49 protein-coding genes and 2 rRNA genes (2 of these 51 running past the window's edge) are annotated in these 57,671 nt (G+C 70.5%); 10 read left to right on the top strand and 41 right to left on the bottom strand.

Features of this window, described 5'->3' with window-relative positions:
• Positions 1 to 451: the final stretch of an ABC transporter substrate-binding protein gene (locus NRF20_RS34670; protein WP_398629194.1), read on the top strand. The gene continues 494 nt to the left of window position 1, outside the view; 451 of the gene's 945 nt are visible here — the last part of the coding sequence; its start codon lies off the left edge, out of view; it ends in the stop codon at positions 449 to 451.
• Positions 452 to 517: 66 nt separating this feature from the next.
• On the opposite strand, the gene NRF20_RS34665 is transcribed toward NRF20_RS34670, so the two are convergent.
• Positions 518 to 1,774 (bottom strand): DUF5685 family protein, encoded by a 1,257-nt coding sequence (locus NRF20_RS34665; protein WP_398629195.1) that lies wholly within the window; start codon positions 1,772 to 1,774, stop codon positions 518 to 520.
• A gap of 284 nt (positions 1,775 to 2,058) precedes the next feature.
• Here NRF20_RS34665 and NRF20_RS34660 point away from each other — a divergent pair, with 284 nt between their 5' ends.
• Positions 2,059 to 2,499 carry a cell division protein SepF gene (locus tag NRF20_RS34660; RefSeq protein ID WP_398629196.1) on the top strand — a complete coding sequence of 147 codons (441 nt, stop codon included), beginning with the start codon at positions 2,059 to 2,061 and terminating at the stop codon, positions 2,497 to 2,499.
• Positions 2,500 to 2,521: 22 nt separating this feature from the next.
• On the opposite strand, the gene NRF20_RS34655 is transcribed toward NRF20_RS34660, so the two are convergent.
• Positions 2,522 to 3,733 carry an acyl-CoA dehydrogenase family protein gene (locus NRF20_RS34655; RefSeq protein ID WP_398629197.1) on the bottom strand — a complete coding sequence of 404 codons (1,212 nt, stop codon included), beginning with the start codon at positions 3,731 to 3,733 and terminating at the stop codon, positions 2,522 to 2,524.
• A 75-nt stretch (positions 3,734 to 3,808) separates the two neighbouring features.
• Positions 3,809 to 5,533 carry an MFS transporter gene (locus NRF20_RS34650; RefSeq protein ID WP_398629198.1) on the bottom strand — a complete coding sequence of 575 codons (1,725 nt, stop codon included), beginning with the start codon at positions 5,531 to 5,533 and terminating at the stop codon, positions 3,809 to 3,811.
• A gap of 554 nt (positions 5,534 to 6,087) precedes the next feature.
• On the opposite strand from NRF20_RS34650, the gene NRF20_RS34645 reads away from it, so the two are divergent.
• Entirely contained in the window at positions 6,088 to 7,122 is a 1,035-nt protein-coding gene (locus tag NRF20_RS34645) for a phosphatase PAP2 family protein (protein ID WP_398629199.1), read from the top strand.
• Between the two features lie 116 nt (positions 7,123 to 7,238).
• On the opposite strand, the gene NRF20_RS34640 is transcribed toward NRF20_RS34645, so the two are convergent.
• The 4 genes from NRF20_RS34640 to NRF20_RS34625 form a co-directional block, all read right to left on the bottom strand.
• A complete protein-coding gene (locus NRF20_RS34640; protein WP_266362624.1) occupies positions 7,239 to 7,454 on the bottom strand; it encodes an I78 family peptidase inhibitor in 216 nt (71 codons plus the stop codon).
• A 413-nt stretch (positions 7,455 to 7,867) separates the two neighbouring features.
• Positions 7,868 to 8,827, bottom strand: coding sequence for a helix-turn-helix transcriptional regulator (locus NRF20_RS34635; protein ID WP_398629200.1), 960 nt, complete (start codon positions 8,825 to 8,827; stop codon positions 7,868 to 7,870).
• 57 nt (positions 8,828 to 8,884) lie between these two features.
• Positions 8,885 to 9,739 (bottom strand): transferase, encoded by an 855-nt coding sequence (locus NRF20_RS34630; RefSeq protein WP_413753887.1) that lies wholly within the window; start codon positions 9,737 to 9,739, stop codon positions 8,885 to 8,887.
• Positions 9,736 to 11,019, bottom strand: coding sequence for a glycosyltransferase family 4 protein (locus NRF20_RS34625; protein WP_413753886.1), 1,284 nt, complete (start codon positions 11,017 to 11,019; stop codon positions 9,736 to 9,738). Before NRF20_RS34625 ends, NRF20_RS34630 begins: the two co-directional genes overlap by 4 nt.
• 357 nt (positions 11,020 to 11,376) lie before the next feature.
• Between NRF20_RS34625 and NRF20_RS34620 the strand changes: the two genes are divergently transcribed.
• Positions 11,377 to 12,192, top strand: a complete 816-nt coding sequence (locus tag NRF20_RS34620; RefSeq protein WP_413754638.1) for a hypothetical protein — start codon at positions 11,377 to 11,379, stop codon at positions 12,190 to 12,192.
• A gap of 137 nt (positions 12,193 to 12,329) precedes the next feature.
• Complete coding sequence (locus NRF20_RS34615) at positions 12,330 to 12,686, top strand: hypothetical protein (protein ID WP_266362614.1); 357 nt, start codon at positions 12,330 to 12,332, stop codon at positions 12,684 to 12,686.
• 69 nt (positions 12,687 to 12,755) lie between these two features.
• Here NRF20_RS34615 and der read toward each other — a convergent pair whose 3' ends face one another.
• The 7 genes from der to NRF20_RS34580 form a co-directional block, all read right to left on the bottom strand.
• Positions 12,756 to 14,225: a ribosome biogenesis GTPase Der gene (der, locus tag NRF20_RS34610; RefSeq protein WP_266362612.1), complete on the bottom strand. Its 1,470-nt coding sequence runs from the start codon at positions 14,223 to 14,225 to the stop codon at positions 12,756 to 12,758.
• A gap of 67 nt (positions 14,226 to 14,292) precedes the next feature.
• Positions 14,293 to 14,949 carry a lysophospholipid acyltransferase family protein gene (locus NRF20_RS34605; protein ID WP_398629204.1) on the bottom strand — a complete coding sequence of 219 codons (657 nt, stop codon included), beginning with the start codon at positions 14,947 to 14,949 and terminating at the stop codon, positions 14,293 to 14,295.
• Entirely contained in the window at positions 14,946 to 15,662 is a 717-nt protein-coding gene (cmk, locus tag NRF20_RS34600; RefSeq protein ID WP_398629205.1) for a (d)CMP kinase, read from the bottom strand. The genes NRF20_RS34605 and cmk overlap by 4 nt, the downstream gene beginning before the upstream one ends.
• Positions 15,663 to 15,786: 124 nt before the next feature.
• Positions 15,787 to 16,872 carry a prephenate dehydrogenase gene (locus NRF20_RS34595; protein WP_093893779.1) on the bottom strand — a complete coding sequence of 362 codons (1,086 nt, stop codon included), beginning with the start codon at positions 16,870 to 16,872 and terminating at the stop codon, positions 15,787 to 15,789.
• Positions 16,869 to 17,231, bottom strand: coding sequence for a chorismate mutase (gene aroH / locus NRF20_RS34590; RefSeq protein WP_093893778.1), 363 nt, complete (start codon positions 17,229 to 17,231; stop codon positions 16,869 to 16,871). Before aroH ends, NRF20_RS34595 begins: the two co-directional genes overlap by 4 nt.
• A gap of 252 nt (positions 17,232 to 17,483) precedes the next feature.
• Complete coding sequence (locus tag NRF20_RS34585) at positions 17,484 to 17,915, bottom strand: YidB family protein (RefSeq protein WP_398629206.1); 432 nt, start codon at positions 17,913 to 17,915, stop codon at positions 17,484 to 17,486.
• An 85-nt stretch (positions 17,916 to 18,000) separates the two neighbouring features.
• Positions 18,001 to 21,321: a hypothetical protein gene (locus NRF20_RS34580; protein ID WP_413753885.1), complete on the bottom strand. Its 3,321-nt coding sequence runs from the start codon at positions 21,319 to 21,321 to the stop codon at positions 18,001 to 18,003.
• 112 nt (positions 21,322 to 21,433) lie between these two features.
• On the opposite strand from NRF20_RS34580, the gene NRF20_RS34575 reads away from it, so the two are divergent.
• Positions 21,434 to 22,138, top strand: a complete 705-nt coding sequence (locus NRF20_RS34575) for a DNA polymerase beta superfamily protein (protein ID WP_398629208.1) — start codon at positions 21,434 to 21,436, stop codon at positions 22,136 to 22,138.
• Between the two features lie 47 nt (positions 22,139 to 22,185).
• On the opposite strand, the gene NRF20_RS34570 is transcribed toward NRF20_RS34575, so the two are convergent.
• From NRF20_RS34570 to NRF20_RS34505, 14 genes are all read right to left on the bottom strand, one after another.
• On the bottom strand, positions 22,186 to 22,998 hold the full coding sequence (locus NRF20_RS34570; RefSeq protein WP_398629209.1) for a DNA polymerase beta superfamily protein: 813 nt from the start codon (positions 22,996 to 22,998) through the stop codon (positions 22,186 to 22,188).
• A gap of 3 nt (positions 22,999 to 23,001) precedes the next feature.
• A complete protein-coding gene (locus tag NRF20_RS34565; RefSeq protein WP_114243773.1) occupies positions 23,002 to 24,024 on the bottom strand; it encodes an ADP-ribosylglycohydrolase family protein in 1,023 nt (340 codons plus the stop codon).
• Positions 24,021 to 24,755 carry an NUDIX hydrolase gene (locus tag NRF20_RS34560; RefSeq protein WP_413753884.1) on the bottom strand — a complete coding sequence of 245 codons (735 nt, stop codon included), beginning with the start codon at positions 24,753 to 24,755 and terminating at the stop codon, positions 24,021 to 24,023. Before NRF20_RS34560 ends, NRF20_RS34565 begins: the two co-directional genes overlap by 4 nt.
• Positions 24,752 to 25,831 (bottom strand): AAA family ATPase, encoded by a 1,080-nt coding sequence (locus NRF20_RS34555; protein WP_413753882.1) that lies wholly within the window; start codon positions 25,829 to 25,831, stop codon positions 24,752 to 24,754. Before NRF20_RS34555 ends, NRF20_RS34560 begins: the two co-directional genes overlap by 4 nt.
• A gap of 26 nt (positions 25,832 to 25,857) precedes the next feature.
• The gene (gene pnuC / locus NRF20_RS34550; protein ID WP_398629212.1) at positions 25,858 to 26,559 is read right to left on the bottom strand and encodes a nicotinamide riboside transporter PnuC; all 702 of its coding nucleotides are present in this window, start codon (positions 26,557 to 26,559) and stop codon (positions 25,858 to 25,860) included.
• 127 nt (positions 26,560 to 26,686) lie between these two features.
• Complete coding sequence (locus NRF20_RS34545) at positions 26,687 to 27,793, bottom strand: pseudouridine synthase (protein WP_398629213.1); 1,107 nt, start codon at positions 27,791 to 27,793, stop codon at positions 26,687 to 26,689.
• Complete coding sequence (scpB, locus tag NRF20_RS34540) at positions 27,793 to 28,440, bottom strand: SMC-Scp complex subunit ScpB (RefSeq protein WP_093893771.1); 648 nt, start codon at positions 28,438 to 28,440, stop codon at positions 27,793 to 27,795. The genes NRF20_RS34545 and scpB overlap by 1 nt, the downstream gene beginning before the upstream one ends.
• A complete protein-coding gene (locus tag NRF20_RS34535) occupies positions 28,437 to 29,549 on the bottom strand; it encodes a segregation and condensation protein A (RefSeq protein ID WP_398629214.1) in 1,113 nt (370 codons plus the stop codon). The genes scpB and NRF20_RS34535 overlap by 4 nt, the downstream gene beginning before the upstream one ends.
• Positions 29,550 to 29,657: 108 nt before the next feature.
• On the bottom strand, positions 29,658 to 30,275 hold the full coding sequence (locus tag NRF20_RS34530; RefSeq protein WP_413754637.1) for a hypothetical protein: 618 nt from the start codon (positions 30,273 to 30,275) through the stop codon (positions 29,658 to 29,660).
• Positions 30,272 to 31,390 (bottom strand): ParA family protein, encoded by a 1,119-nt coding sequence (locus NRF20_RS34525; protein WP_093893768.1) that lies wholly within the window; start codon positions 31,388 to 31,390, stop codon positions 30,272 to 30,274. Before NRF20_RS34525 ends, NRF20_RS34530 begins: the two co-directional genes overlap by 4 nt.
• A gap of 369 nt (positions 31,391 to 31,759) precedes the next feature.
• Positions 31,760 to 32,875 (bottom strand): alanine dehydrogenase, encoded by a 1,116-nt coding sequence (gene ald / locus NRF20_RS34520; protein WP_398629245.1) that lies wholly within the window; start codon positions 32,873 to 32,875, stop codon positions 31,760 to 31,762.
• Positions 32,876 to 33,018: 143 nt separating this feature from the next.
• Entirely contained in the window at positions 33,019 to 35,082 is a 2,064-nt protein-coding gene (locus tag NRF20_RS34515; RefSeq protein ID WP_398629215.1) for a tetratricopeptide repeat protein, read from the bottom strand.
• A gap of 248 nt (positions 35,083 to 35,330) precedes the next feature.
• On the bottom strand, positions 35,331 to 35,957 hold the full coding sequence (locus tag NRF20_RS34510) for an NUDIX domain-containing protein (protein WP_398629216.1): 627 nt from the start codon (positions 35,955 to 35,957) through the stop codon (positions 35,331 to 35,333).
• A gap of 88 nt (positions 35,958 to 36,045) precedes the next feature.
• A complete protein-coding gene (locus tag NRF20_RS34505; protein ID WP_398629217.1) occupies positions 36,046 to 37,731 on the bottom strand; it encodes a CTP synthase in 1,686 nt (561 codons plus the stop codon).
• A 406-nt stretch (positions 37,732 to 38,137) separates the two neighbouring features.
• On the opposite strand from NRF20_RS34505, the gene NRF20_RS34500 reads away from it, so the two are divergent.
• Positions 38,138 to 39,940, top strand: a complete 1,803-nt coding sequence (locus NRF20_RS34500; protein WP_413754636.1) for a glycoside hydrolase family 15 protein — start codon at positions 38,138 to 38,140, stop codon at positions 39,938 to 39,940.
• A gap of 55 nt (positions 39,941 to 39,995) precedes the next feature.
• Here NRF20_RS34500 and NRF20_RS34495 read toward each other — a convergent pair whose 3' ends face one another.
• Entirely contained in the window at positions 39,996 to 40,889 is an 894-nt protein-coding gene (locus tag NRF20_RS34495) for a sulfurtransferase (RefSeq protein ID WP_398629218.1), read from the bottom strand.
• Positions 40,890 to 41,153: 264 nt separating this feature from the next.
• Here NRF20_RS34495 and NRF20_RS34490 point away from each other — a divergent pair, with 264 nt between their 5' ends.
• On the top strand, positions 41,154 to 42,779 hold the full coding sequence (locus NRF20_RS34490) for a PucR family transcriptional regulator (protein ID WP_266362578.1): 1,626 nt from the start codon (positions 41,154 to 41,156) through the stop codon (positions 42,777 to 42,779).
• Between the two features lie 27 nt (positions 42,780 to 42,806).
• On the opposite strand, the gene NRF20_RS34485 is transcribed toward NRF20_RS34490, so the two are convergent.
• From NRF20_RS34485 to NRF20_RS34460, 6 genes are all read right to left on the bottom strand, one after another.
• Positions 42,807 to 43,904 carry a glycosyltransferase family 4 protein gene (locus tag NRF20_RS34485; protein WP_413753881.1) on the bottom strand — a complete coding sequence of 366 codons (1,098 nt, stop codon included), beginning with the start codon at positions 43,902 to 43,904 and terminating at the stop codon, positions 42,807 to 42,809.
• Between the two features lie 178 nt (positions 43,905 to 44,082).
• Positions 44,083 to 44,844 carry a hypothetical protein gene (locus NRF20_RS34480; RefSeq protein WP_413753880.1) on the bottom strand — a complete coding sequence of 254 codons (762 nt, stop codon included), beginning with the start codon at positions 44,842 to 44,844 and terminating at the stop codon, positions 44,083 to 44,085.
• 113 nt (positions 44,845 to 44,957) lie between these two features.
• Positions 44,958 to 46,703, bottom strand: coding sequence for a DNA repair protein RecN (gene recN / locus NRF20_RS34475; RefSeq protein ID WP_413753879.1), 1,746 nt, complete (start codon positions 46,701 to 46,703; stop codon positions 44,958 to 44,960).
• 108 nt (positions 46,704 to 46,811) lie between these two features.
• Positions 46,812 to 47,717: an NAD kinase gene (locus NRF20_RS34470; protein WP_398629222.1), complete on the bottom strand. Its 906-nt coding sequence runs from the start codon at positions 47,715 to 47,717 to the stop codon at positions 46,812 to 46,814.
• Complete coding sequence (locus tag NRF20_RS34465; protein ID WP_266362568.1) at positions 47,714 to 48,529, bottom strand: TlyA family RNA methyltransferase; 816 nt, start codon at positions 48,527 to 48,529, stop codon at positions 47,714 to 47,716. Before NRF20_RS34465 ends, NRF20_RS34470 begins: the two co-directional genes overlap by 4 nt.
• Before the next feature lie 7 nt (positions 48,530 to 48,536).
• Positions 48,537 to 48,887 (bottom strand): hypothetical protein, encoded by a 351-nt coding sequence (locus NRF20_RS34460; protein WP_398629223.1) that lies wholly within the window; start codon positions 48,885 to 48,887, stop codon positions 48,537 to 48,539.
• A 43-nt stretch (positions 48,888 to 48,930) separates the two neighbouring features.
• Between NRF20_RS34460 and NRF20_RS34455 the strand changes: the two genes are divergently transcribed.
• Positions 48,931 to 49,278: an SCP2 sterol-binding domain-containing protein gene (locus tag NRF20_RS34455; protein ID WP_398629224.1), complete on the top strand. Its 348-nt coding sequence runs from the start codon at positions 48,931 to 48,933 to the stop codon at positions 49,276 to 49,278.
• Between the two features lie 58 nt (positions 49,279 to 49,336).
• On the opposite strand, the gene NRF20_RS34450 is transcribed toward NRF20_RS34455, so the two are convergent.
• Positions 49,337 to 50,179, bottom strand: a complete 843-nt coding sequence (locus tag NRF20_RS34450) for an ABC transporter ATP-binding protein (protein WP_413753878.1) — start codon at positions 50,177 to 50,179, stop codon at positions 49,337 to 49,339.
• A gap of 178 nt (positions 50,180 to 50,357) precedes the next feature.
• Positions 50,358 to 51,386, bottom strand: coding sequence for an HAD hydrolase-like protein (locus tag NRF20_RS34445; protein ID WP_398629226.1), 1,029 nt, complete (start codon positions 51,384 to 51,386; stop codon positions 50,358 to 50,360).
• A 71-nt stretch (positions 51,387 to 51,457) separates the two neighbouring features.
• Between NRF20_RS34445 and NRF20_RS34440 the strand changes: the two genes are divergently transcribed.
• On the top strand, positions 51,458 to 52,735 hold the full coding sequence (locus NRF20_RS34440; protein ID WP_413753877.1) for a DUF1015 family protein: 1,278 nt from the start codon (positions 51,458 to 51,460) through the stop codon (positions 52,733 to 52,735).
• A gap of 58 nt (positions 52,736 to 52,793) precedes the next feature.
• Here the strand turns inward: NRF20_RS34440 and NRF20_RS34435 are convergent, their stop codons facing one another.
• The 4 genes from NRF20_RS34435 to NRF20_RS34420 all read right to left on the bottom strand — a co-directional run.
• Positions 52,794 to 53,504 (bottom strand): tetratricopeptide repeat protein, encoded by a 711-nt coding sequence (locus NRF20_RS34435; protein ID WP_398629247.1) that lies wholly within the window; start codon positions 53,502 to 53,504, stop codon positions 52,794 to 52,796.
• Positions 53,504 to 54,736 carry a hypothetical protein gene (locus tag NRF20_RS34430; RefSeq protein ID WP_413753876.1) on the bottom strand — a complete coding sequence of 411 codons (1,233 nt, stop codon included), beginning with the start codon at positions 54,734 to 54,736 and terminating at the stop codon, positions 53,504 to 53,506. The genes NRF20_RS34435 and NRF20_RS34430 overlap by 1 nt, the downstream gene beginning before the upstream one ends.
• 212 nt (positions 54,737 to 54,948) lie before the next feature.
• Positions 54,949 to 55,065 (bottom strand): 5S ribosomal RNA (gene rrf / locus NRF20_RS34425).
• Positions 55,066 to 55,173: 108 nt separating this feature from the next.
• A 23S ribosomal RNA gene (locus NRF20_RS34420) occupies positions 55,174 to 57,671 on the bottom strand; it runs 626 nt beyond the window's last position.

The raw sequence follows: 57,671 nt of genomic DNA, 5'->3' as shown, positions 1-57,671 counted from the left end.
CGACGACAGCAAGCTGAAGAGGGTCACCGATCTCACCCAGCTCTGCGGCCTGACCGTGGGCACCGGCGCGGGTACCACCTTCGAGGTGACGCTGGAGGAGAACAGGCACCTGTGCTCCGACACGGGCAAGAAGCCGTACGAGGTGAAGACCTACAGCGACCAGGGCGCGATCTGGGGCTCGCTCCAGCAGGGCCGCAGCGATGTAGTGATGTCGACCATCAACGGGCTGCGTTACGCGGTGGAGCAGCAGGAGGGGGTGCGCTTCCTCAATGAGTTCAAGCGCCTCGACGTCGGCTTCGCCTTCAAGAAGGGCACCCCGCTGGCGCCCGCCTTCCGGGCCGCGGTGAACGGCCTCAAGGCGGACGGCACCTACGACAAGATCCTGAAGAAGTGGGGCATCAGCGCGTCGGCGATCAAGACCTCGCAGATCTCACCGCCCGAGATCAAGTGATCCGGTCCGCGCCGGGCGGTGTCCGCGCGGTCCCGGTCCCGCCCGGCCCGCGCCGGGCTCCCCGCCTCAGCAGCTGCAGTCGCACCCGCAGTCGCAGCAGTCGCAGGATTCGCAGCAGTCCCCGCAGTTGCTGCAGCAGTCACAGGCATCGCAGCAGTCGCACTGATTGCACAGTCCCTCGCGGCGCTGATGGCTCCACGGGTCGTTGAAGGTGCCGCAGCACATCTGGCAGGTGCAGGCCAACCCCGCCCACACCAGGCAGCCCGCGATCAGACCACGCCGGTCGCGCGGGGGCTCGGGCGGGGGCTGCGGCGGGCCGACGGGGCTGCCGGGGCTCGGCGCGTACGGATTGCCGGGCGACGGCCCGAAGGACCCGGTCTGCCGCACACCTGACGGAGGGACAGCTCCGTCCGGGGCCGGGCCGCCTGCCCGGTGCGAACATGCCGTGGTGCCGAACGCCCGGTCCACCGACTGCCGCAGTTCGTGCACCAGCAGCACATGGGCCAGCTTGTCGTCGGTGAACTCCGCGTCGCGCAGCGCCAGCCGCACACCGCGCAGCGCGTCGTCGCAGAGCCGCCGGGCCTCGGTCCGCGTGGTGCCGGTCGCGGCGAGCGGGTTCCAGGCACCCGACGCAGCGTCGGCTTCCTGGTCCTCCACGGCATCCAGCAGATGCGCCAGGCGTCCGAAGAGGCGGCCCGCCTCTGCCAGCGGCTCCGCGTTCTGCGGCTTGCCCGCGAGTATCGCGGTGTGGGCGAAAGCCGCTGCGGTGGCGGTCTCGGTGGGCTCGGTGACCAGGAGCAGCGGGGTACCGGGCCCGGCGAGCAGTTCGATGCCGGTCTGCCGGTCGACGGCATCGACGAGCAGCGCCGTGTCGAAGCCGAGCTGTGCGCCGGTGCGCGCGCCGGCCCGGTCCCAGCCCGCGGCGACCCGGCGCGCTGCGGCGGCGACCGGGCGGCGCTTCAACAGGCCGTCCCCGTCGGCGACGTGGTCCCGCACCTTGGCCGATGCCAGCACCAGGGAGACGGCGGCGGCCAGCCTGGCTCCCTCACCGCGGGCGACCGGAGCGGTCCGCATGGCGCGCAGCGGGCAGGGTCCCGCGGTGCGTCGCCATCCGGTGGTGCGCTCGGCCTGAGCCTCCGTCAGAACCGAGACGATCAGGCCGTCATAGTTCGTGACGATCCGGGCGAATTGCCCGTGGTCGGAACGGAGTGCCAGACAGAGCCCGCAGAGATGGGCCATCCACTCGGTCCTGAGCCCCTCGGACAAGCGGTGGGCACAGGGCCTGACGATTCCGAACACGACGATCCCCCGAGAGTCGTTCATCTGTGCGCCGCGCTCGTGCGCAAGCGCGACGTGCATCGTATCGAGGGCCCCGTTCACCCGTACGTCCCCCATGTCACCCGTACGGCCCGGCACATCGTATTTTCTTTCTTTCAGGCCCCTGATGCAGGAGGAACCTTGACGAATCGCCACATCTTCTGCACCAGTACCGTCACGAATCCCCTGCGCGCCGACTATCCACTTGGCGCACGATCCGCATCATGGACGACCATAGGGATACGAAAGAGATGCGGAACACCACGGAACCGCGGTGAGAGGAGGCGTCCATGGGATCGGTGCGCAAGGCGAGTGCCTGGCTGGGCCTCGTAGAGGACAACGACGAGCGGTACTACGACGACGAGTATGCCGAGGGTGCACAGACCGGGACCGGTCAGGCCTGGGTGACCGACCCCCGGGTGCAGGTGGCCTCCGAGGCGGCCGAGGAGACGGGCCGCCGGATCGCCACCGTCACCCCGGACAGCTTCCGGGACGCGCGAGCGATCGGAGAGCTCTTCCGGGACGGCGTCCCGGTGATCGTCAACCTCACGACCATGGACCCCACCGACGCCAAGCGCGTCGTGGACTTCGCGGCGGGGCTGACCTTCGGACTGCGCGGCTCGATCGAGCGCGTGGCCACCCGGGTCTTCCTGCTGACCCCGGCCGACACTCAGGTGGTCAACGGCGAAGCCGTCGGCCGGCCGGCCGACGGCTTCTTCAACCAGAGCTGAGCAGGGCGCTCGCCGGACCGGTCTACCGGAACGCGTCGAGGCCGGTGAGCGCCTTGCCCAGCACCAGCTGGTGCATCTCCACGGTTCCTTCGTAGGTGAGCACCGACTCCAGGTTCGTCGCATGGCGCATCACGGGGTACTCCAGAGAGATCCCGTTGGCGCCGAGGATCGTGCGCGAGGTACGGCAGATCTCGATCGCCTCCCGCACATTGTTGAGCTTTCCGAAACTGACCTGTTCCGGACGGAGCCTGCCCGCGTCCATCCGCCCGCCCAGATGGTGGGCGAGCAGGATGCCCTTGTGCAGTTCCACGGCCATGTCCGCGAGCTTGGCCTGGGTGAGCTGGAAGCCACCGATCGGCCGGCCGAACTGCTCCCGGGTCCTCGCATAGTCGAGGGCCGACTCGAAACTGGCACGCGCCGCACCCATGGCTCCCCAGACGATGCCGTAGCGGGCATGGCTGAGGCAGCTGAGCGGGCCGCGGAGACCGGTGGCCCCGGGGAGTACGGCATCGGCCGGCAGCCGTACCTCGTCGAGGACCAGCTCACTGGTGACCGAGGCGCGCAGGGACCACTTGTGCCTGATCTCGGGCGCCGAGAAGCCCGGGGTGTCGGTCGGCACGACGAATCCGCGGATTCCGCCGGCCGCGCCACCCTGGTCGGTCTGCGCCCAGACGACGGCGACCCCGGCGACCGAGCCGTTGGTGATCCACATCTTGCGGCCGGTGAGCACCCAGTCCTCGCCGTCGCGCTTGGCGTACGTCCGCATCCCGGCCGGGTCGGAGCCGTGGTCCGGCTCGGTGAGGCCGAAGCAGCCGATGATCTCGCCGGCCGCCATGCCCGGCAGCCACTGCTGCCGCTGCTCCTCGGAGCCGAAGCGGTGGATGGCGTACATGGCGAGCGACCCCTGTACGGAGACCAGGGAGCGGATTCCCGAGTCAGCCGCTTCGAGTTCCAGGCAGGCCAGTCCGTACTGGACGGCGGTGGCGCCCGCGCAGCCGTACCCCTGCAGGGACATGCCGAGGGCACCGAGCGAACCGAGCTCGCGGGCCAGCTCACGGATGCCGGGCAGCTCGCCGTTCTCGTACCACTCGGCGATGTGCGGCAGGACACGGTCGGTGGCCCAGTCGCGGACCGTGTCGCGGATGGCGAGGTCCTCGGCACTGAGCAGATCGTCGATGCCGATCGGGTCGGCGGGGTCGAAGGGCGGGAGCTTCGAGGACTCAGAGGTGGACATGAGGGTGCCTCCGGCGGCTCGCACGATACTAAAAAACTAGCAGTGTTAGTTAGGGTGTCGCACCGACGTTACGGCTCAGTGTCCCGCCCGTCCAGAGCCGGTCGCCTCGGCGGGTCGGCGCCGGGTGGCCGGCGGGCGCGGCCGCTGCGTACGGCCCGCGGCGGGCGCCTCGTGCGGACCGTGGGATCCCGGTGCCTCGCTCTGCCCCGGGGACTCATGGGCATCCTCGGCCTCGTGGGGTTCACGGACACCCGGTGACGGGCACTCCATCACCCGCGGCAGCCGCAGCGCGGCGAGCGCTCCGACCAGCAGCAGGGCCGCGCTGACCAGCAGCGTGACATGCAGTCCGGTGATGAAGGCGTGGCGGGCCGTGGAGCGCAGCACCTCGCCCAGCGGACCGCCCAGCCGGTCCGCCACCTGGTATGCCTCGCCCAGCGAGTGGGAGGCGGCCGCACTGTCCCCGGCGGGGACGCCCTCTTCGGGAAGCTTCGCGAGTCCGGGGGCATAGGCGGCGTTCATGACGCTGCCGAGCAGGGCGATCCCCATGCCCGCGCCCAGTTGGTAGGAGGTCTCGCCGATCGCCGCCGCGCCGCCCGCCCGGTCGGCGGGGGCCTCGCTGAGCATGGATTCGTACGCCCCGAAGAGCGTGGACTGAAGCCCGAAGCCCAGTGCGACGAAGGCCGCGGTCAGCAGGCCGGGCCGGTCGTGCTGCCCCATCGCGGTCAGGACCAGTACCGAGGCTGCCGTGAGCACGAAGCCCCAGCCGACCATCCGGCGCGGCCCGATGCGGCGCAGAGTGTACGAGCCGGTGGCGCCCGCGGCCATGGCCGCGAAGGTGAGCGGCAGCAGCCGCAGACCGGTCTGAAGCGGGCTCAGACCCAGGACGAGCTGGAGGTACTGCACGGCTATCAGTTCCAGCCCGACCAGAGCCAGCATGGCGAGGATGATGCAGCCCACCGCGGTCGAGAAGGCGGGCCTGGCGAACATCCCGATGTCGATCAGCGGATGCGTACGGCGCTTCTGACGGCGCACGAAGACTATGACCAGTACGGCCCCGATCAGCAGCGGGGCCAGTGTGGCCAGGCTCAGCAGCCCCTCACCGGTGCCCGCCCGCTTCACCCCCAGGACCACGCCGAGCACTCCGGCCGCGGCCATCAGCGCGCCCAGCACATCCCACGGGCCGTCATTGCTGCCGCGCGATTCGGGGAGCAGCAGGCGGCCGACCGGCAGGATCAGCGCCATCAGCGGGATGTTGATCAGAAAGACCGAGCCCCACCAGAAGTGCTCGACGAGGAAGCCGCCTATGACGGGTCCGGTGGCGGCGCCGACGGCGGCGACCGCGGTCCAGACGCCGATTGCCACGGCCCGTTCGCGCCGGTCGGGGAAGACCTGCCGGAGGATCGACAGCGTCGCCGGCATGATCATCGCGCCGCCGACGCCGAGCAGGGCACGCGCCAGTATCAGTACGCCGGGGCTGTCGGCCATCGCGGCGATCGCGGAGGCGACGCCGAAGAGGGCATAGCCGAGCAGCAGAATGCGGCGCCTGCCGACGCGGTCGCCGAGGGTGCCGAAGAGGATCAGCAACGAGGCGCAGACCAGTGGATAGGCGTCCACGATCCAGAGCAGACCGACTGCACTGGGCCGCAGGTCCTCGGTGACGGCGGGGACGGCGACATGGAGCACGGTCGAATCGAGCGCGACGAGCAGCAGACTGAGGCAGAGGACGACGAGGACGACCCATCGATTGGCACCGTCGGCGGCTGAGCGCAGCCGGATTCGGGCTGTGGTCGTCCCGGACATGCATGTACCTCCCAAAAGGTCCCTCGCGCTCGGCAGGCCAGCCGGGGATGCAGCGGTTCGCTGTCCCTCGGGGCCCGGCATCGATGGGCGAGTGATCCGTCAGCGTACGCGAGTTCGGAGCACTCACACGTGGTCCACCTCATACCTCGATGGGCCGCGGAGTGTGGCGTACGCCACGCCGAGCCGCCGCCCGGGACCCGCTCGGACCTGCACGAACCCGCGCGGACGGCTTTCGCGCCCGGCACAGAAGGTACTCGGCATGACTCCCGGGGCACATGCCGGGCCCGCGCCGAACGCGTTCGGTAACCGGACGGACACCGCCCGTTTCACCCCACCAAGAGGCCGGAGAAATTCATACCGGCACCCTTGCGCTTTTCTGTCCGCACCCAAACACCCTTCCGAAATGAGTGCGAAATCAATAATGCAGAGACCCGTCGATATGCTTCTTCGGGTCAGGAATTAAGGCCCGGCTGAGACATAGTCCACATCACATCGTCATCACAAAGAGACCGGATCGACCTGTTCGCGCGCTAACTCGCTGTAACGTCGATTGGGTGCGTACCGACATCTTTGCCCGCCTGGACCGGGAGCCGGAGCCGCCGAAGATAGAGCCACCGCGGATGAGCCGTCACCGCATCGCTCTCTTCTGCGGGACGTTGGCGTTCTATCTCGCCATCGTCGTTGCCGTGCTGGTCTCTTCCTGGCTGGTGACTCTGGACTGGAAGGTCATGCTCTTCCGGCCGTATCAACAGTGGCCGGAAATCCATGCCTTCCTCGACTACTACATCGTGCTCGGCCAGCGCGGCCCCACCGCCACCATGGTCGCCTGCTGGCTCGGCTGGCGCTCCTGGCGGCAGCACACGCTGCGGCCCCTGCTGACGCTCGCCGCCGCACTGCTGCTGCTCAATATGACGGTCGGCGCGGTCAAGATCGGCCTGGGGCGGCTCGGTCCGCACTACGCGACCCAGATCGGCTCCGCGGAGCTCTTCGCCGGCGGCGATATATTTCCGTCGGGCCACACCGCCAACGCGGTCGTCACCTGGGGCATCCTCGCCTATCTGGCGACCACCCCGCGGGCCAGGCGCTACCTGTCGGCCACATCGGCGATCGTCTCGCTCGGCGTCGGACTCACCACCGTCTACCTCGGCACGCACTGGCTCAGCGATGTACTGCTGGGCTGGGCCGCGGGGCTGCTGATCCTGCTGGGCCTGCCCTGGGTCGAGCCGCTGATCACCCGGGCCGAGGCCTGGATCTTCGCCCAGCGCGAGACCCTGCGGGGACGCGGCCGTCCCGTTCCTTCCGTGCCCGTCGCGGCCGGAGGACCCCGGACCGTACCGCTCCCGCAACCGGACGGTGGCGACGCCGTGACGGAGAGCCCGGTGCTGGAGCCGGTCGCCGCGGGAGGACACACGGCGACCGCAACGGGCACGGTCACGGGCGCCCGCTCGCGTGCTCACCCGGCGCCCCCGTCGCATCTGGTGCGCTCGGAGCGGACTCCGGTCACCCCGGCCGGCAGCCGCCGCCCGCCGCACGGGGACCGTACGCCGCGCGGCGGCACCACCCCCGCCCGCCCGATGCCCGGCGGCTGAACACCCCAGGAGCAGCGGGGCCGGTACGCACAGCCGCTCCCCCGCACGGTGAAGGCCCCGACTTCGGTCGGGGCCTTCACTCATGTCCGGGCCCGGAGCCCGGGACGCAGGGAGCCTCAGCCCACCCAGCAGCGGGTGACGACGGCATCGGCGACCTCGAAGTTGATCCGTCCGCTCCGGAACTCCATGGTGATGATCGCGCCCGGCGGCAGGGATCTGACGGTGCTCCAGCCATGCCTGCGGGCCCGCTGCTCGGCCGCGTCGACGAGGAGGCCGACGTACGCACCGGGTGTGTCGTCCGGCTGGGCGGAAGGGGTCGGTATGGGTGCCATACCTCTCACCGTAGGCGGCCGCGGACCACGACGGAAGCCGGGGCGCCGACCACCGCACGGCATCCTCGCGTCCCTCGGCGGTCACGCTTGTGTCACAGGATCACGACACGCGTGCCGCTCGAATCACGCCACCCGAGCACGCGGCCCGCGACCGGACACACAGTAATCACACAGGCCGGGAAACGATCACACGAAAGGCCCGAAAACAAAGCAGAATATTCCGTATCGAACAGCCGGAATTCCCGGGTTGAATAGCCTGCGTAAATGAGCATGCCACCGGGAATTCACGCTTCCTTATGGCAGCCTTATCTTTTGGTCACAAAATCCGTACCACGGGCCTGGGCAGCCGCCCGCTGCCGCCCGTATAGCGGACAACCCGAACCGTCCTTGTATGGGCGCGCCGGTGGAAGCGCTCAGTCCAGGGCCCGGGACAGCCGGTCCCTGGCCGCCCTGATCGCGTCATTGAGCTCCGGCGGTTCGACGACCTCGAAGTCGATCCCCAGCAGCATGACGTGGATGACCAGCACATCGAGACTCGCCGCCCCGGCGCGCAGCAGGCAGCTGTCGGCTCCTTCCGCCTCCAGCACCCCTGAGGACGGCGAGATCCGTTCGGCCGCGCGCTCGATCCCCACCTTCAGCCGGATCACCGCGTGCGTCGCGTACACGGTGGTCGAGATTCCCTTTGCGACATAGGCGGCCAGATCCTCGGCCGGTGCGTCGCGGGGGACGAATCTCGGGCCGTGCGGCGGCGTGGGCGTGATCCGGTCCGCGCGGAACGTGCGCCAGTCCGCGCGGTCCAGGTCCCAGGCGACGAGATACCAGCGGCGCTCGGTGCACACCAGCCGGTGCGGTTCGACGGTCCGGCGCGATACGGAGCCGGAGTGGTCCCGGTACTCGAAGCACAGCCGCTCGCTGTCCCGGCAGGCTCCGGCCAGTTCGGTGAGGACACCCGGATCGGCGGTGGACGCGCCGGGTCCACGGAGCAGCGGCACGGTGAAGGTGTTCAGCGCGTTCACCCGGCGCCGGAGCCGGTTCGGCAGCACTTGTTCGAGCTTGGCCAGGGCGCGTACAGAGGTCTCGCCGATGCCCTCGACGCCATTGCCCGCCGCAGTGCGCAGCCCGACGGCGACGGCGACGGCCTCCTCGTCGTCGAGGAGCAGCGGCGGCAGCTGGGCACCGGCGCCGAGCTGGTATCCGCCGCCGGTACCGGGGCTGGCATTGACCGGGTAGCCCAGTTCGCGCAGCTTGTCGACGTCACGGCGGACGGTCCGCGGGGTGACCCCGAGCCGTTCGGCGAGATCGGCGCCCGACCAGTCCCGGTGCGCCTGGAGCAGAGAGAGCAGGCGCAGCAGTCGTGCCGAGGTCTCCAACATGGGGCGAGTCTGCCAGGGGTTGCGGACAGCCTGCGTCCGCAACCGGCTGCCGACGGTCTACCGGGCCTGCGCCGGATCCGGTACGAGCCGTACGCAGAGATCGTTGTCGGCCGAGTAGCAGGGGATGGCGCGGACGCCCTCCCCTGCGCTGCGGCCCGGGTAGACGAAGCTGTTCTTGCGGTCCCAGACGTCATCGAGGATGCGGGAGATCCGTACGCCGTCGGCCGGCTCCCCGGCGCCCGTCCCGGGGAGCAGCCAGAGCGTCCACAGCTGCTGCTCGGTGACCGGCCCGGTGCCCAGCCGGTCGAGCGGAAGCGTGAAGGAGAACGTGCCTTCCTTCCCGGCCACCGGCACCCGGCAGACCCGGTCGGGGGCGCCGGCCAGTCGCGCCTCGACGCGGGCGCCGTCGCCGAGGCGGGTCCCGTACAGCGTGCCCTCGACGGTCATCCCGCCCCCGTCGAAGGTGACCGGCCCGGCCTCGGCGTGCGGCGAGCGGACCCAGCAGCGCACGGCGAGCCGGCCGTCGACGGTCGGGTACGGGATACGTACCGCGATCCGCCCGGTCTCCGGTGTGCGGTCCATGAGGAGCCGCACATCCCTGATTCCGGGCTCGACGGCCTCCGCTCCGTCGTCGTCCGCGCCCGGCTCACGCACATAGACGTCCCAGCGGCCTTCGGCAGGCGCCACGGTGCCCGGCAGCACCGCTCGCAGCCGTCCCCCACCGAGCGGGCTCAGGGGCAGCCGTACGGTGTCGCCGTCGCCACCCGCGCCTTTGGCCCCGCGCAGCCGCAGAATCAGTTCGGGCGTCTCCCCGGCCTCGCGGCGACGGAGGTCGAGCTCGAAGGTGATCCCGCCGTCGGGGCCTGCGGTGCAGTCGGCTCGTGGCGTCTGTCGCTCTGCGGAGACGGTCATGCGGGCTTCCCCTTGCGGATGACATCGGCGGCCTTGTAGCGCAGGGCGTACGCCCCGTCCAGCACGGTGCCGCGGGCTCGGTGCAGTGTGGTGCGCAGAGCGCCGTGCGAACGGTCGCGCGGGGCTCGGGAGGCGAGTTCGGTGAAGAGCCGCTCATGACGTTCGGCGATCCGTGACGGGTCGAAGCGCTGCGACGCGGCCAGCGCGGCGCGACCCGAACGGTGCCGCGCTTCGTCGTCGCCGATCAGACCGAGCAGGGCGTCCGCCACCGCCGCCGTGTCACCGACCGGCACCAGCCGTCCGTCGGTGCCGTCCTCGATGATCTCGCGGGGGCCGTGCGGGCAGTCGGTGGCCACGACCGGCAGGCCGCAGCGCATCGCCTCGACGATGGTCATGCCGAAGGACTCGCGGTCCGAAGTGACTGCGGCGATCGCCCCCTTGGGCCACTCGGCCTCCAGCGGGTTGACCGGCCCCATCAGGAACACATGGTTGTGCAGGCCGAGTTCACCGATGAGTGCGAGCAGCGTCTGGCGCTCGTTCCCGGTCGCGTCGCCGCCGCCGTAGATGCGCAGCCGCCAGTCCGGACGGACGGCGACCACGTCGGCGAACGCCCTGACGAGCAGGTCGTACCGCTTGATCTTGTGCAGCCGGCCTGCGGCGATCACCCACTTGCTGTCGCCGTCGGCGGGCGCGATCCCCGGCTCGGGCACGCTGTTGGGAATGGCCTCGATCCGTACGCCGGGCAGCTTGAGCCCGGTCCGGTAGGCGCGGGCGTCGGCCTCGGTGACGGTGGTGACCGCGTCGAGCAGGGCGTAGCGATGCCCGATCTCGCGGCGCAGCCGGTAGCTGTGGCTGTCGAGGGTGAGGTGCTCCTGCCCGATCCGGACCGGACCGCGCCGGGCCTGCCTGCTGATCTGCACATTGAGCCCCGGCCGGGTTCCGACCACGACATCCGCGTCCAGGGAACGCAGATGGTCCGCCACCCGCGCGTCGGTCAGCCTGCTGTACTGGCGGTACCTGCTGTCACCGCGCGGGAACACGGTTGCCGGACGGGCGTGTTCGGCCGCGTCGCCGTCGTAGGAGGGGCTCTTCTTCCGCAGGTCGACGAGATGGCTCATGCGCACGCCTTCGGGGGCGTCCAGCGCGGGGACGTCGCGGTGCCGGAAGACCGACACGATCTCGATGTCGTGGTGCCCGGCCAGCGCCCCGGCGAGATTGAACGTCGTACGGATCGTGCCCCCGACCCCGTAGGCGTTGTGGAGCAGGAAAGAAATGTGCATGAAACGCCATATCTCCTGGTTCGGCTGATCGGTGGGGGACAGCACTTGCCATGACGGCGCAGAGGGGCCGGTGGTTCACTCCGGGCATCGACCAGTTTCAGCCACTCTCATGCTCACCCGTTTTCCTGATTTGTCGATGTATCGGTGAACCGGTCCATGGCCGAGTCGACCACATCGCCGTATGACCGATCAGGAGAAACAGGTCGCAACCGGCCTCTCGAATCCTGAGATTCACCCTCTGCGCCGGATGGTTCGATTACGTTCCCTTTCTCGCGTGACCCCGGCCGCAGATCGCCCGTTGTCTTCTGCATGAGCCGGGAACCGCCCGGCGCACGCACCGAGTTCGAGGAGCCACCCGTGCCGCGCATGCTCGACGTCAGCGAGGACGTACGCGCCGAGATCGGCGACGCCGAAGCCGACCGGCTGCTCGTCGGCGACAACACCCCAGGCAGTTACGACTGCACCTCCTGCCGCACCCCCGGCGACTCCGAACAGGAACGCACCAGCACGGTGCTCTTCGTCGGTGACGAAACCGCTGTCCTCGCCTTCGCCCACGCGACGTGCATCCCCTCGCAGGTCGTCCAGGTCGCCGAGGAGCAACTGCAGGGCGCCGTACGCAGCATCACCGGCAACGAAGCGGAGCACCCTGAATACCCGGAGGGCCTCAGCCCCGAGTCCCCGGAGGGGCTCAGCCCCGAACAGGCCGTCCTCGGGATCACCAGCGGCCTCGTCCTGATCGACGACGAGCTCCACCCGGCCCTCGTCGTCGAGCCGACCGGCGCGATCGCCCGCCCGGGCACGGACGGCAGCCGGGGCGACGAATTCCTCCAGCTGCTGCTGGAGCAGGGCTTCCACCCGGTCCACCGGATGGACCAGATGCCCGCGGTGCTGCACGGCTGGTCGATCCTGCTCGCCATGGGCCAGCTGCACGCCGTGCTCCAGCCCGGCACCGGCGGCGGCGCCCCGGTCGCCTGGTGGCAGGCGCATGCGCCGCTCCAGGTCACCGAGGGCTGGCGGACCGCGGCCAACAAGTCGCAGACCGTGCTCGTCTTCGCCGCCCCGGCGGGGGCGATCGGCCAGCAGCCCCGCGAGGACCTGCTGCGCGACGCTCTGGACAGGGCCGCCGCCGGCGGGCTCCTGGTCGCCGCGGCAATGCCGCTGGCCGGAACCTGATCATGGCCGTCGGCTCCTCGCACCTGCGGCGAACAGCTATTTCTCCGCCGGGCCCGCATCCGACGGACAGCGGGGTCGTTGGCACATACGTGCACCCATACGACTCCTCCCACCAGCGCCCGAGCCCGATCCCTGCCATGCGCCCCTCGCAGGAGCCATCGGGCGGTCAGTCCCACACACCGATCTACGACGCGCTGTACTCCGAGTACCGCCGGTCGTTCCGGGCGCTGCCGGGTGATCGTAGTGGCGAGGAGCATCTCGGCTTCATGGCCTTCGGCACCGGGCCCTTCGGCAGCCGCATCCCGCTCAGCAGCCACTCCGGTCTCTCCACGGGGCTCTCCAGCGGTCTCTCCGTACCCAGCGGGGCCACCGGACACGGCAGCGGCCCGAGCACGCACACCGGCGGCCTCGGTTCCTGGCAGCGGGTGGGCCGGCACTCCGGGCGGGCCCAGCCTGCGGCGCTGCCCCCGGGATCGGGATCGCGAGGGGCCTGACCGTACGACGGAGCCCCGGACCCATTCGTATGCGAAAGGGTCCGGGGCTTCGCCATGGGGTCTTGCGTACTACTTGTTGCGGCCGCGCTTCTCGCGGACCCGCACCGAGATGTGGATCGGGGTGCCTTCGAAGCCGAACTCCTCACGCAGCCGGCGCTCGACGAAGCGCCGGTAGCCGTGCTCCAGGAAGCCCGAGGAGAACAGCACGAAGCGCGGCGGCTTGGTGCCCGCCTGGGTGCCGAAGAGGATGCGGGGCTGCTTGCCGCCGCGGACGGGGTGCGGGTGGGAGGCGACGATCTCACCGAGGAAGGCGTTCAGCCGGCCGGTGGGGACGCGGGTCTCCCAGCCGGCGAGGGCGGTCTCGATCGCCGGAACCAGCTTCTCCATGTGCCTGCCGGTGACGGCGGAGACGTTGACCCGCGGGGCCCACGCGATCTGCGCGAGCTCCGTCTCGATCTCGCGCTCCAGGTAGTAGCGCCGCTCCTCGTCGAGGGTGTCCCACTTGTTGTACGCGATCACCAGGGCGCGCCCGGCCTCCACGGCCATGGTGATGATGCGCTGGTCCTGGACGCTGACGGACTCGCTGGCGTCGATCAGGACGACGGCGACCTCGGCCTTCTCCACGGCGGCGGCGGTGCGCAGCGAGGCGTAGTAGTCCGCGCCCTCCTGGAGGTGGACGCGGCGGCGGATACCGGCCGTGTCGATGAACTTCCACGTGATGCCGCCGAGCTCGATCAGCTCGTCGACCGGGTCACGGGTGGTGCCCGCCAGCTCGTTGACGACGACGCGGTCCTCCTTCGCCACCTTGTTCAGGAGCGAGGACTTGCCGACGTTGGGGCGGCCGATGAGGGCGATCCGGCGCGGTCCGCCGATCGCGGTGCCGAAGCGCTGCGCGGGGGCCTCGGGAAGTGCTTCGAGTACGGCGTCGAGCAGGTCGCCGGTGCCGCGGCCGTGCAGCGAGGAGACCGGGTGCGGCTCGCCGAGGCCCAGCGACCAGAGCGCGGTGGCGTCCGCCTCGCCGCTCTGTCCGTCGACCTTGTTGGCGCACAGCACGACGGGCTTGCCGGCCCGGCGCAGCAGCTTGACGACGGCTTCGTCGGTGTCGGTCGCGCCGACGGTCGAGTCGACCACGAAGACGACCGCGTCGGCGGCCTCGATCGCGTACTCGGCCTGGGCGGCGACGGAGGCGTCGATGCCCAGCACGTCCTGCTCCCAGCCGCCGGTGTCGACGACCTTGAAACGGCGGCCCGCCCACTCGGCCTCGTAGGTGACACGGTCACGGGTGACGCCGGGCTTGTCCTCGACGACCGCTTCACGGCGGCCGATGATCCGGTTCACCAGTGTCGACTTGCCGACATTGGGGCGGCCGACGACGGCCAGCACGGGAAGCGGTCCGTGACCGGCCTCGCCGATCGCGCCCTCGACCTCTTCGGCGTCGAAGCCCTCCTCCGCTGCGAGCTCCATGAACTCCGCGTACTCGGCGTCGCCAAGCGCTCCGTGCTCGTGGTCCGAGCCGTCGGAGTGAATCTGGTCGTTCATGAAGTCCGTTCCTCTTTGCATCATCATCGATGGGCCACGACCATGCGGCCCACTACTCAAGTCTTACCTAGCGCCCGGTGAAACGCCCGGCCTCGTCCAGGTGGGCGGTCAGCCGCCCCTGGATCCGTACCGTCGCCTCGTCCAGCGCCTTACGCGTCCGCCGCCCGCTCCCGTCACCCGCGTCAAAAGCGTCACCGAAGACGACGTCGACCCGGCTGCGCAACGGCGGCAGTGCCGATATCAACCGTCCGCTGCGCTCGGTGCTTCCCAGTACGGCCACGGGCACGATCGGCGCCCCGCTGCGTACCGCGAAGTATGCGAGCCCGGCACGCAGGGAGGCGAAGTCGCCCTCGCCCCTGGTGCCCTCTGGGAAGATCCCGAGCACCCCGCCGTTCTCCAGCACGCCGAGGGCGTGGGTGATGGCGGTGCGGTCGGCGGTCGTGCGGTCCACCTTCAGCTGACCGATTCCGCGCAGGAACGGGTCGAGGGGGCCGACGAACGCCTCTTTCTTGATCAGGAAGTGGACGGGCCGGGGCGCGGTGCCCATCAGCATCGGACCGTCGATGTTGTGTGAGTGGTTCACCGCGAGTATGACGGGTCCGGAGGCGGGAACCCGCCACGCACCGAGGACGCGGGGCTTCCACAGCCCGTACATCAGCCCGATGCCGATCCCGCGCCCGACCGCTGCGCCGCGCAGCGTGGGCGAGCCCGTGGCTTGGGTCACTTCGCGGCCCGCTTCTCCTCGACGAGGGTGACGACGCACTCGATGACCTGCGGGAGGGTCAGCTCGGTGGTGTCCACCTCGACGGCGTCGTCCGCCTTGGCCAGCGGGGAGGTCTTGCGGCCGGAGTCGGCCGCGTCCCGCTTGATCAGCGCCTCCTTGGTGGCGACGAGATCGGAGCCCTTGACCTCTCCGCTGCGGCGGGCGGCGCGCGCCTCCGGCGATGCGGTGAGGAAGATCTTCAGGTCGGCGTCGGGCAGCACCGTGGTGCCGATGTCGCGGCCCTCGACCACTATGCCGCCTTCGGCGGCGGCGGCGATGGAACGCTGCAGCTCGGTGATCCGCGCACGCACCTCGGGGACCGCGCTGACCGCGCTGACCCGGGAGGTGACCTCCTGCGTGCGGATCGGCCCCGAGGCGTCCTCGCCGTCGACGGTGATCGTCGGGGCGGCCGGGTCCGTGCCGGAGACGATGACCGGCTTGGCAGCGGCGGTCGCCACCTCCATCGCGTCCTGCACGTCGATGCCGTTGTTCAGCATCCACCAGGTGATCGCCCGGTACTGGGCGCCGGTGTCCAGGTAGCTCAGGCCGAGCTGGGCGGCGACGGCCTTGGACGTGCTCGACTTGCCGGTGCCGGAGGGCCCGTCGATGGCGACGATCACTGCGGCCGGGGCCTGCCGGGCGGCGGCGCTTGCGGTTTCCACGGTGGTGGACACCTTCCTGGTACACGGGGTGGGCGGGACGGGGGCGCGCGAACCCGCCCCGCACAAGGTTACCGAGTGTCGGAGCGGTCCTCTCCACCCCTGTGGACAACCGCCTCCCGGGCCCGCCGCCCCGGGCCTACTGGCGCAGCGACCAGCCCCGGTCGCGCAGTGCCGCGCTCAGTTCGGGGGCCGCGCTCGGCTCGACCATCAGCTGGACCAGGCCCGCCTGCTGCCCGGTGGCGTGCTCGATGCGGACATCCTCGACGTTGACCCCGGCCCGGCCGGCATCGGCGAAGATCCCGGCCAGTTCGCCCGGCCGGTCGCTGATGAGCACGGACACGATCTCGTAGGAGGCGGGGGCCGTCCCGTGCTTGCCGGGCACCCGGACCCGGCCCGCGTTGCCGCGGCGCAGTACGTCCTCGATGCCTTCGGTGCCTTCGCGGCGCTTGTCGTCGTCACCGGACTGCAGACCGCGCAGCGCCCGTACCGTCTCGTCAAGGTCGGCGGCGACCCCGGCCAGCACGTCGGCGACCGGGCCGGGGTTGGCGGAGAGGATCTCCACCCACATCCGGGGGTCGGAGGCGGCGATCCGGGTGACGTCCCTGATGCCCTGACCGCAGAGGCGTACGGCGGTCTCGTCGGCCTCCTCCAGGCGGGCGGCGACCATGGACGAGATCAGCTGCGGGGTGTGGGAGACCAGGGCGACGGCCCGGTCGTGCGCGTCGGCGTCCATGACGACCGGTACGGCGCGGCAGAGCGCGACCAGTTCCAGGGCGAGGTTGAGGACCTCGGTGTCGGTGTCACGGGTCGGGGTGAGTACCCAGGGGCGGCCCTCGAAGAGGTCCGCGGTGGCGGCGAGGGGGCCCGATCGCTCCTTGCCCGCCATGGGGTGTGTACCGATGTACGGCGTGAGGTCGACGCCGCGGGCCTCCAGCTCGCGGCGCGGGCCGCCCTTGACACTGGCGACGTCGAGGTAGCCGCGTGCCACGCCGTCCCGCATGGCGGTGGCCAGCACCGAGGCCACGTGGGCGGGCGGCACGGCGATGATCGCCAGGTCGACGCGGCCCTCGGGCGCCTCGTCCGTACCGGCGCCGAGCGCGGCCGCGGTGCGGGCCGATTCGGGGTCGTGGTCGACGAGGTGTACATGGATGCCGCGCCCGGCCAGGGCGAGGGCTGCGGAAGTGCCGACGAGGCCCGTTCCGATGACGAGGGCGGTTCTCACTGGGCGATGTCCTTGCGGAGGGCGGCGGTGGCACCGAGGTACACGTGCGCGATCTCGGACTTGGGAAGGTACGTCTCGACGTGCGCGAGGATGCGCACCACGCGGGGCATGGCCCCCACGATGTCCAGTTCCTGGGCGCAGATCAGCGGTACGTCGACGATACCGATCCCACGTGCCGCGGCGGCCGGGAAGTCGCTGTGCAGATCGGGGGTGGCCGTGAACCAGATGCTGATCAGGTCGTCCGCGACGAGGTTGTTGCGCTCCAGGACGGCGGTGAGCAGGGCGCTGACCCGCTCGTCCATGTGTCCGGCCTCGTCCTGATCCAGCTGGACGGCTCCACGGACCGCTCGTACCGCCACGTCGTGCTCCTCGCTCTTTCGTACGTGTCGCGCCTGCTGTCCGCCTGCGTGATCTTTCTGCACGATCAGCCTAGAGGGGCGGCGCGGCGGGCGGCCGGGGTGCTCTCCCAGTGAGACGGGGCGGTGGCACGCACCTGGCAGAGCGCGTCGGCCGGAGGGCTCCGCCCGGTGGCGAAGGCCTCCGGCCGCGCGGGGTGTTCCGGAGGAACACTTCTTCCTGCACGGTGAACGGCCCTTGCGGCCGCCCCGGTCTCAGAGCTGCTGTTCCCGGACCAGGTCCTCGATCGAGCGGCCCTCCGGGACCTCTCCCGACGGGGTCAGTCTGTCGACCGCCGTCGGCAGCGAGCGGGCGATCTCGTCGGCCGCCTGTTGCGTGGAGACCCCGGTCTCCTGGGCGACCTTCTGCAGGGTCTCGTCCGGCAGCGCCTCGGCGATCTGGGCGCCGCTGACCGCCTGGTTCTCACCGGTGCCGACCCAGGACTGCGCCTGGTCGACGAGGCCGGACCTGGTGAGCATTCCGATCAGACCTTCAAGCCCGTTGCCACCACCGCCCGTACCGCTTTGACCGTTACCCAGTGCGCCCAGCAGCGCGCCGAGGATGTTCCCGGCGCCGCCGGGAGCGCCGCCCTGGCCGCCACCGCCCAGCAGACTGCCCAGCAGGCTGCCGAGGTCGTTTCCCGCCATGGTTCTGCCTTTCTGGAGGGGATGATTTATCGACAATGTCGATCAGAACCCGGGCTTCTGCCACTTGAGCGGGGCGGTTCCGCCGTCACACAGCGGTCGCCGGACCGGCCCGGCGAACATCGGCCAGAAGCGCTGCCTCCGCGACATCCGGATGCTCGCTGTCCCGCAGCGCTGCCAGCCGGTCCGGCCAGGGATCCGCCCACCGGGTGTTGTCGCCCGCCCGGACCACCAGCTCCACCGCGGCCAGCCCCGCAACGGCCGACCCCCGCGCCCGCAGTGCGGCCACCACCGTGCCGATCGCCGCGATCGGCAGCACCGGCCGCGGCCCCCGCCACTCGTACCGGATGGCGTCGAGCGGGCCCGGCCGCTCCCCCGCGAGGGCCAGCCACCGGTCCCACCGCTCGACCATCCACTCGTCCGGATCCGTCAGTGACGACAGGGCCGCCGACAGCGCCACCCCGGACGCCGCATGGACAAGCCCCGCCGCCCGGAGAGCCTCGGTAACGGCGTCCAGGGCGGCGACCGGGCGCGACCCGTACCCCCGCTTCAGCGAGTCGAGGACCAGCAGCGCATCCCGCCGCTCCCCCTCGTCCACGGAACGGACCTGGCTCACCACCGCATCGAGCGCGCCCTTCAGCCCCGACCGCCCCTCCTCGGTGGTCGCCCACTGGCACAGCAGGCGCGCCGCCTCGTCGCGGACCCCGCGCGGACGGCCGCTGTCGGTCACGGTGGCGGCGACGACTTCTCCGACAGGGGCGGTGGCCTCCGTGCCGAGGAGCGCGTGGGCGGCGGCCGTCGCGGACGCCTTCTCCCCCGTCGCCACCGTGTACGCGAGGAACCGGCGAAGGGCGTCGGCGGCCGACGGCCGGTCGGGCCGCGCCGCCATCACCCGTTCACGTACCGCCGCATGGTGCAGTTGCGCCGTGAACCGCTCCGCGACAGCGGCGACGTCCATGCGGGTCGCGAGCACCCCGACCATCGTGGCGTGGACGTCACGATGCTGACCGGGTGCGTCCCATCCGGCCAGCACGGCCGCGAAGGCCGTCGGCGAGGACAGCGCGGACAGCCCGCGCACGGCCGCCTTCCGGCTGCCGACGGCCCCGGTGACATCCATGACGACCCGGCTGAACCGCGCAATGGCCTCGTCGTCCGGCACCGTGTCGAGCATGGCCCGCACACCGGTCATCGCGGCCCGCCCCCGTACCCCGCCGGTCCCGGCGTGTCCGAGCAGGAAGTCCAGGGTCTCGGGATGGGCCGGCACTCCGCCGCTGTCGGCGGCGCGCTCACCCAGCGCGGTGAGGGCAGCCGCGGCAACGGGCTGCGGTGCCGTCCCGGCCAGCAGGCGCAGGCTGCCCGTCTCCCCCAGCAGGGCAGTGGCGTCGGTCCGTTCCAGCAGCGGCACCTCTTCGTCGGCGGCGATACGCGACAGCTGCGCGTCGAGTGCGGCACGCTGACGCGGCAACCAGCGCCCGAGGACGCTCCGCCGCATCCGCGGTGCCCAGTGCGGCGGCAGTCCGGAACCCAGGACCGTGTCGAGCAGATCGGTACGGCGGCGGGCGATCGTGCGCCAGACGACCGGCACGACGACCGACAGGGGGTTGGCGGCCAGGAGTTCGGCGCAGCGTTGTTCCCGGGTGACCGGATCGGCCAGCCACAGTTCGGCCGCCCGCCGGGCCTGTCCTCCACCCGACAGGCCCAGTGCTGCCGCCCGGCCGATCGCCGCGTCCAGGGCGGGAATGTGCGGGAGATGACGTACGAACAGGGCGCCGAACGGCACGAGCCGTCCCGCGGACCACGGGCTGCCGAGCTCCCACACTCCGACGGCCGCTTCCCTGCCGAGCGGCAACGGCCGGACGCTTCCGGAGCCGCGCGGGTCGGCAAGGACCTGGATCAACAGCCCGACGACCGAGGCGGCTCGGTCCAGGTCACCGTGGCGGGCTGCGCTCACCGCCGTGCGCCGCAGCCAGTACTCGGCGGCCACGAGCGAGGCCCGGGTCGAGTCGCGGGACTGCACCGTGGTCATCGCGGCGTCCCGCAGAGCCGCGTACGGTGCCGCGTCCAGCAAGGAATCCGGGACGGTGCCGGCCGCGGCCAGGGTCGCGCGGCGCACCTCCTCCTGGTCGTGCCAGGCCCGTTGGCAGGACGTGAGGACGCGTGCGTACTCCTTTGGATCGCCGTGCCGTGCGGCGCATTCCAGCAATGCGGGCCAGGCGGCAGCCCGTTCGAACGGGCGGTGCGCACAGGCGAGTTCCCGCAGGCGCGGCTCGCCCTCGGGCAGCGGGAGCAGTGCCGCGATGAAGCTGCGGGGGTACGTCCGGCGCCCGGCCCGTCCGTTCAGCCAGCGTGTGGCGATCTCTGCCCGGTCGGCAGGGGCGAGGGAGGCGACGCCGCCGAGTTCGCCCCGCCAGTCGGTGAGGCCGTCGGCCGACCGCGATTCGACCACTCGCCGCCGCCGGGCCGGTGGCAACAGGGCGAGCAGCGGCTCCGGCGCCACGTGCGTCCTCAAGGGCCTCAGTTCCCTTGGGGATTCGACGCGCAGGACACTCGTGAGCAGGGCGATGTCCTCCTGCCTGCAGGCCGCGAGGGCGCTCAGCACCCGCCGCGGCAAGGGTTCCGGAGCCAGGGGCAGGCGTTCGGTGCCGGTACGCCGCAGCGAGGCCAGTACGGCGGCGGGGTCGCGCAGCAGTGTGGCCGTCGCTGTGCCGGTTACCAGATGCGGGGCCCGGTCGAGCAGCAGCATCCCGGCTGCCGGATCGCGGGCGCTGAGGCGGGTCACGAGGTACCGGCTGCGTCCGCGCAGGCCCCTGGGTTCGGACCGGTCGGCGCTCCCCGCGGGCAACCGGTCGGCGAGATGGGTGGCGAGTGCGGCCGGTGCGGTACGGGCGAGGGCGTGCAGAACCCCGAGCGGCACCTGGACCAGCCTCGGCAGCCACTGCTCGGCCGCCTCGGGCGTACAGGCGGGGAGCAGCCGGGCCGTGTCCTCGTCGCCGTGTCGTTCGTGGACCTGTGGGAGCAGTCGGTCGGCAAGCACGGTCCGGCGGGACAGGCGGAGGATCCGGTACGTGTGATGGCGTACGCACCTCAGATCACCCGACGCCAGTTCTTCCAGGGTCTTTTCGTCGACCGGAAGCCTGATCGCGGCGGCCAGGGCGCGCGGTCTGAGCAGCGGATCGTCGAGCGCCCGGGAGACGGCGTCGAGGTCGCGGCGGACGACGGCCAGGAACAGCGCCAGCCGGCGTTCATCGGGGTTCCCGGCGTCCAGGGCCGTGTGCGCGGCGCGGTAGGTGGTGTCGTCCAGGGAGCGGGTGTGTTCGGCGATGGCCCGCATACGGGCCGGGTACGGCAGGCGTTCGAACCTGGTGTACAGGGCGGTTGCTTCTTCTCTGGGGTACGGAGGTGTCGTCATCGCGCTCACCGGAGGGCGGCGCGGCGAGCCTTTCCGATCATCGTCATGGTGGTGATCGTGACACCGGGGATCTTCCGGCGCAACACGTTTTCACCCACGTACGCTCGCCGGCATGATCACCCCTGACCCCGAGGCTCTCGTACGCGACCACACGGTCTACTCCTGTGTGATGGGCTCACGCGCCTTCGGGCTCGCCACGGACGGCAGCGACACCGACCGGCGCGGCGTCTTCCTCGCGCCGACCCCGCTGTTCTGGCGGTTCGACAAGCCACCGACGCATGTCGAGGGCCCGGCACAGGAGCAGTTCTCCTGGGAGCTGGAACGCTTCTGCGAGCTGGCCCTGCGCGCCAACCCCAATGTGCTGGAGTGCCTGCACTCGCCGCTGGTGGAAAACGTCGACGCCGTGGGCCGTGAACTCCTTTCCCTGCGTGGGGCGTTCCTGTCCCGAATGGTCCATCAGACCTTCGTCCGTTACGCGTTGGGCCAGCACAGGAAGCTGGAGGCGGACGTACGGCAGTACGGGGCGCCGCGCTGGAAGCACGCCATGCATCTGCTGCGGCTGCTGACCAGCGGCCGGGATCTGCTGCGCACGGGCGAGCTCGTGATCGAGGTGGGGCCGGCCAGGGAGGAGCTGCTGGCGGTGAAGCGCGGCGAGGTGTCATGGCCGGAGGTCGTACGCCGCATGACCCGCCTGGCCGAGGAGAACGACGAGGCGGCCGAGTGCTCCCCGCTCCCCCCACAGCCGGACCGGGCTCGCGTGGAGGACTTCCTGATCCGCACCCGCCGGTCGTCCGCGCTGCGGCCCGACCAGGGGTGAACGGCCCCGCCCCCGCCGGTGGGCACACCCCGCGGACGAGCGGACATTCAAGCCCGTCCGGCGATTGAGGGCGACGACGCCCACCCCGTCAACCGCGCACGCACCACGAGATCGTGCAGCCCGTCGAACCCGCCGGCCACCTCGGGAAGCCTGGATTCCGCCTGCGCCTCGTCAAGCACCCCGTGCAGCATCCCGACGTCCCGGCACACCGCCGCGCCGTCCGCATCCTCTGCTCCTCTGTGCTCGGCCTCGGCCTTCGCTGCGATCAGCTCGGGCAGGTACGCCGGAGCGGCCACCTCCCCGAGGAGCGTCGGCAGATGCGCCCGCACCTCACCGCTGCGCATCAGATGGATGCCGGTGAGCAGCGCCCGGAACGTGTACAGCAGCGGCTTCAGTTCACCCGTCTTCTCGAAGAGCCGCCACTGGGTGTTGGCGAACCCACGGTAGTGGTGCGCGTGATTGCGGGTCAGCACATCGGGCGCCAGATCCACCAGTTCCGCGTGCAACTCACTCGTGTGCACAACGAGCGGAGAGAGCAGCTGCTCCAGCACATAGCCGTTCGGCTTCAGCATCAGCCGGACGAACTTCCGCAGATCATGGGTGACCAGGTCCATCTCGACTCCGCCCCTGTCCCACATCCGCGAGCGGGTCTCCTCGGGCTTGCGCAGCCCGAGGAGTTCGTCCGTGGGCAGGAGATGGACCCCCCGAAGGTCCACATCCGAGTCCCTGGACGGGAACCCGTACAGATGCGCTCCGGAGACCGTGGCGAACATCAGCGGGTCGCGCTCTTCGGCGAGCACCGGGCCGAAGTCGGTGACCGGCAGCCCGGCCTCCCTCAGGTGCGTCGTTTTCGTACTCATGGATCAAGCGTCCCAGAGAGCCCCCAGCGACAGCAGATCGCTCCGGTACTCGATCCGTTCCGACCACTCCTTGGGCCAGGCCGCCGCCCCCAGATGCGCCCCGGCGAGCGCGCCGGTCAGGCAGCCGAGGGAGTCCGAGTCGCCCCGGGTGCAGGCGGCCCGACGCAGCGCGGTGACGGGTTCTTCGGGGAAGAGCAGGAAGCAGTGCAGGGCCGTGGCGAGGGCCTCCTCGGCGATCCAGCCGTCGCCGGTGGTCTCGCAGGGATCGGTCTCCGGGGACGGGTCGCGCAGGGCGTCCTGGACGCGGGCCAGGGCGGTGAGGCACTCGTCCCAGCCGCGCTGGATGTACAGCTCCGGCGAGGAGTCGCCCGCGTACCGCCAGAGGTCGCCGAGCCAGCGCGTGAGGTAGCGGCTGCTGTTCTCGTACGCGTAACTGCGCAGCTGCCCGATCAGGCCCATCGGCTCCGCACCCTGCGCCAGCAGGTACACCGCGCGGGCCATCAGGTCGGACGCGGCGAGGGCGGTCGGGTGGCCGTGGGTGAGGGCAGCCTGCAACTGGGCGGCGCCGGAACGCTGTTCTTCGCTCAGCCCCGGCACGAGCCCGACCGGCGCGACCCGCATATTGGCGCCGCAGCCCTTGGAACCGGTCTGGCTGGCCTCCTGCCAGAGCCGGTCGCTGTCGAGCAGGCGGCAGGCGGTCATGCAGGTGCGGCCGGGGGCGCGGTTGTTGTCGGGCGAGTGGTACCAGTCGACGAACTCCTCGCGCACCGGGCGGACCAGCCGCAGCGGGGTGAGCAGCCCGCGGTCCATGGCAGTACGGATACCCCGCCCCAGGGCCAGCGTCATCTGGGTGTCGTCGGTGACGATCGCCGGCTTCGGCAGTCGCATCTGACGCCACGGCCCGCACTTGGCGAGGATCGACGGCACGTTGTTGAACTCGGTCGGGAAGCCCAGTGCATCGCCGAGCGCGAGCCCGGTCAGTGCGCCGGTGGCGGCCTGTTTGGTGATGGTCCTGGTCACGATCACGTGGTTCTTCCTTCCGGTCTCAGGAGTGGAGGGTGCAGGGCGGTAGCGGCACCCGCCCGGTAGAGCGCGGCCGGTTTCCCCCGTCCGCCGGTGCGGCGCGGCGATCCCTCCACGGCCTGGACGAAGCCGGGCGTGGTGAGGACCTTGCGCCGGAAGTTGGGCCGGTCCAGCTCGACGCCCCAGACCGTCTCGTACACCTGCTGGAGTTCCCCCAGGGTGAATTCGGGCGGGCAGAAGGCGGTGGCCAGACAGCTGTATTCGAGTTTGGCGCCGATCCGGTCGTGTGCATCGGCGAGGATGCGGTCGTGGTCGAAGGCGAGGGACCCGGGGGCTCCGGCGTCCCACCACCGGGCACTGGCCGCGTCGCCGCCGCCGTGCGGTTCGGGCAGGTCGGGTACGAGTGCGGTGTAGGCGACGGAGACGACCCGCATCCTCGGGTCGCGGTCCGGATCGCTGTAGGTGCGCAGCTGTTCCAGGTGGAGGGCCGAGACGGTGCCCTCGGTCAGCCCGGTCTCCTCGGCGAGCTCCCGGCGGGCGGCGTCCTCGGCGGACTCGCGAGGCAGGACGAAGCCGCCGGGCAGCGCCCAGTGGCCCTTGTACGGGTCCTCGCCCCTTTCGACGAGCAGGACATGCAGCCGGGTGCCACGGACCGTGAACACGGCGAGGTCGACCGTGACCGCGAAGGGTTCGAAGGCGTACGGGTCGTAGCCTGCGGGGACACCGGCGCTCATCGGTGCTCCGGGAGGGGTGCGGCGAAGTTCCAGCCGGCGGCGAGCAGGGTGTCGACGGCGGCGACCGCGGTGGCCAGGCGTTCCTGGTGGGTTCCGGCGAGCTCGATGAACTCCCTTCCGGTGCGGGTCAGTTCGGCCCGGAAGCGGTCGGTCATCCAGGGCCGCAGCTCCTCGCCGTCGCGCAGCCCGTCGTCCTCGAAGGCGACGCCCTCATGGTCGGTGAGCAGCCACAGATGGCGGGCGACCCGGTCGGCGGTCTCCTCGACGAGCGGGTTGCGCCCGCCGATGTACCGCTCGTGCCAGACGGTGGTCGCGAAGGAGTCGGTGTCGCAGAAGAGCACCGGCGACCCGGTGCGCGCGGCCGCCTCCTCCTTGGCGTTCTGCACCTGGGCGATCCGCGGGAAGTCGTCGGTGGTGAAGGCGACGTCCTCCCACTGGGCCCCGGGCCACCGGGTGCGCAGCGCGGCCAGCTTCTGTTCGCTGAACTCCCGCCCGTACTCGGCGACGTAACGGGTCTGCGCCCAGACGCCGCCGCGCCGCCGGTAGTGGTCGGCAAGGGCGCGAGCCATGGTGGTGGTGCCGGTGGACTCGGCGCCGAGGACGACGATCCGGCGGGTGAGCGCGGCCCGTACGGGCGGTTCGAGGAAGTCCCAGCAGCCGACCGGGTCCTTGCGGACGGCGGTGCCGGAGACCGGGAAGACCGTGCGGTCGGGGTCGACGCAGACGGACTCGGCACCGAACCGGCGGGCCAGTTCGTCCCCGTACGACTCCGAGGTGAAGACGGCGTCCACCGGCTCGGGCACGGCCCCGGTGAAGACGGCCATGTGTGCGTCCCAGATCACCGGGTCGTGGAGATCCATGCGGATGTCGTCGACGGCGCCCACGACCCGTACGTCCGGGTGCACCTCCCGCATCCAGGCCACCCGGTCGGCGAGCGGTACGGACTCGACGGAAGCGGCGCAGACCAGGACGGTCAGCCGCTCGCAGCGGTCCTGCGCGGTGCGGACGAGGTGGTGGTGGCCGGCGTGCGGCGGGTAGAACTTGCCGAGGACGAGCCCGTGCGCGAAGCGCTTCACGCCGCTGCCCCGTGGAAACCGACCACTCACAGCGACCCCCCACGCCCCCGGCCCACGCCGACCTCGTACCCGGGTGCCGCCGCCACCTCCACGGGCTGCCGTTGCTGCACGGCGAGATCGCGCTGCCAGTTGCGCAGGCCGATCAGGCACAGCGTCAGGAAGCCGACGTACAGCAGGGAGGTCAGATAGAGCTCCTTGTACGCGTACAGCGGGATGTACACCACATCGGCGGCGATCCAGAGCCACCACGACTCGACGAGCTTCCTGCACTGCCCGTACGTCGCCGTCAGGGACAGCGCGGTCGTCAGGGCGTCCCAGAAGGGCACGGTCGAGTCGGTGGCGTGGGCGAGCAGGACGGTGAGGGCGAAGGCCCCCACCACCCCTGCCGCGAGCAGCCAGACCCATTCGGTGCGCGTGGTGCGCCGCACCGGCAGGTCCGGTGTCCCCGGTCCACCCCCGTGGGTCCAGGTCCACCAGCCGTACGCGGCAAGGGCGATGAAGACGATCTGGAGGCCGGCGTCGGCGTACAGACCGGACTGGGCGAACAGCAGGATGAAGAAGATGTTGTTGGCGATGCCGATCGGCCAGTTGGCGAGGTGCTGGCGGGCCACGAGCCAGACGCACAGCGCTCCGCTGCCGAAGCCGAGCACCTCGGTCCAGCTGACCGGGGTGTCAAGGACCGTCACCAGAGGTTGCTGCAGGGGATCGAGGAAATCCGCGAGACTCACTCCCGCCTCCTTAATAGTCACTCTGACTATAAAGGCGGAACGGTCGCAGCAAAAGACCCGCGGCCGATTCCTGTTCGAAAATCGAAAGCAGGAACCGGCCGCGGGTCTTTGAGCGGACGGAGCCGGGTTACAGACCGACCTCGCGCATCAGCATGCCCACCTCGGTGTTGGTGAGGCGGCGCAGCCAGCCGGACTTCTGGTCGCCCAGCGGGATCGGCCCGAAGGACGTCCGTACGAGCCGCTCGACCGGGAAGCCGGCCTCGGCCAGCATCCGGCGGACGATGTGCTTGCGGCCCTCGTGGAGGGTCACCTCGACCAGGTAGTTCTTGCCGGTGTTCTCGACGACCCGGAAGTGGTCGGCGCGGGCGTACCCGTCCTCCAGCTGGATGCCGTCCTTGAGCCGCTTGCCCAGGTCGCGCGGGAGCGGTCCCTGGATGGCGGCCAGGTAGGTCTTCTTCACCCCGTACTTGGGGTGGGTCAGCCGGTGGGCCAGCTCGCCGTGGTTGGTGAGCATGATGATGCCCTCGGTCTCGGTGTCCAGCCGGCCGACGTGGAAGAGCCGCGTCTCACGGTTGGTGACGTAGTCGCCGAGGCACTGGCGGCCGTCCGGGTCCTCCATGGAGGAGACGACACCGGCGGGCTTGTTCAGCGCGAAGAAGAGGTACGACTGGGCGGCGACGGTCAGACCGTCGACCTTGATCTCGTCCTTGTGCACATCGACGCGCATGCCCTGCTCGACGACGATCTCGCCGTTGACCTCGACACGCGACTGCTCGATCAGCTCCTCGCACGCACGGCGCGAGCCCATGCCTGCCCGGGCGAGGACCTTCTGCAGCCGCTCGCCCTCCTGCTCGGCGCCCGGGTGGGTCTTGGGCGTCTTGATATCGGGCTTGCCCGCGTACCTGTCCCGGTTGCGCTGCTCGATCTTGGCGTCGAGCTCACGCGGACGGGACGGGGCGCCCTGGCGACGCGGGCCGCCGCTCCTGCCGCCGCCGGCCTGCGCGGGCTTCGGGCCGCCCTTGGCGCCGCCGCGGGCCGCCGCGCCGCGGCCCTTGCGGGGTCCTTCGCCGCTCTTCTCCCCGGTGGAGCCCACGTCGTAGCGACGCTCCTCGGGCCGGGGCCGGCGGGGACGCTGCTCCTGCTTGCCGTCGCGCCCGGCGCCGGCACCCCGGGGATTCCGGTTGCCGCCGCTCTTGCCGCTGCCGCTTCCGCTGTTCCTGCCACTGCTTCGCATCAAAATTCCGTCTTGTCGTCTGCGTGAGTATCCGGGGTGTCCGGTGCGTCCGGATCGAACGACGGCACACCCTCTAGCGTCTCAGCCTCGATCGCGTCCGCCTCGGGAAGGAAGGGCGCGAGCTCCGGGAGCTCATCCAGGCCACGCAGGCCCATCCGCTCCAGAAAGTAGTTCGTCGTCCTGTACAGGATCGCACCTGTTTCGGGTTCCGCGCCCGCTTCCTCGACGAGACCCCTCTGCAGCAGGGTCCGCATGACCCCGTCACAGTTCACACCGCGGACCGCGGAGACCCTCGACCGGCTGACCGGCTGGCGGTACGCGACCACCGCGAGGGTCTCCAGGGCCGCCTGCGTGAGACGGGCCTGCTGGCCGTCCAGGACGAAGCCCTCGACGGCCGCCGCGTACTCCGGGCGGGTATAGAAGCGCCAGCCGCCCGCGACCAGCCTCAGATCGAAACCGCGACGCTGCACGGTGTACTCGTCGGCCAGCTCCCGCAGCGCGTCGGCGACGGCTCTGCGGGGCCGCTCCAGCACCTTGGCGAGGTGCTCCTCGGTGGCGGGCTCGTCGACGACCATGAGGACGGCCTCCAGGGCGGGCTTGAGATCAAGATCCGCGACGGTGGAGCCGGTGGTGTCCTGCTGACTCATGCCTTCACATCCTCACAGACGTCCTGCAGCTCGGTGTCGAACTCGTCCGTCACGACGGGCTCGGCCCCCTCTCCCCCGGCCCAGCGCACCAGGAGCTCTCCCAGCGCCTCGTCCTGGTCGAGCGCGACGGCCTTCTCCCGGTACAGCTCCAGCAGCGCGAGGAACCTTGCGACGACGGTGAGGGTGTCCTGGGCGTCCTCGGTGAGCACGCGGAAACTGATCTCCCCCGCCTCCCGCAGCCGCGCCACCACGATCTCGGCCTGTTCCCGCACGCTGACCAGCGGTGCGTGGATGTGGTCGACGTACACCTGCGGCTTGGGCTTCGGCTGCATCGCCTTCACGGCCAGCTTGGCGAACCCCTCGGCCCCGATGCTGATGACGACCTCGGGCAGCAGCTCGGCATGGTGCGGCTCCAGCCCCACGGTCCGCGGAAAGCGCCGCCCCTCCGACTCCAGCCGGTCGCTGAAGATCTCCGCGATGCGTTTGTACGCGCGGTACTGGAGCAGCCGGGCAAAGAGCAGGTCCCGCGCTTCGAGCAGCGCCAGATCCGCCTCGTCCTCGACCTCGGCGGCGGGCAGCAGCCGGGCGGCCTTCAGATCGAGCAGGGTCGCGGCGACGACGAGGAACTCGGTGGTCTGGTCCAGATCCCAGTCCGGCCCCATGGCGCGGATGTGCGCCATGAACTCGTCGGTGACCTTGGACAGTGCGACTTCGGTCACATCCAGCTTGTGCTTGGAGATGAGCTGCAGAAGCAGATCGAACGGCCCCTCGAAGTTCGCCAGCCGAACAGTGAACCGCCCGTCGTCGGCGGGCTCGGGAGGCGAGCCGGCGGTTGCTGCCGGTACGACGGGCTCGGGGGATGAGCCGGGTGTTGTCGGTACGGCGGGCTCGGGGGGCGTTACGGGAACCTCGGGGGCGGCTGTCCCGGCGGACGCTGTCGCATCGGCCACCGATGGTTCCGGGGACGCTTCCGCGGCCTCGGGAAGAGGCGGGGTGGCGGATTCACCGCCGATGCCCCCGTCCGCCGCCGGCCCCGGCGCAGGCCGACCGCCCGGGCCGCGGCCCAGGGGGCGGCGAGGGGTACGGGCGGGCTCGTCGGTCGTCGGCATGAAGGTCCAGGGGCAGCGGGACACGGGCGGCGGGCAGTGGCCCGTACGGGGCAGGCCGGAGACCCGGCCGGCGGCGGCACTCCGGGCAGGTTACCGGCGCCCCGCCGGTCAGCGGCCGCGCAACCGCCGTACGAGGATGCTCGCGTCGCCCCGCGACTCCAGGTCCGCGAGAACCACCGCGACCGCCTCGCGGACGATCCGCCCTCGGTCGACCGCGAGCCCGTGCTCCCCGCGGAGCACGAGACGGGCGTGTTCGAGGTCCATCAGTTCCTCGGCCGAGACATAGACGGTGATCTTCTCGTCGTGACGCTCCCGGCCGCTGGGCCGCCGGTTCGCCCCGCGCCCGCCTCCGCGCTTGCGCTGCTGCTGAACGGCAGGGGCGGGAACCGCCTCCTGCGCGGACGACTGCGTGGACGGCGCGGACTGCTGAGGCCTGCGCCCCGACTGCCCTGCCACCGCACCTCGGTCACCGTCTCCGCCGCGGCTGCGCGATCCCCCCGCGTCGGCGTCGGCCGCGGAGTGCTCCTCCCGCGAAGGGGCCGCGGTGCCGGCTGCGGCCTCCACCGCGCCCGCCCCGGATCCGTCGGCCGCGGGATCGCTCTCCCCGGCCGGACCGGGCACCCGGGCCTCGCCGTTCGCCTTGCGCCGCCGCTCCGCGGGGGACGTGGCCTGCAGCCCCATCCCCCCGGTGGTACGGAACAGTTCGTCGGCCCCGGGCAGACTCACTCGGCGTGACACCGGGCGAGCACCTCCCTGGCGAGCTGGCGATAGGCGGCGGCACCGACCGAGTTGGAGGCGTACGTGGTGATGGGCTCACCGGCGACCGTGGTCTCCGGGAAACGGACCGTGCGCCCGATGACCGTGTGGTAGACGTGATCGTCGAAGGCCTCGACGACGCGCGCGAGGACCTCGCGGCTGTGCACCGTACGGGAGTCGTACATGGTGGCGAGGATGCCGTCGAGCTCCAGATCCGGGTTGAGCCGCTCCTGGACCTTCTCGATGGTCTCGGTGAGCAGTGCCACACCTCGCAGCGCGAAGAATTCGCACTCGAGCGGCACTATCACCTTGTGGGCTGCCGTCAGGGCGTTCACGGTGAGCAGCCCCAGCGAGGGCTGACAGTCGATCACGATGTAGTCGTAGTCCGCCATCAGCGGCTTCAGGGCGCGCTGCAGCGTGGACTCCCGGGCCACCTCGCTCACCAGCTGCACCTCGGCAGCCGACAGGTCGATGTTGCTGGGCAGCAGGTCCATGTTCGGGACCGCGGTCTTCAGCAGGACCTCGTCGGCCGACATGCCCCGCTCCATGAGCAGGTTGTAGACCGTGAGGTCGAGCTCCATCGGGTTGACGCCGAGCCCGACCGACAGGGCTCCCTGCGGGTCGAAGTCGACGAGCAGGACGCGGCGCCCGTACTCCGCGAGTGCGGCACCCAGGTTGATGGTCGACGTGGTCTTGCCGACGCCGCCCTTCTGGTTGCACATCGCGATGATCTTCGCGGGACCGTGATCGGTCAGCGGGCCCGGGATCGGGAAGTAGGGCAGGGGCCGACCGGTCGGGCCGATCCGCTCGCGGCGCTGGCGGGCAGCGTCGGGCGCGAGGGTGGCCGCGTACTCCGGATCGGGCTCGTACTCGGCGTCGGGGTCGTAGAAGTGCCCCTGGGGCACCTCGTCGAAGTCGGCGAAGTGGGCGGTCTCTCGGCCACTCTCGTTGCCGGCCATGGCGTTCACGTTTAGGCCGTCCATCATCTGGGGGGCTGTCGTCATGTGCTGGTGGGTGGCGAAGGTGCGGACAGCGACGGAGCCGACAGCCTCCAGCCCGTTCGGGCTCTGGCCCCGTGCAGGCATCCCTGGTTGAACACCCCCGGGAGTAATTGTCGACTCATTCACAAGTCGTCTTACCTCCTTGGACGTGACCAGGAAACTTATCGATAGGTCAGCGTGGCACCATGCCGACGATTGGCGACTCTATGGCGTGTCACCGCTCCGCAGCAACACAATCCGCCGGACCCGGCCCGATGTGTCGGCAATCGAACACCTCCCTGTCAAGGGCACAGAGCCACCGGGGCGCACTTGTAGCGGGTGCACGAATCGGTTGAAGGGTTACGTTCGAGACGAGTTGAACGAGGGCCTCGCAGGGGCCCGGCATGCGTCCGGCCGGACCTTGCTCAGCAAGGTCCGGCCGGACGCATGAGGTTGACGGGAGATGTTGACTCGTCAGCCGAGAAGCGAGCTCAGCTCGACGTGCTCCAGGCCGTGGGCCTCGGCCACCTCGCGGTAAACGACCTGCCCGTCATGGGTGTTGAGGCCCTTGGCGAGCGCGGCATCGCGGCGCAGCGCCTCGACCCAGCCACGGTTGGCGAGCTCCAGGATGTACGGCAGCGTGGCGTTGGTGAGCGCGTACGTGGAGGTGTTGGGCACGGCGCCCGGCATGTTGGCGACGCAGTAGAAGACCGAGTTGTGGACCGTGAAGGTCGGCTCGGCGTGCGTCGTCGGGTGCGAGTCCTCGAAGCAGCCACCCTGGTCGATCGCAATGTCGACAAGTACACTTCCGGGCTTCATCTTGGCGACGAGCTCGTTGGTGACCAGCTTCGGGGCCTTCGCGCCGGGGATCAGCACGGCGCCCACGACGAGGTCGGCCTCGATGACGGCCTTCTCCAGCTCGAAGGCGTTGGAGACGACGGTCTTCACCTTGGTCCCGAAGACCTTGTCGGCCTCGCGCAGCTTGTTGATGTCCCGGTCGAGCAGCGTGACGTGGAAGCCGAGACCGACCGCGATCTGCGTGGCGTTCCAGCCGGAGACACCGCCGCCGATGACGACGGCCTCAGCGGGCGCCGTGCCCGGGACGCCGCCCGGCAGCACGCCGCGGCCGCCGACCGAGCGCATCAGGTGGTAGGCGCCGACCTGCGGGGCCAGCCGGCCCGCGACCTCGGACATCGGGGCGAGCAGCGGCAGCGCGCGGCTCGCGGTCTCCACGGTCTCGTACGCGATCGCGGTGGTGCCGGACTCCAGCAGCGCGTCCGTGCACTCGCGGGAGGCGGCGAGGTGCAGGTAGGTGAAGAGCGTCTGGTCCTTGCGGAGGCGGTGGTACTCCTCGGCGACCGGCTCCTTGACCTTGAGCAGCAGGTCGGCGGCGGCCCAGACCTCGTCGGCGGTGGGGAGGATCTGCGCCCCGGCGGCGACGTACTCCTCATCCGTGATGGAGGAGCCGGCCCCGGCGTTCTCCTCGACGACGACCTGGTGGCCGTGGCGTACGAGCTCGTTCACACCGGCGGGCGTGATCGCCACGCGGAACTCGTTGTTCTTGACTTCGCGGGGGATGCCGACCTTCACGTCGATCACGGTCCTTGGCTCAGAGGGTTACCCGGACATAGCTACACATACCCGGATATACACAGCGTAAATGGAGACACCGCGAACGCACGCGGCAAAGCCATTCTAATGAAGGGCTTCGCGCTGTCTAGCCTTACAAAGCATTAATTTTCACTCACCGCACTACGGATTTCGTAGGCTGCACCCTCCTCACCCAGCAATCTGTCGGCCAGGCCCCGGTGCAACCGGGCCGCAGCCGAGTCGCCCAGCCGGTCGAGCGTGTCGGCCAGCCGCAGCTCCAGCGCCGCCTGCAGCCGTACGTCCCCGGCCCGCCTGGCCCACTCGACGGCCTCCTGACAGGTGTGCAGCGACTCCTGCGGCCGGCCCGCGTACTCCTGTACCCGGGCCGCCTCGCTCAGCGCCCGCGCCTGGGCCGGCACATCGCCGAGCCTGCGGTACCCGGCCGCGGCGGCCCGCCAGTTCCGCAGTGCCTCGCCGTACCGGCCGGCATAGGTGTGGACGGCGCCGAGCCGCCCGTACAGCCGCGCCTCGTCGGCCCGCTCGCCCTGGGTGAGCCGCTGCGCCAACGCCCGGCCGTACCAGTCGGAGGCCCGCTGGAAGTCCCCCAGCTCGGCGTAGGCACCGCCTACGGATTCCATCGCACGGCCGGTGGCATACGGATCCTTCGCTGCCCGTCCGGCGTCCAGCGCGGCCCGGTAGCGGGTCAGCGCCTCCTGCGTACGGCCGGTCCTGGCATCGAGGTCGGCAAGGTTGAGCAGTGCGGCGGCCCGTTCACGCGGCAGGTCGCGCCGCTCGGCGACCGCCAGAACCAGACCGTGCAGTCCGTACAGCTCGGGCGCGGCCGCCTCGGTGCCCTGGTGCACGGCCAGCGCCCGCACCAGTGCGGCCACCAACCTCCTTGCCAGAGTGTCGAGTTCACCGTCCTCGACGGCGAGCCCGGCCGAGGCCAGCAGGGCGGGACGGCGGATCCGCAGCCATTCGGCGGCCGCATCGGGGCTGGCGAAACGCAGCGAGCGCGGCAGCCCGGCGAGCTTGCGGCGGGCCGGGGAACCCTCGGGGTCGGTGACCGCACGGCAGGATTGCAGCAGCCGCACGGTCCGCTCCAGCATCCGGGCCCTGGCGAGCTGGATCTCCATCGGCCGGTCCCTGTCCTCCAGCAGCGCCCGCAGCAGCGGAGCGAGGCAGCCGGGCACCTCGTACTGCGGTTGGTCCGCCCCATTGGTGCGCAGCAGCCCCAGGGCCACGAAGTCGTCGAGGGTCGTCTGGGCTGCGGAGACGGAGCAGCCGGCCAGGGCGGAGGCCGTGTGCGCGTCGGCGAGTCCGGCGGGGGCAAGCGCGAGCAGTCGCAGTATCCGGGCGGCGGTCGGCGGCAGGGAGTCATGGACCAGCCGGAAGGCGCGCGCCAGCGGGCGGGCGCCGGTGGACTGCTCCGTGTCGTCCGGCAGCTCGCGCAGCTGTTTGGTGACATCGGCGACCGACGCCATGGGGCGGGCGGCGAGCCAGCCGCCGACCATGACCAGGGCGGCCGGCAGGCCGGCGCACTCCTCGGCGAGGGTCTCGGCGGTCCGCGGGTCGACGGTGATTCTGACCTGGCCGATGATGCGGGCGAGCAGCCGGACGGCGGAGCCCGCGTCCAGGCCGCCGATGGTGCAGGGGCGGACGCCGGGGATACCGGTCAGCGGTCCCTCGGAGGTGGCGACGACCAGGCAGTCGGGGTTGTCCGGCAGCAGCGGGTCGACCTGTTCCGCATCCACGGCGTCGTCGAGGAGCAGCAGGGCGCGGCGCCCGGCGAGCGCCTCGCGGACCATTTCGGAGAGCTCGTCACCGTCCGCGCCGGGCGGCCCCGTCACACCCAGCTGGTCGAGCAGCCTGCGGGCGGTGCGCTCGGTGGGGACGGGTGCCCCGCCGGGGTCGGCGAGCCGGGCCCGGAGCAGGCCGTCGGGGTGGTCGCCGGTGGAGAGCAGCAGGCGGGTGAGCTCGCCGGCGAGTGCGGTGCGTCCGGAGCCGGGGCGTCCGGCGATCAGCAGGACCCTGGCGCGGGCGGCCTTGCGGCCGGCCAGGGTGTCCAGTCCGGCCCGCTCGATGTCGGCTCGCAGCGCCTTCAACTCGCGGTCACGGCCGAAGAATTGGGGTGGGACGGTGCCGGGCGGCTCCTCGGTTCCCGCTGCCTTGGCCGGGCCGCTGGTGTCCACCGCCTGATCCGTCACGGGCCACGCTCCACTTCGCTGCACGCGTTGCCCACCGGGACTCCGGTCAGGGCATTCCGAGCGTAGTTCAGGCGTGTGGACGAATTCCGTGGAGCATGACGCAGAGGTCCCCCGATCGGATCAGCATCTTTTCCGATCGGAGGACGTCGGTGAACCGTTCAGCGGCCCCTACGGGCTGTTGGACCTCGAACGATCCCTGCGAACGCGAGACCTCGAAAGATCCTTACGAACCGTCAGGCCGCTGACCGTCAGGCCTCGAACGGGCGGGCCGGCCACGGCGCCTCGGCCGGACGCAGCGACTCGATCCCGTCACCGGCGAGCACCGTCGCGAGCGAAAGGACGCCCACCACGAGGCAGTTGTTGTGCAGATCCCCGGCGAGCACCCCCCGCACCAGCTCCTGGAGCGGCACCCGGGCCAGCTCCATGTCGGCCTCCTCCTCGGAGACCGCGTAGCGCTCCCCGTCGGCCTCGGAGAGGTTCCGGGCCAGGAAGATCCGTACGGCTTCGTCGCACCCGCCCGGCGTGGTGTAGACGTCGGTCAGCACCCGCCAGTCCTCGGCCTTGACGTACGCCTCCTCGTAGAGCTCTCGCTGGGCAGCGCGCAGCGGGTTCTCACCGGGGATGTCGAGCAGTCCCGCCGGGATCTCCCAGAGCTTGTGGCGCACCGGGTGGCGGTACTGCCGCAGCACGACGACCCGGCCCTCCTCGTCGAGCGCGAGCACGGCGACCGAGCCCGGGTGGACCTGGTAGTCGCGGCGTACGGCCGTGCCGTCGGGCATCACCACTTCATCGGTGCGGACGCTGGTCTTGTTGCCGGTGAAGGGCGTCTCGGTCGCGGTGACCTGCCACTCCTCGGGCGTGTCCTGGAAACCCATCTACGTCCTCCCACGAAAGCAGAAACCGGGGCACGCATCCTCAGTGGATCCGTACCCCGGTCAACGTTAATGCCTGCGTACCGCCGGACTACTTGCCCGACGTGGTGCCCTGCTTGCCACCGGCCCCGGCACCCGTCTTGCGCTCGACGGCCGCCTTCACCAGGCCCGCGAAGAGCGGGTGCGGGCGGGTCGGGCGGGAGCGGAGCTCCGGGTGCGCCTGGGTGGCGACCAGGTAGGGGTGGATCTCGCGCGGGTACTCGACGTATTCGACGAGCTTGTTGTCCGGGGAGGTACCGGAGAAGACCAGACCGGCCTTCTTCTCCAGCTCGGCACGGTAGGCGTTGTTGACCTCGTAGCGGTGGCGATGGCGCTCCTCCACGTACGGCTGGTCGTCGTACGCCTCACGGACCAACGAGCCCTCGGCGAGCTTCGCCGGGTACAGGCCGAGCCGCATGGTGCCGCCCAGGTCGCCCGCGCCCTCGACGTACGCCAGCTGCTCCTCCATCGTCGAAATGACGGGGTGCGAGGTGGCGGCGTCGAACTCGGTGGAGTTGGCGTCGGGGATCTCGGCGAGGTTGCGCGCCGCCTCGATCACGATGCACTGCAGGCCGAGGCAGAGGCCGAGCAGCGGCACCTTGTTCTCACGGGCGTACTGAATGGCACCGATCTTGCCGTTGACACCGCGGTCGCCGAACCCGCCGGGCACGCAGATCGCGTCGACGTCGGAGAGCTGCCTGGCGGCGCCGGCCGGGGTCTTGCAGTCGTCGGAGGCGACCCACTTGACCTTGACCCGGGCCTTGTTCGCGAAGCCGCCGGCCCGGATGGCCTCGGTGACCGAGAGGTAGGCGTCGGGCAGGTCGATGTACTTGCCGACGAGCGCGACGGCGACCTCGTGGTCGGGATTGTGGACGCGGTCCAGCAGATCGTCCCACGTGGTCCAGTCGACGTCGCGGAACGGCAGGTCGAGCTTGCGCACGACATAGGCGTCCAGGCCCTCGGTGTGCAGCACCTTCGGGATGTCGTAGATCGACTTGGCGTCCACGCAGGCCACCACGGCGGCCTCGTCGACGTCGCACATCAGCGAGATCTTGCGCTTGATGGCGGTCGGTACGTCACGGTCGGCGCGCAGCACGATGGCGTCGGGCTGGATGCCGATGTTGCGCAGCGCGGCGACGGAGTGCTGGGTCGGCTTGGTCTTGAGTTCGCCGGACGGGCCGATGTAGGGCAGCAGCGAGATGTGCACGACGAAGACGTTGTCCCGGCCGACCTCGTGGCGGACCTGGCGGACGGTCTCCAGGAACGGCAGCGACTCGATGTCACCGACCGTGCCGCCGACCTCGGTGATGACGACGTCGACGTCGTCGGTGGCCATGCGGCGGATGCGGTGCTTGATCTCGTTGGTGATGTGCGGGATGACCTGCACGGTGTCACCGAGGTACTCGCCACGCCGCTCCTTGGCGATCACCTGCGAGTAGACCTGGCCGGTGGTGACGTTGGCGGACCCGTCGAGGTCGACGTCGAGGAAGCGCTCGTAGTGGCCGATGTCCAGGTCGGTCTCGGCGCCGTCGTTGGTGACGAACACCTCACCGTGCTGGAAGGGGTTCATCGTGCCCGGGTCGACGTTCAGATACGGGTCGAGCTTCTGCATGGTGACCCGAAGGCCGCGCGCCTTGAGCAGGGCGCCGAGGCTGGAGGCAGTCAGACCCTTGCCGAGGGAAGAGGCGACACCCCCGGTGACGAAGATGTGCTTGGTCGTCGTGGATGTGGGCTGCATAGCCAAAGGGGGCTCCCGTGGTCGCGATCGTGAGGTGCGTACCGGCGTTGCCGTCCGGAGATTCCGGAGGTGCCGTCGCTGCGGTTCGGGGGCCTCGTCTGCTGTTGCGGACGACCACCGGTCCACGGGCTACCAGGGTATCAGCGACAAAGGGAGCCTGCTTCCGGCCACTCCCCGCGCGCTGACCGCACAAGATCAACGTCGGCCCCTCCCGCCCCACCCGTTCGGCTCAGACGCTTTGCTGAGACCGTCGCGCAGATCATCCGGGTGCGTCGTATCCTGCTCGGACACTCGCTCCGGGCGAGGTACCGAGCTCGCAGGTTCCCCCACAACGACCCCTTGCGACAACCTCATTACCCGCAGTAATGCCCCACGGGGCGACATGGCCGTTCGACTGGAGATGCACGTGGCCGGGCGCATCGAGGATTACGCACTCATCGGAGACATGCAGACCGCCGCCCTGGTCTGCCGGGACGGCACAGTGGACTGGCTGTGCCTTCCCCGCTTCGATTCACACGCTATTTTCGCGGGACTGCTGGGTACCGAGGAGCACGGCTTCTGGCGCCTGGGACCGGCACGGGAGGACGGGGCGCAGCCGCCGTCCGCGGACCGCCGCCGCTACCGCGGGGACTCCCTCATCCTGGAATCGGAATGGGACACACCGTGCGGAACGGTCAGAGTGACCGATTTCATGCCGCCTCGTGACGGTGCACCGCAGGTGATCCGGATCGTGGAGGGGATCAGCGGCCGGGTGGACATGCGCTCCGAGCTGCGGATGCGGTTCAGCTACGGGCGGGTCACACCGTGGGTGCACAAGGTCGACGGCCGTACGGTCGCCGTCGCCGGCCCGGACTCCGTCTGGCTGGACACCCCCGCCGACACCTTCGGCGAGAACCTGACGACGTACTCCGATTTCACGGTCGCGCCCGGGGACCGGATCGCGTTCACGATCAGCTGGCAGCCTTCGCACCACGAGCCGCCCGGTCTTCCGGACCCGGAGAGTTCGCTGGACGCGACCGCGGACTTCTGGCGTGAATGGGTCGAGCAGTGCACGTACCACGGGCCCTACCGCGAGGCCGTGGTCCGCTCCCTGATCACCCTCAAGGCCCTGACGTACGCGCCGACCGGCGGCATCGTCGCCGCGCCGACCACCTCCCTGCCGGAGGACATCGGCGGCTCCCGGAACTGGGACTATCGCTACACCTGGCTGCGTGACGCCGCGATCACTCTCTCCTCCCTGCTGCGCACCGGCTACCGCGAGGAGGCCCGTGCCTGGCGCGAGTGGCTGCTGCGGGCGGTCGCCGGCGACCCGGAAAACCTGCAGATCATGTACGGCATCGCGGGCGAGCGCGAGCTGGGCGAGGCCGAGCTGGACTGGCTGCCCGGTTACGAGAACTCCGGCCCGGTCCGGGTCGGCAACGGCGCGGCGGGCCAGCTCCAGCTGGACGTGTACGGCGAGGTCATCGAGGCACTGCACCTCGCCCATATGACGGGCCTGACCCGCAACGACTACGCGATGGGCCTCCAGCTCAAGCTGATCGAGTACCTGGAGAAGCACTGGGGCGAGCCGGACGAGGGCATCTGGGAGGTGCGCGGCCCGCGCCGCCACTTCGTCCACTCGAAGGTGATGGCCTGGGTCGCCGTCGACCGCACCATCAAGCTGATCGAGTCCGGGGACGCGGAAGGGCCGCTGGAGCGGCTGCGGGAACTGCGCGACGACATCCACCGCGATGTCTGCGACCGGGGCTACGACAAGGAGCGCAACACCTTCACCCAGTCCTACGGGTCGCAGGAGCTGGACGCCTCCCTCCTTCTGATCCCCCAGATGGGCTTCCTGCCGCCGGACGACAAGCGCGTGATCGGCACGATCGAGGCGATCCAGCGCGAGCTGTCCACGGAGGACGGCTTCGTGCTGCGCTACCCCACCAAGGGCGAGGACGCGGGCGTCGACGGACTCGAGGGCGACGAGGGCGCGTTCCTGGCCTGCTCGTTCTGGCTGGCGGACGACCTGGCGATGATCGGCCGGGTCGACGAGGCACGCCAGCTCTTCGAGCGGCTGCTGTCCCTGCGCAACGATCTGGGCCTGCTGGCGGAGGAGTGGGACCCCCGGCTGCAGCGCCAGGTGGGGAACTTCCCCCAGGCGTTCAGCCATGTGCCGCTGATCGACACGGCACTGCGCCTGACGGCGAGCGGGGCGTACGTCGGCTGACCTCGGAGAGGGGGCGGGCGGCGTGTGCCGGGCCCGCCCCCTGCGCCGAGCGGCATCACCGCAGCGGCCCCCCGCTCTCCGCTCCGCTCACGACGGGCAGCCCCGAAGGCAGCCCCCACTCGCTCCACGACCCGTCGTACACGGCCAGCTCCCGGTACCCCGCCAGCTCGGCCCCCAGCGTCAGCACGCAGGCGGTGACGCCCGATCCGCAGCTGAAGAACAGCCGCTCCCGCTCCCCGGCGAGGGCGGCGAACGCGGCGCGCAGCTCCTCCACCGGGCGCATCCGGCCGTCGCGCTGGATCTCACCGAAGGGCAGATTGACCGCCCCCGGCATATGGCCGGCGCGCAGCCCCGGTCGTGGCTCGGCGACCGCGCCGGAGAACCGCTCCCTGGAACGGGCGTCGAAGACGGCCGCGGCGGGGTCGGCCAGGGCCGCCACCACCTCGTCGCTGCCGACGACCAGCCCCGCGCGCGGCCGAGCTGTGAAGTCGCCGCGCGCCACGGCAGGCGCGGGCCCGGCGTCCTCCAGCGGCAGTCCGGCGTCGGTCCAGGCGGGCAGGCCACCGTCGAGCACCGCGGCCCGGTCGAAGCCCATCGCTCGCAGCATCCACCAGGCACGCGCGCTGGAGTAGATGCCCGCAGCGTCGTAGACGACGACGGTGTCGGTGTCGTCGACGCCGAGGGAGCGCAGCTCCTCGGTGAACCGGTCGGCGTCGGGCAGCATGTGGGGCAGTGGTCCGGAGTGGTCGGACAGTGCCCCGTCGATGTCGAAGGGCCGCGCTCCCGGAATCCGCTGCTCGAAGCCCCGGTGCGCGCCCACCGAGGCATCGAGGACCACCGGCCCGCGCTCGCCCAGCCGCGCCGCGAGCCAGCCGGCCCCGACCAACGGGCCGGGAAGGGGGCCCGCAAGGCCTTCCCGGCCTGAGTACGCCGATATGTCGTCGCCCACGTCTGCTCCAGGTCCAGGTCCGGGTATGAGGGGCCACTCGGCCCGAACCGCGCGGCGGTCACAAGATCGCAGCGGCCCTCGACCCCTGTCAACAGCGGTTCCATGCCCCCGGGCATGCCGAAAGCGGCTGATCGATGCCGCTGCCCCCGGTCGGCGGACTCCCCCGACGGCTCCCCGACGACGCCTCCGGCGCCCGGGGCCGGTACCTTCCTGAATCAGGGCGACTGTCCGCCCGACCCGAGTGGAAACGCGAGGCCAGAGCCAGTGGAGACCCAAGGCGGAATCACCGTGCAGCGAGCCCTTGAGCTGCCGGGGCTGCGCAGCGGGCTTCCGGAGGTGGTGGCCGGCGCGGACCGGCTGAACCGTACGGTGCGCTGGGTGCACGCGGGCGAGGTCCCGAACATCGCTTCTCTGCTCAAGGGCGGTGAGCTGCTGCTCACCACCGGTCTGGGGCTCGGCACCCGCCCCGCCGAGCAGCGAGCCTTCGTCCGAAGGCTCGCCGACCGCCAGATCGCCGCCCTGGTGGTGGAGCTCGGACCGCGCTTCAGCAGGCTGCCCGCATCGATCGTGGACGCCGCCCGCGCGGCCGGTCTGCCGCTGGTGCAGCTGCACCGCGAGGTGCCGTTCGTGACGGTGACCGAGGAGGTCCACACCGAGATCGTCAACGGTCACTACGCGCTGCTGCGGCAGGCCGAGGACGTGCACCGGCGGTGCACGGAGGCGCTGCTCGGCGGCGGCGGGGTGCCCCAGGTGCTGGGCATCCTGGCGGACTTCACGGCCAACCCGGTCTTCCTGGAGACGGCGGACGGCCAGCTGCTGTACGCGGCGGGCCCCGGATCCGGCCCGGTGTCCGCCGATCCGCTCCAGGTGTGGGACGGGATGCGCGGCGACCGGGCGGCCCGTGAGACGCCGCCCACCGGTTCGGTGCTGGTGGATGTGCCGGGCGGCGGCCCTGGAACCGGTTCGGTACGGGCCAGGCTGGTGCTGCTGGCCGTGGCCGGCCCGCTGGTGACGGTGCACCGGATGGCGGCGGAGCGGGCGGCCGGCATCCTCGCCGTCGTGCTGATGCAGGCCCGCCAGGAGGAGGAGCTCGCCGCGCGCGGCCGGGGCGACTTCCTGACAGATCTCGCCGAGGGCCGGATCACTCCGGAGGACGCGCCGGCGCAAGCCCGCGTACTGGGCTTCAAACCGGGTGAGATGCCGCTGCTGCCGGTGGTCATGCGGCTGGCCCCCGAGCTGTCCGTGTCGGGGAACTGGGCACTGCTGGCACGGGCGGTGCTGGAGGAGCTCTCGTCGGTGGGTGTGCCGGTGCTGCTCGGTGTGCGGCCCGTGGAGGGCCGGGTTCCGGTGCTGCTGGGGCTGCGGTCCGAGACGGAGCGCACGGCTGTCGCGGACCGGGTCGCGGCGGCGCTGCGGGCGGGTGTGGAGCGGGCCGGTCTGGAGCGTGCAGGATCATATCCGCCGGTCGTGGTGGTGGGGGTGGCGGGCGGCTGGGCGACGGCCGGCGCGGGGCTGCGGCACGCCGCGGAGACGGCGACGGCCGCGCACGGTCTCAGCGACCGGCCCTGGTACGACGCCCGGCGTCTGGACATCGATCTGCTGCTGTGGCGGCTGCGGGACCATCCGGATCTGGCGGCGTTCGTGGACCGGGCGATCGGTCCACTGCGCGATCACGACCGCACCTCTCGCCCTCCGCTGCTGCCGACACTGGAGACGTATCTGGCCCACGCGGGCCGCAAGGCGGAGACGGCGCGCGAACTGCATCTGAACCGTCAGACGCTGTACAACCGGCTGGCCCGCATCGGTGAGCTGCTCGGCACCGACCTGGACGACCCCCAGGCGGTCCTGGCGCTGAGCCTGGCCCTCCGGGCCCGCCGCCACACTTCGTAGCTCCGGACCCGTCCGACGAGCAGCCTCTCACCGCGTCCGCGCCACCGCCAAAGGCTTCGTCAACTCGTCGTAGATGCTGAGAACTTGAGCGATCGTGTCGTCCTCCGTCGGCCAACTCGCGGCCTGCGCACGCCCCGCGGCCACCAGCTCCGCGCGCCGCTCCGGATCGCCGAGCAGCCTGACCACCGCCCGCGCGAGCGCCTCCGCGTTCCCGTACGGCACGAGCTCCGCCCCGTCCCCCACGAGTTCCGGCACCCCTCCGACCGCGGTGGCGACCAGCGGAACGCCGAGCCGCAGCGCCTCCTGGGCCAGCACCGAGCGCGCCTCCCACCGACTGGACAGCACGGCCAGATCGGCGGCGGCGAGAAGTTCCGCGATGCCGTCGCGGCTGCCGATGAGCCGGACGGGCAGCTCCTCGTTCATGATCCGGCGCTGCAGAGCGGCCCGCTCCCGCCCCTCCCCCACGATGATCAGCAGCGGTACGGGGTCGAGTTCGCGCCATACCCGTGCGGCATCGAGCAGCATGTCGTACCCGTGATGCGGTACGAGACTCCCGTACGACATGACCAACGGCCGTTCCACCGCACCGAGTTCGGCCCGTGCCTTTCCTTCGTGGACACCGGTGGGCACGCGCGGTACGGGGGCGGAGACCGGCGAGAGCCGGGCATCGCGCGCTCCTCGGTGCCGCGCCCGGTCGACCAGGTCCGATGTCGTACCGAGCACAACTGCCGCCGCACGGGCGGCTCTTCGCTCCATCAGATGAAGCAGCCGGCTGCGGGCGCCCTCGGCGTGGGCGCGAGCGTGCCAGGTGACGACCAGCGGGATACGGCGGCCGCCGAGCGCAAGAGCGGCGCGCACGGCAGCGTGCAGACCGTGCGCGTGGACCACGTCCGCCGTCAGGCAGGCGGTACGCAGCGCGGCGACGGCGGCGGGATCACTGCGTCGCGGTACGGGGGCGAACCGGGCACCCGTACCGGAGAAGTCATAGGCGTGGTCCAGTTCGGCCGGGGCACAGACGGTGACGTGCACACCTCTCGCCACCAGCCCCGCGGCCAGCGAGCTGACGTGGGCGCTGCTGCCCGCGCTGCCGCCGCCCAGGACTTGGACCGTACGCAGCTGTGACACGTTGAATGGCTCCCGGGGCTCCCGAGTGGGCGGTGATGGCACCGCCAAGGATGCCAGTCCGTACGCACGTTCCGGCACAGTCGAGCCGCTGTCCCGCTGCATACAACAGCAACCGGCCGTGACGCATCACTCGCACGGGTGAGGAGGCGGCGCGATATTGCCGCGTCCGTGGACCCTGTCAGCGGTCCGACAGCATCTGGGCGAGTCGGCTGATCCGGTCCCCGTACACCGTCGCCGCGACAAGCCCCGCCGCATGGGCGACGAGCCCGGCCCGGCCGCGGCCCGCGACGATGGCGACACCGAGTGCGGCGCCCAGGGCGTGGGCCCCGGTGTCCCCGATCATGGTGCGCTCACCCAGGTCGTCGGCGACGAGGGCTGCCGCGGCCCCCATGGGAGCGGCGGCGAGTGCGCCCGGCAGGCCCGGGGCCCCGAGGGCGAGCACGGTGGCGGCGGCCACGGCGGGCCGTACATCCGCCAGATTGACGAGGTGCGCACCTCCGGCGATCACGACGCCGGCGAGGACCCGGTCGACGGGCCGCTCCTTGAGCAGCGCACCGGCCGCGAGCCCGGCGGCCCCGATCCCGAAGAACTTCACCGCGCCACTGGTCACCTCACCGTCCCGCAGCGCACCCAGGTGGGCACGGAACCCGCGGCGCGGATCGTCCGCACCGACGAGGTCGTCGTAGGCACCGCAGCCGCCGGCCGCGAGAACGGCGAGCACAGCGGCGTACCGGGTACGCGCAGGCAGTGGGAGAACGGCGGTTCCGGCTGCGGCGCCGAGGGCGACGGCGGGTCCCGCGTACAGATCGACGGTACGGCCCGCGTAGTTGGTTCGCTGCCAGCGCCTGCGCGGCCGGGCCCGCAGCGCCCGGTACGCACCCCCCGCGACGGCGGCTGCGACGGCACCGGACACTGCGGCTTTGCTGAACGTTGCTCCCATGCGGGCCAGGCTACGCAGCGGCCCGCCGGGTCCGCAGATCGCCGGGCGGACTCGGATGACAAGCCCGCCCGGCGACTGAGCGCGAACACGCGCCCGACGGCCGCGAAGCCCCGCTACCCGTCCGCCCTCGCCGCGGCAAGCAGCTCCTCCGCATGGGCCCGGGCCGTCTGCGAGTCCTCCTGTCCCGCGAGCATCCGGGACAGCTCCCGCACCCGGTCCTCGCCCTCCAGGACCGTGACCCCGCTGCTGGTCACGGCCCCGTCGACCGTCTTCTCGACCAGCAACTGCCGGTCCGCGAAGGCCGCCACCTGCGGCAGGTGCGTGACGACGACCACCTGCGCGGACCTGGCGAGCTTCGCCAGCCGCCGCCCGACCTCGACGGCCGCCTTGCCGCCGACGCCCGCGTCGACCTCGTCGAAGAGGTACGTGGGTACGGGATCGGAGCCGGCGAACACCACCTCGACGGCAAGCATCACCCGGGACAGCTCACCGCCCGACGCGCCCTTGGCGATCGGCCGCGGCTGGGCGCCTGGGTGCGGGGCCAGAAGAAGCTCGACCTCGTCGGCGCCGGACGGCCCGTAGACCACGCTCCGCCCGCCGATCTCGATGCCGGATGCCTCGTCCGCCGCCTCGGTCTGCCGGATGTCGAAGGAGACCCGGGCGTGCGGCATGGCAAGGGATGCCAGCTCCGCGGTCACCGCCTCGGCGAAGCGCTCCGCCGCCCCCGCACGCGCATCGGTCAACGCCTGCCCGAGGCCCGAGAGTTCGGCGCGCAGCCCATCGCGCTCCGCCGTCAGCTCGCCGATGCGGTCGTCGTCGCCCTCCAGCTCGGTGAGCCGGGCGGCCCCTTCCTCGGCCCAGGCGAGTACGGCGGTGATGTCCTCGCCGTACTTACGGGTGAGTCCGGTGAGCGCGGCTCGCCGCTCCTCCACCGCGGCGAGCCGCAGCGGATCGGCGTCCAGCTGGTCGGCGTACCCGGCCAGTTCCCCCGCCACATCGGCGAGCAGGATCGAGATCTCGCCGATCCGGTCGGCGAGCGCGGCCAGCGCCGGATCGTGGGCCCGTACGGCGTCCAGGGACCGTCCGGCGGCCGCGACCACGGTCGTCGCGTCGACGCCCTCCGGATCCTCCGGGTTGCCCGCGAGCGCGCTGTGTGCGAGGGCCGCCGCGGAAGCGAGCGCCTCGGCATGGCCGAGCCGCTCGGCCTCGGCGGCCAGGTCGCCGTCCTCACCCGCGAGTGGTTCGACCGCAGCGATCTCGCTCAGCCCGAAGCGCAGCAGATCCGCTTCCTGGGCGCGTTCGCGGGCGCGCGTCGTCAGCTCGTCGAGCTCTGTGACGACGGCCCGCAGCCGCCGGTAGGACGCCGCGTACTTGGCGTGCGGCACGGCGACACCGTCGCCCGCGTACCGGTCGAGGGCCTGCCGCTGCCGCGCGGGCTTGAGCAGCCCCTGCTGGTCGGTCTGGCCGTGCACGGCGACGAGTTCGTCGGCGAGTTCGGCGAGCACCCCCACCGGCACGGACCTGCCGCCGAGATGTGCCCGGGAGCGCCCCTCCGCGGAGACGGTACGGCTGATCAACAGCGCGCCGTCGTCGAATTCGGCCCCGGCCTCCTCGGCCCGCAGGGCCACGGCGTCGCCGTCGGACACCGTGATCCGCCCCTCGACGACCGCGGCCTTGGCCCCGATCCGTACCAGGGCAGGGTCGGCACGCCCACCGAGCAACAGCCCCAGGCTGGTGACGACCATGGTCTTGCCCGCGCCGGTCTCACCCGTCACCGCGGTGAAACCGGGTGACAGCTCGACCACCGCGTCGTCGATGACTCCGAGCGACCGTATCCGCATCTCCTCCAACACGGACATGACCTTACGAGGTCCGGGCCCCGATGTGCGACGGGCCCCGCCTCCCGGGGTTCACTCTCCCGTGTGCTCCTGAAGCATTCGCACCGCCTCCGGGGGAATGTCCGCCGGTCAGTGCGGCGCGCCCCGCCACCCCGAGACGGGCAGTGCGAACTTCGCCACCAGCCGGTCCGTGAACGAGGCGTGGTGCAGCCGGGCGAGCCGTACGGGCACCGCACCGCGCCGCACCTCGACCCGCGCCCCCGCGGGCAGCTCCACGGTCCTGCGCCCGTCGCACCACAGCACTCCGTGCGGGGTGTGCTGCTGGACCTCGACGGCGAGCACCGAGGTCGGCGAGGTCACCAGCGGCTTGGCGAACAGTGCATGGGCGCTGATCGGCACCATCAGCAGCGCCTCGACCTCGGGCCAGACGACGGGTCCGCCCGCCGAGAAGGCGTACGCGGTCGATCCGGTCGGGGTCGCGCAGACGATCCCGTCGCAGCCGAACCCGGTCACCGGCCGGCCGTCGATCTCCAGGACCACCTCCAGCATCCGCTCGGGCGACACCTTCTGCACGGCCGCTTCGTTGAGCGCCCAGTCGGTGTGGACGATGTCGCCGTTGCTGTGCACGACGACGTCGAGCGTCATCCGTTCCTCGACCTGGTACGCCCGGGTGACGACCCGGTCGACGACCTTGTCCAGGTCGTCCCGCTCGGCCTCGGCGAGGAAGCCGACCCGGCCGAGGTTGACGCCGAGCATCGGCACCCCGGAGGCGCGGGAGAGTTCGGCGCCGCGCAGCAGCGTCCCGTCCCCGCCGAGCACGATCAGCAGCTCACAGCCGTCCACGGCCTTGGGCGTGGTATCCGTGACCGTCTCGACGGACGACGGCAGGGGGATATCGGCCGCCTCGGTGGCCAGCACCCGTACACCGAGGCCGCTGCGCAGCAGTCCCTGTACGACCAGCTCGGCGCTGCGGATCGCGGCCGGGCGGCCGGTGTGTGCCAAAAGAAAGACAGTTCGTGCCGAATTCGTCGTCAACGAGGCCCCTCCGCCACTGCACGGTCGACATCTGCGGGATCCAGCTCAGGTGCTCCGGCCCGCAGCCACAGAAAGTACTCGACATTTCCCGAGGGCCCCGGCAGTGGACTCGCCGTCACCCCCTGCACTCCGAGACCCAGCGCCCAGGCCCGGCGCGCCACCTCCCGTACCGCTTCGGCCCGCAGCTCGGGGCTGCGCACCACGCCACCGCTGCCGAGCCGCTCCTTGCCGACCTCGAACTGCGGCTTGACCATGAGGACCAGGTCCGCGTCCGGGGCGGCGCACCGCGCCAGAGCGGGCAGGACCAGCCCCAGTGGGATGAACGACAGATCCCCGACGACCAGGTCCACCTGTTTCCCATCGATGGCCTCCAGCGTCAACTCCCGTACGTTGGTACGGTCCTTGACGGTGACGCGCTCATCGGACTGGAGCGACCAGGCGAGCTGCCCGTAGCCGACGTCGACGGCGACGACATGACCGGCGCCGGCCCGCAGCAGTACGTCGGTGAAGCCACCGGTCGACGCCCCGGCGTCCAGCGCCCGCCGCCCCTCGACCTTCAGCCCGAGGGGTACGAAGGCGGCGAGGGCGCCGGCGAGCTTGTGCCCGCCGCGCGAGACGTACTCGGGGTCGCTGTCGTCCTTGATCACGACGACAGCGGCGCTGGTCTCGACCTGGGTGGCGGGTTTGGTCGCGGTGTTTCCGCCGACGGTCACCCGCCCTGCGGCGATCAGCTGGCTCGCATGCTCACGCGAGCGGGCGAGCTTACGGCGTACCAGCTCGGCGTCGAGGCGGCGACGTGCCACTCCTGCCACGTTCGGTTCAGCTCCTGTTGTCGTACGAGGGCATCGGTGCGGGTACCGGTGCGGGTGCGGGCCTGGCGTCCAGCGCGGTCAGCGCTTCGCGCAGCCCACGGTGTACATCCTCGTACACCTCGATGTGTCCGTCCGCCGGGAGGTGGTCCGCATCGGCGAGACGCTCCAGCCGTGCGTCGACCTCGGCGTTGCCGGTGGGGGTGCGTACGACACCGAGGGGCGCAGGTGCGGCGGGGTCGACAGGGGTGGCGGCGGCCGGGGCCGCGCCCTCGTCGGACGGGTCTTCCGCCACGGCCACAGGTGTCGCTCCGGGCGCTGTTCCGGCTGCCGTCCCGAACCCCGGCATCGAGTCGCTCATGCGGGAAACGCTACCGCGAAGGGCTGCGGTACCGTCGGTCACGATGGCGACCATGGCGGAGTGCCGCAGCGCACTCGAGAAACTTTCCGACAACCTCGCGAGGGCCGACGGCGACGTGCGCAGCGCGGCTGCCCTCGACCGCTCGCTGAGCTGTCACATCAAGGATCTGGACGTCACCTTCACCGGTCGGCTGGCCAACGGCCGGATCCAGGTCCTGGACACGGTCGACGGCCCTCCCGGGGAGAAGGCCGAGATCCGGCTCGCGATGACCGGCGACGACCTGGTGTCCATGGTGAACGGCGAAATGAACTTCGCCAGGGCATGGGGCGCGGGCCGGGTCCGCCTGGAGGCCGGCTTCCGCGACCTGCTGAGACTCAGGTCGCTGCTGTAGCCGCGGGGCAGGCCCGCTTCCCGGCCGGTCCCGCCACTGAGGGCGGGCCCCCGTTCGGTCAGCCCCCTGCCGACACCCCGGCAGCCGACTTGCCCGGCACGCCCACCGCGCCGCTCCGCGGCTTGCGCGCGGCCGGCACCACCAACGGCGTCCCGGTCTCCGGGTCGTCGATGACCTGGCAGCGCAGCCCGAAGACCCGCTCCACCAACTCCGCGGTGACGACCTCGCCGGGTGCCCCCTCGGCGATCACCTCGCCTTCCCGCATCGCGATGAGGTGCGTGGCGTACCGCGCGGCGTGATTCAGATCGTGCAGGACGGCCACCAGGGTGCGCCCCTGCGTCTCGTGCAGCTCCGCACAGAGGTCGAGGACATCGATCTGGTGCTGGATGTCGAGGTACGTCGTCGGCTCGTCGAGCAGCAGCAGCGGTGTCTGCTGGGCGAGCGCCATGGCGATCCAGACACGCTGCCGCTGCCCGCCGGACAATTCATCGACATAGCGATCGGCAAGCGCATCGACTCCGGTGGCCGCCATCGACTCCTCGACAATGCGTTCGTCGTCCGGCGACCACTGGCGCAACAGCCCCTGGTGCGGATACCGGCCGCGCCCGACGAGGTCGGCGACGGTGATGCCGTCCGGCGCGATGGAGGACTGCGGCAGCAGTCCAAGCGTCCTGGCCACCTTCTTGGCCGGCATTCCGTGGATCGTCTGCCCGTCCAGGAGTACCCGCCCGCTGTTCGGCTTCAGCATCCGCGAGAGCGCGCGCAACAGGGTCGACTTCCCACAGGCGTTGGGGCCGACGATCACCGTGAACGAGTTGTCGGGAATCTCGACCGAGAGATTCTCCGCGATGACCCGCTGGTCGTAGCCGAGGGTCACCGAGTCCGCGGTGAGGCGCTGCATGGTCGTACTCCCGGGGTCGGAGGTGATCGGGTGCGCGGAGCCGCCCCTCGCCACGAGCAGAGGCCGCGGCCGAGGCCCGGTCGCCCGGCGGGTCGGCCATCCGGACGGCCACACACCGAGCAGAACAAAGTTAGGTTAGCCTACCCTCCTTTTGGCTCGAATCACCGGGAGTCGCCCTTCACAGCCCCAGCCTGGCGACGGCCTTCCCCGCGTCCAGCCCGCACGAGCCGTCTCCGGCGTACGACCACGCCGCCCCGCAGAGCGCCCGCAGCCCGTCGAGCACCTCCCCGTCCCCTTCGAGCACCAGGTCGCCACCGCGCACCGACGCCGTCCAGCCACCGCAGCCGAACCCGTCGCCCGCCCGCACCACCTCGGGCTGCCCGGTCAGCAGTCCCCGCAGATCAGCGTCCACGTACGTCGGCCGGTGCTTCGGCTCGGCGGCCACCAACTGCGCCGCGTCCGTCACCCCGGTGAGCACCAGCAGCGAGTCCACACCGCCGTTGAACGCGCCCTCGATGTCCGTGTCCAGCCGGTCCCCGACCACCAGCGGGCGCTCGGCCCCGGTCCGCAGCACCGTCTCCCGGTGCATCGGAGGCAACGGCTTCCCGGCAACCTGCGGCTCGGCCCCGGTCGCGATCCTTACGACCTCCACCGCCGCACCGTTCCCGGGCGCGATCCCCCGGGCACTGGGAATCGTCAGATCCGTGTTGGACGCGAACCACGGCACCCCCCGCGCAATCGCGTACGCGGCCTCGGCGAACCGGCCCCACGTCATGTCGGGCCCGCCGTACCCCTGCGCCACCGCGACCGGCTCGTCGTCAGCCGATTCCACCGGCACCAGACCGCGCTCCCGCAGCGCGACGCACAGCCCCTCGCCACCCACCACCAGCACCCGCGCCCCGGCCGGCAGCTGATCGGCCATCAGCCTGGCCACCGCCTGCGCCGAGGTGATCACATCGGCGGGCTCGGCGGGGACCCCGAGATCGGTCAGATGCTCGGCCACCGCGGCCGGGGTCCGCAGGGCATTGTTCGTCACATACGCCAGGTGCATCCCGCCATCCCGCGCCGCTCCCAGCGACTCGACGGCGTGGACGATCGCATGACCGCCCGCGTACACCACCCCGTCGAGATCGAGCAGCGCCGTGTCGTACGCCTCGTTCAGCGCGGTGCTGCTGCCGCTCGGCCTGGTCCTGCTCGCCTGACTCATTCTTTGCGCTCCTCATTCCATGCTTCTGTCCAGATCATCGCGCATCCCGGCCGCGCACATACCATGCAGAAATGAACACATCAGGTCCGGCCGGGCAGGGACTGCGTCTGCTTCCGTTCCGTGGACTGCGATACGTCCCCGAGCGGGTCGGCAGCCTTGCCGCGGTGACCTCACCGCCGTACGACGTCGTCGTGCGCCCCGACGGGCTGCACCACCTGGAGTCGGCGGATCCGCACAACATCGTCCGGCTGATCCTGCCGCAGGCCGACACGGCCGCTGCCCGCCACACGCAGGCCGCCGAGACCCTGAACCGCTGGCTGGCCGAGGGCATACTCGCTCCCGATCCCGAGCCCGCGCTGTACGTCTACGAGCAGAGCAACGCCGAGATCCTGCAGCGCGGCATCGTCGGCGCGCTGGCGCTCTCCTCCCCCGCGGACGGCATCGTGCTGCCGCACGAGGACGTGATGGCCCATGTCGTCGAGGACCGGGCCAACCTGATGCGCACCACCGCGGCCCATCTCGAACCGCTGCTGCTCACCTACCGCAGCGAAGGCCACCCGACCGGCGCGACCGCCGTCATCGAACGGACCATCCACCGGTCGCCGCTCCTCTCCACCACCACCGAGGACGGCTACAGCCACCGGCTCTGGGCAGTCACCCACCCGGCCGACCGGGCCGAGATCGAAGCCGATCTCGCCCACCACCAGGCCCTGATCGCCGACGGCCACCACCGCTGGGCCACCTACCTCCGCCTCCAGCAGGAGCACACAGCTCCCGGCCCCTGGGACTTCGGCCTGGTCCTCCTCGTCGACACGGCCCGCTACCCGCTCCGGGTCCGCGCCATCCACCGGCTGCTGCACCGCTTCCCGGTCGCCGACGCACTAGCCGCGCTCAACGGCCTCTTCCGCATCCGCGACGTAGAGGGCCCGCTCCCCCGGGCCTTGGACGCACTCGCCGAGGCGGCCGCCGAAGGCAACGCATTCCTGCTCGCGGGCGACGGCGGCTTCCATCTCATCGACCGTCCCGACGCCGGCCTGCTGTCCCGTACGATTCCGGCCGACCGTCCAACCGCCTGGCAGTCCCTCGACGCGACGGTCCTGCACGCGACTCTGCTCGACCACGTCTGGGAGATCCCCGACACCCCGGAGCACATCGCGTACATACACGACACCGCGGCCGTCGTCGAACAGGCCGAACGTCACAATGCCACGGCGGTCCTGATGCATCCGGTACGTGAGGAAGTCGTCCGGGATCTCGCCCGACAGGGCGTCACCATGCCCCGCAAGTCGACTTCCTTCGGCCCCAAGCCGGCCACCGGCCTGGTCCTGCGAAGCCTCACGCTCGACTGACCCCTACAGCAACAAAAAAGGGCGGCACCCCTTCCGGAGTGCCGCCCTTACTCATGCCTTACGACTCGGACGTACCGTCCTCGTCCTTGCCGTCGCTCTTGTCGTCATCCGCAGCGTCGGCCGGCGACTGAGCGGCGTCGTCCTCGTCCTCATCGAGAGCATCGACGAACTCGACACCGTCCAGCTCGGCAAGCCGGTCCGAGGCATCGGTGGCACCGTCCTTGTCGGCCTCCAGCGCCTTCCCGAACCACTCACGCGCCTCGTCCTCGCGCCCCGCCGCCAGCAGCGCGTCCGCGTACGCATAGCGCAGCCGCGGAGTCCACGGGTGCACGGCGTTCGAGGCGAGCTCGGGGCTCTGCAGCGTGACGATGGCGGCATCGATCTGCCCCATGTCCCTACGGGCCCCGGCAGCCACCAGACGCATCTCGACCTGACCGGCCCTGTCCAGCTTCTGCACCTCGGGCTCGCCGGCCATGGCCATCGCCCGCTCGGGCCGCCCGAGTCCACGCTCGCAGTCGGCCATGACGGGCCACAGCTCCACGGAACCGGTCATCCGCTTGGCCGCCCGGAACTCCGCCAGCGCCTCCGAGTACTTCTGCGTCGCGTACGCGGCAAACCCGGCCGCCTCACGCACGGCAGCAACCCGCGAGGCCAGCCGCAACGCGATCCGCGAGTACGCGTACGCCTGCTCAGGGTCCTCGTCGATCAGCCGGGCCACCATCACAAGGTTCCTGGCCACATCCTCGGCCAGGGTCTTCGGCAGGCTCATCAGCTCCTGCCGCACGTCCTTGTCGATCTCGTCGCCGGTGACGTCGTCAGGAATCGGAAGCCGCTTGATGGGCTCACGGTCCCGGTCATCACGCCGCTCATACCCACCACGGTCGTCACGCCCGCGGTAACCACCCCGGCCACCGCGGTCGTCCCGCTGCCCGCGGTAACCCCCGCCTCGGCTGTCGTCCCGGCGGAAACCGCCGCCGGAGCCACCACCGCGGCTGTCATCGCGCCGGTAGCCGCCACCACGGCTGTCGTCATCACGGCGGGGGCCACGCGGCCGGTCATCACGCCGCTCGAACCCACCCGCAGGACGCCCACCACGATCGTCATCACGCCGCGGACCACGGTAGCCACCACGGTCATCGTCCCGACGCGGACCACGGTCACGATCCCGGTCACGGTCGTCGCGCCGGAAACCACCACCGGCACCACCCCGGCTGTCATCCCGACGGAACCCACCCGGACGGTCATCCCGCCGGTCGTCCCGGCGGAAACCGCCGCCGGAGCCACCACCGCGGCTGTCATCGCGCCGGTAGCCGCCACCACGGCTGTCGTCATCACGGCGGGGGCCACGCGGCCGGTCATCACGCCGCTCGAACCCACCCGCAGGACGCCCACCACGGTCATCGTCCCGACGCGGACCACGGTCACGATCCCGGTCATCGTCCCGACGCGGACCACGGTCACGATCCCGGTCACGGTCGTCGCGCCGGAAACCACCACCGGCACCACCCCGGCTGTCATCACGACGGAACCCACCCGGACGGTCATCCCGCCGGTCGTCCCGGCGGAAACCGCCGCCGGAGCCACCACCGCGGCTGTCATCGCGCCGGTAGCCGCCACCACGGCTGTCGTCATCACGGCGGGGGCCACGCGGCCGGTCATCACGCCGCTCGAACCCACCCGCAGGACGCCCACCACGGTCATCGTCCCGACGCGGACCACGGTCACGATCCCGGTCACGGTCGTCGCGCCGGAAACCACCACCGGCACCACCCCGGCTGTCATCCCGACGGAACCCACCCGGACGGTCATCCCGCCGGTCGTCCCGGCGGAAACCGCCGCCGGAGCCACCACCGCGATTGTCATCGCGACGCGGCGCACGATCCCGGTCACGGTCGTCGCGGCGGAAACCGCCGCCGCCGCTTCCACCAGTGGGCCGGCTGTCATCACGCCGGTAACCACCACGGTCGTTGTCCCGGCGCGGTCCGCCGGAGCGGTCGTCACGACGGCCGCTGAAGCCGCCTCGGTCACCACCGTCCCGGCGACGCGGCTCGCGCTCCGAACGATCGTCGGGAGAGTTGGTGGACATCGGTGTGACTCCTGTCATCAGGTACTACAAGACATTCTCGCGCAGTCGGACACCCGACGCGCTTCGACAAAACAAAAGGACCCTTGGTCCCAGCGTGAACGCTGGGACCAAGGGTCCTTGAAAGATTGTTCGGCGGCGTCCTACTCTCCCACAGGGTCCCCCCTGCAGTACCATCGGCGCTGAAAGGCTTAGCTTCCGGGTTCGGAATGTAACCGGGCGTTTCCCTAACGCAATGACCACCGAAACCCTATCGGGTTCTAGCGAACAAGCACACTTTTCAATTAAGTAGTGAAGCTGTTCAACCGGTGCGACTGTTCGCAACCCGGGAACAACACAGTGGACGCGAGCAACTGAGGACAAGCCCTCGGCCTATTAGTACCAGTCAGCTCCACCCGTTACCGGGCTTCCACATCTGGCCTATCAACCCAGTCGTCTACTGGGAGCCTTAACCAATCAAGTTGGTGGGAATACTCATCTCGAAGCAGGCTTCCCGCTTAGATGCTTTCAGCGGTTATCCTTTCCGAACGTAGCCAACCAGCCATGCCCTTGGCAGGACAACTGGCACACCAGAGGTTCGTCCGTCCCGGTCCTCTCGTACTAGGGACAGCCCTTCTCAATATTCCTACGCGCACAGCGGATAGGGACCGAACTGTCTCACGACGTTCTAAACCCAGCTCGCGTACCGCTTTAATGGGCGAACAGCCCAACCCTTGGGACCGACTCCAGCCCCAGGATGCGACGAGCCGACATCGAGGTGCCAAACCATCCCGTCGATATGGACTCTTGGGGAAGATCAGCCTGTTATCCCCGGGGTACCTTTTATCCGTTGAGCGACAGCGCTTCCACAAGCCACTGCCGGATCACTAGTCCCGACTTTCGTCCCTGCTCGACCCGTCGGTCTCACAGTCAAGCTCCCTTGTGCACTTACACTCAACACCTGATTGCCAACCAGGCTGAGGGAACCTTTGGGCGCCTCCGTTACTCTTTAGGAGGCAACCGCCCCAGTTAAACTACCCATCAGACACTGTCCCTGATCCGGATCACGGACCCAGGTTAGACATCCAGCACGACCAGAGTGGTATTTCAACGGCGACTCCACAACCACTGGCGTGGCTGCTTCAATGTCTCCCACCTATCCTACACAAGCCGAACCGAACACCAATATCAAACTGTAGTAAAGGTCCCGGGGTCTTTCCGTCCTGCTGCGCGAAACGAGCATCTTTACTCGTAGTGCAATTTCACCGGGCCTATGGTTGAGACAGTCGAGAAGTCGTTACGCCATTCGTGCAGGTCGGAACTTACCCGACAAGGAATTTCGCTACCTTAGGATGGTTATAGTTACCACCGCCGTTTACTGGCGCTTAAGTTCTCAGCTTCGCCGACCCGAAAGTCAGCTAACCGGTCCCCTTAACGTTCCAGCACCGGGCAGGCGTCAGTCCGTATACATCGCCTTACGGCTTCGCACGGACCTGTGTTTTTAGTAAACAGTCGCTTCTCGCTGGTCTCTGCGGCCACCCCCAGCTCACCGAGCAGATCGGATCACCAGTGATGGCCCCCCTTCTCCCGAAGTTACGGGGGCATTTTGCCGAGTTCCTTAACCATAGTTCACCCGAACGCCTCGGTATTCTCTACCTGACCACCTGAGTCGGTTTAGGGTACGGGCCGCCATGAAACTCGCTAGAGGCTTTTCTCGACAGCATAGGATCATCCACTTCACCACAATCGGCTCGGCATCAGGTCTCAGGCTCATGTGTGACGGATTTGCCTACCACACGCCCTACACCCTTACCCCGGGACTACCACCGCCCGGGCTGGACTACCTTCCTGCGTCACCCCATCGCTTACCTAGTACAAGTCTGGTTCGTCGGCTCCACCACTACCCTCAACTCCGAAGAGATCGGGCCGGCTTCACGGACTTAGCATCGCCTGATTCAGTATTGGGCGTTTCAAAGCGGGTACCGGAATATCAACCGGTTGTCCATCGACTACGCCTGTCGGCCTCGCCTTAGGTCCCGACTTACCCTGGGCAGATCAGCTTGACCCAGGAACCCTTAGTCAATCGGCGCACACGTTTCTCACGTGTGTATCGCTACTCATGCCTGCATTCTCACTCGTGAACCGTCCACAACTCGCTTCCGCGGCTGCTTCACCCGGCACACGACGCTCCCCTACCCATCCGTACTCCCGTTGGGGATACATGTACGAATGACACGACTTCGGCGGTACGCTTGAGCCCCGCTACATTGTCGGCGCGGAATCACTTGACCAGTGAGCTATTACGCACTCTTTCAAGGGTGGCTGCTTCTAAGCCAACCTCCTGGTTGTCTCTGCGACTCCACATCCTTTCCCACTTAGCGTACGCTTAGGGGCCTTAGTCGATGCTCTGGGCTGTTTCCCTCTCGACCATGGAGCTTATCCCCCACAGTCTCACTGCCGCGCTCTCACTTACCGGCATTCGGAGTTTGGCTAAGGTCAGTAACCCGGTAGGGCCCATCGCCTATCCAGTGCTCTACCTCCGGCAAGAAACACACGACGCTGCACCTAAATGCATTTCGGGGAGAACCAGCTATCACGGAGTTTGATTGGCCTTTCACCCCTAACCACAGGTCATCCCCCAGGTTTTCAACCCTGGTGGGTTCGGTCCTCCACGAAGTCTTACCTCCGCTTCAACCTGCCCATGGCTAGATCACTCCGCTTCGGGTCTTGAGCGTGCTACTGAAACGCCCTATTCGGACTCGCTTTCGCTACGGCTTCCCCACACGGGTTAACCTCGCAACACACCGCAAACTCGCAGGCTCATTCTTCAAAAGGCACGCAGTCACGACTGCATGTGCAAGCACATACAGCGAC

Source organism: Streptomyces sp. R-74717 (genome assembly GCF_047305335.1).
Classification (GTDB): Bacteria; Actinomycetota; Actinomycetes; order Streptomycetales; family Streptomycetaceae; genus Streptomyces; species Streptomyces atratus.
The sequence above is the reverse complement of the archived record's forward strand: the minus strand, read 5'-3'. Positions and strand labels throughout refer to the sequence as shown.

Excerpts from the sequence above, each read along its gene's own strand:
- NRF20_RS34665 (WP_398629195.1), bottom strand. The coding sequence starts at position 1,774 with ATGAACGACTCTCGGGGGATCGTCGTGTTCGGAATCGTCAGGCCCTGT.
- NRF20_RS34660 (WP_398629196.1), top strand. The coding sequence starts at position 2,059 with ATGGGATCGGTGCGCAAGGCGAGTGCCTGGCTGGGCCTCGTAGAGGAC.
- NRF20_RS34655 (WP_398629197.1), bottom strand. The coding sequence starts at position 3,733 with ATGTCCACCTCTGAGTCCTCGAAGCTCCCGCCCTTCGACCCCGCCGAC.
- NRF20_RS34650 (WP_398629198.1), bottom strand. The coding sequence starts at position 5,533 with ATGTCCGGGACGACCACAGCCCGAATCCGGCTGCGCTCAGCCGCCGAC.
- NRF20_RS34640 (WP_266362624.1), bottom strand. The coding sequence starts at position 7,454 with ATGGCACCCATACCGACCCCTTCCGCCCAGCCGGACGACACACCCGGT.
- NRF20_RS34635 (WP_398629200.1), bottom strand. The coding sequence starts at position 8,827 with ATGTTGGAGACCTCGGCACGACTGCTGCGCCTGCTCTCTCTGCTCCAG.
- NRF20_RS34630 (WP_413753887.1), bottom strand. The coding sequence starts at position 9,739 with ATGACCGTCTCCGCAGAGCGACAGACGCCACGAGCCGACTGCACCGCA.
- NRF20_RS34625 (WP_413753886.1), bottom strand. The coding sequence starts at position 11,019 with ATGCACATTTCTTTCCTGCTCCACAACGCCTACGGGGTCGGGGGCACG.
- NRF20_RS34615 (WP_266362614.1), top strand. The coding sequence starts at position 12,330 with ATGCGCCCCTCGCAGGAGCCATCGGGCGGTCAGTCCCACACACCGATC.
- der (WP_266362612.1), bottom strand. The coding sequence starts at position 14,225 with ATGAACGACCAGATTCACTCCGACGGCTCGGACCACGAGCACGGAGCG.
- NRF20_RS34585 (WP_398629206.1), bottom strand. The coding sequence starts at position 17,915 with ATGGCGGGAAACGACCTCGGCAGCCTGCTGGGCAGTCTGCTGGGCGGT.
- NRF20_RS34580 (WP_413753885.1), bottom strand. The coding sequence starts at position 21,321 with ATGACGACACCTCCGTACCCCAGAGAAGAAGCAACCGCCCTGTACACC.
- NRF20_RS34575 (WP_398629208.1), top strand. The coding sequence starts at position 21,434 with ATGATCACCCCTGACCCCGAGGCTCTCGTACGCGACCACACGGTCTAC.
- NRF20_RS34570 (WP_398629209.1), bottom strand. The coding sequence starts at position 22,998 with ATGAGTACGAAAACGACGCACCTGAGGGAGGCCGGGCTGCCGGTCACC.
- NRF20_RS34560 (WP_413753884.1), bottom strand. The coding sequence starts at position 24,755 with ATGAGCGCCGGTGTCCCCGCAGGCTACGACCCGTACGCCTTCGAACCC.
- NRF20_RS34545 (WP_398629213.1), bottom strand. The coding sequence starts at position 27,793 with ATGCGAAGCAGTGGCAGGAACAGCGGAAGCGGCAGCGGCAAGAGCGGC.
- scpB (WP_093893771.1), bottom strand. The coding sequence starts at position 28,440 with ATGAGTCAGCAGGACACCACCGGCTCCACCGTCGCGGATCTTGATCTC.
- NRF20_RS34535 (WP_398629214.1), bottom strand. The coding sequence starts at position 29,549 with ATGCCGACGACCGACGAGCCCGCCCGTACCCCTCGCCGCCCCCTGGGC.
- NRF20_RS34525 (WP_093893768.1), bottom strand. The coding sequence starts at position 31,390 with ATGCCTGCACGGGGCCAGAGCCCGAACGGGCTGGAGGCTGTCGGCTCC.
- NRF20_RS34510 (WP_398629216.1), bottom strand. The coding sequence starts at position 35,957 with ATGGGTTTCCAGGACACGCCCGAGGAGTGGCAGGTCACCGCGACCGAG.
- NRF20_RS34505 (WP_398629217.1), bottom strand. The coding sequence starts at position 37,731 with ATGCAGCCCACATCCACGACGACCAAGCACATCTTCGTCACCGGGGGT.
- NRF20_RS34480 (WP_413753880.1), bottom strand. The coding sequence starts at position 44,844 with ATGGGAGCAACGTTCAGCAAAGCCGCAGTGTCCGGTGCCGTCGCAGCC.
- recN (WP_413753879.1), bottom strand. The coding sequence starts at position 46,703 with ATGTCCGTGTTGGAGGAGATGCGGATACGGTCGCTCGGAGTCATCGAC.
- NRF20_RS34460 (WP_398629223.1), bottom strand. The coding sequence starts at position 48,887 with ATGAGCGACTCGATGCCGGGGTTCGGGACGGCAGCCGGAACAGCGCCC.
- NRF20_RS34455 (WP_398629224.1), top strand. The coding sequence starts at position 48,931 with ATGGCGACCATGGCGGAGTGCCGCAGCGCACTCGAGAAACTTTCCGAC.
- NRF20_RS34450 (WP_413753878.1), bottom strand. The coding sequence starts at position 50,179 with ATGCAGCGCCTCACCGCGGACTCGGTGACCCTCGGCTACGACCAGCGG.
- NRF20_RS34445 (WP_398629226.1), bottom strand. The coding sequence starts at position 51,386 with ATGAGTCAGGCGAGCAGGACCAGGCCGAGCGGCAGCAGCACCGCGCTG.
- NRF20_RS34440 (WP_413753877.1), top strand. The coding sequence starts at position 51,458 with ATGAACACATCAGGTCCGGCCGGGCAGGGACTGCGTCTGCTTCCGTTC.
- NRF20_RS34435 (WP_398629247.1), bottom strand. The coding sequence starts at position 53,504 with ATGAGCCTGCCGAAGACCCTGGCCGAGGATGTGGCCAGGAACCTTGTG.